This window comes from Psychrobacter sp. 1044 (assembly GCF_904846525.1).
In the GTDB taxonomy this organism is placed as follows: Bacteria; Pseudomonadota; Gammaproteobacteria; order Pseudomonadales; family Moraxellaceae; genus Psychrobacter.
In genome coordinates, this window is record NZ_CAJHAZ010000006.1 from 57,672 (window position 1) to 115,342 (window position 57,671).

The 57,671-nt window shown below is 43.5% G+C and carries 44 protein-coding genes, 1 tRNA gene and 1 other RNA gene; 9 read left to right on the forward strand and 37 right to left on the reverse strand.

The window, feature by feature from the left end; all coding sequences use genetic code 11:
- Nucleotides 1-16: 16 nt before the first annotated feature.
- The 17 genes from era to coaD form a co-directional block, all read right to left on the reverse strand.
- Nucleotides 17-982 (reverse strand): GTPase Era, encoded by a 966-nt coding sequence (gene era / locus JMX82_RS05465; RefSeq protein WP_227676393.1) that lies wholly within the window; start codon nt 980-982, stop codon nt 17-19.
- 361 nt (nt 983-1,343) lie between these two features.
- On the reverse strand, nt 1,344-2,141 hold the full coding sequence (gene rnc, locus JMX82_RS05470; RefSeq protein WP_055125735.1) for a ribonuclease III: 798 nt from the start codon (nt 2,139-2,141) through the stop codon (nt 1,344-1,346).
- Nucleotides 2,142-2,261: 120 nt separating this feature from the next.
- Nucleotides 2,262-2,654 (reverse strand): DUF4845 domain-containing protein, encoded by a 393-nt coding sequence (locus JMX82_RS05475; protein ID WP_227676372.1) that lies wholly within the window; start codon nt 2,652-2,654, stop codon nt 2,262-2,264.
- A 145-nt stretch (nt 2,655-2,799) separates the two neighbouring features.
- On the reverse strand, nt 2,800-3,702 hold the full coding sequence (gene lepB / locus JMX82_RS05480; protein ID WP_201539787.1) for a signal peptidase I: 903 nt from the start codon (nt 3,700-3,702) through the stop codon (nt 2,800-2,802).
- Nucleotides 3,703-3,806: 104 nt separating this feature from the next.
- The gene (lepA, locus tag JMX82_RS05485; protein ID WP_198329650.1) at nt 3,807-5,603 is read right to left on the reverse strand and encodes a translation elongation factor 4; all 1,797 of its coding nucleotides are present in this window, start codon (nt 5,601-5,603) and stop codon (nt 3,807-3,809) included.
- 362 nt (nt 5,604-5,965) lie between these two features.
- Entirely contained in the window at nt 5,966-7,210 is a 1,245-nt protein-coding gene (locus JMX82_RS05490; protein WP_201539788.1) for a capsule biosynthesis protein, read from the reverse strand.
- Nucleotides 7,211-7,370: 160 nt separating this feature from the next.
- Nucleotides 7,371-9,953, reverse strand: a complete 2,583-nt coding sequence (locus JMX82_RS05495) for a capsular polysaccharide biosynthesis protein (RefSeq protein WP_201539789.1) — start codon at nt 9,951-9,953, stop codon at nt 7,371-7,373.
- Between the two features lie 80 nt (nt 9,954-10,033).
- Nucleotides 10,034-11,815, reverse strand: a complete 1,782-nt coding sequence (locus JMX82_RS05500; protein WP_201539790.1) for a polysaccharide biosynthesis/export family protein — start codon at nt 11,813-11,815, stop codon at nt 10,034-10,036.
- A 55-nt stretch (nt 11,816-11,870) separates the two neighbouring features.
- A complete protein-coding gene (locus JMX82_RS05505) occupies nt 11,871-12,977 on the reverse strand; it encodes a capsule biosynthesis protein (RefSeq protein ID WP_227676374.1) in 1,107 nt (368 codons plus the stop codon).
- The gene (locus JMX82_RS05510; protein WP_045443596.1) at nt 12,955-13,626 is read right to left on the reverse strand and encodes an ABC transporter ATP-binding protein; all 672 of its coding nucleotides are present in this window, start codon (nt 13,624-13,626) and stop codon (nt 12,955-12,957) included. The genes JMX82_RS05505 and JMX82_RS05510 overlap by 23 nt, the downstream gene beginning before the upstream one ends.
- Nucleotides 13,627-13,640: 14 nt before the next feature.
- The gene (locus tag JMX82_RS05515) at nt 13,641-14,396 is read right to left on the reverse strand and encodes an ABC transporter permease (protein ID WP_227676378.1); all 756 of its coding nucleotides are present in this window, start codon (nt 14,394-14,396) and stop codon (nt 13,641-13,643) included.
- Nucleotides 14,397-14,691: 295 nt separating this feature from the next.
- Nucleotides 14,692-14,768: transfer RNA gene (locus JMX82_RS05520), tRNA-Met, on the reverse strand.
- A gap of 118 nt (nt 14,769-14,886) precedes the next feature.
- An RNA gene (gene rnpB, locus JMX82_RS05525) (RNase P RNA component class A) lies at nt 14,887-15,269 on the reverse strand.
- Nucleotides 15,270-15,357: 88 nt separating this feature from the next.
- Nucleotides 15,358-16,095: a dethiobiotin synthase gene (gene bioD / locus JMX82_RS05530; RefSeq protein ID WP_201539792.1), complete on the reverse strand. Its 738-nt coding sequence runs from the start codon at nt 16,093-16,095 to the stop codon at nt 15,358-15,360.
- The gene (gene bioA / locus JMX82_RS05535; protein ID WP_413786754.1) at nt 16,092-17,426 is read right to left on the reverse strand and encodes an adenosylmethionine--8-amino-7-oxononanoate transaminase; all 1,335 of its coding nucleotides are present in this window, start codon (nt 17,424-17,426) and stop codon (nt 16,092-16,094) included. The genes bioD and bioA overlap by 4 nt, the downstream gene beginning before the upstream one ends.
- Nucleotides 17,427-17,556: 130 nt before the next feature.
- Nucleotides 17,557-17,805 (reverse strand): YfhL family 4Fe-4S dicluster ferredoxin, encoded by a 249-nt coding sequence (locus JMX82_RS05540; protein WP_149490624.1) that lies wholly within the window; start codon nt 17,803-17,805, stop codon nt 17,557-17,559.
- 102 nt (nt 17,806-17,907) lie between these two features.
- Nucleotides 17,908-18,426 (reverse strand): pantetheine-phosphate adenylyltransferase, encoded by a 519-nt coding sequence (gene coaD, locus JMX82_RS05545; RefSeq protein ID WP_060490411.1) that lies wholly within the window; start codon nt 18,424-18,426, stop codon nt 17,908-17,910.
- Between the two features lie 358 nt (nt 18,427-18,784).
- On the opposite strand from coaD, the gene smpB reads away from it, so the two are divergent.
- Nucleotides 18,785-19,261, forward strand: a complete 477-nt coding sequence (gene smpB, locus JMX82_RS05550) for an SsrA-binding protein SmpB (RefSeq protein ID WP_045453654.1) — start codon at nt 18,785-18,787, stop codon at nt 19,259-19,261.
- A 104-nt stretch (nt 19,262-19,365) separates the two neighbouring features.
- Here smpB and rarD read toward each other — a convergent pair whose 3' ends face one another.
- Entirely contained in the window at nt 19,366-20,388 is a 1,023-nt protein-coding gene (gene rarD / locus JMX82_RS05555; protein WP_201539794.1) for an EamA family transporter RarD, read from the reverse strand.
- Nucleotides 20,389-20,650: 262 nt separating this feature from the next.
- Between rarD and JMX82_RS05560 the strand changes: the two genes are divergently transcribed.
- The 5 genes from JMX82_RS05560 (at nt 20,651) to JMX82_RS05580 (ending at nt 26,257) form a co-directional block, all read left to right on the forward strand.
- Nucleotides 20,651-21,118 (forward strand): Lrp/AsnC family transcriptional regulator, encoded by a 468-nt coding sequence (locus JMX82_RS05560; protein ID WP_045453648.1) that lies wholly within the window; start codon nt 20,651-20,653, stop codon nt 21,116-21,118.
- A 142-nt stretch (nt 21,119-21,260) separates the two neighbouring features.
- Nucleotides 21,261-22,016, forward strand: coding sequence for a hypothetical protein (locus tag JMX82_RS05565; RefSeq protein WP_413786755.1), 756 nt, complete (start codon nt 21,261-21,263; stop codon nt 22,014-22,016).
- A 230-nt stretch (nt 22,017-22,246) separates the two neighbouring features.
- On the forward strand, nt 22,247-24,706 hold the full coding sequence (locus tag JMX82_RS05570; RefSeq protein WP_201539795.1) for a YgiQ family radical SAM protein: 2,460 nt from the start codon (nt 22,247-22,249) through the stop codon (nt 24,704-24,706).
- A gap of 334 nt (nt 24,707-25,040) precedes the next feature.
- Nucleotides 25,041-25,454: a hypothetical protein gene (locus JMX82_RS05575; RefSeq protein ID WP_201539796.1), complete on the forward strand. Its 414-nt coding sequence runs from the start codon at nt 25,041-25,043 to the stop codon at nt 25,452-25,454.
- A gap of 239 nt (nt 25,455-25,693) precedes the next feature.
- The gene (locus tag JMX82_RS05580; RefSeq protein ID WP_227676380.1) at nt 25,694-26,257 is read left to right on the forward strand and encodes a hypothetical protein; all 564 of its coding nucleotides are present in this window, start codon (nt 25,694-25,696) and stop codon (nt 26,255-26,257) included.
- 48 nt (nt 26,258-26,305) lie between these two features.
- Here JMX82_RS05580 and JMX82_RS05585 read toward each other — a convergent pair whose 3' ends face one another.
- The 4 genes from JMX82_RS05585 to JMX82_RS05600 all read right to left on the reverse strand — a co-directional run bounded on the left by JMX82_RS05585 (nt 26,306) and on the right by JMX82_RS05600 (nt 36,295).
- On the reverse strand, nt 26,306-28,690 hold the full coding sequence (locus JMX82_RS05585) for a tetratricopeptide repeat protein (RefSeq protein WP_201539797.1): 2,385 nt from the start codon (nt 28,688-28,690) through the stop codon (nt 26,306-26,308).
- Nucleotides 28,690-30,792, reverse strand: a complete 2,103-nt coding sequence (ligA, locus tag JMX82_RS05590; RefSeq protein WP_201539798.1) for an NAD-dependent DNA ligase LigA — start codon at nt 30,790-30,792, stop codon at nt 28,690-28,692. The genes JMX82_RS05585 and ligA overlap by 1 nt, the downstream gene beginning before the upstream one ends.
- A gap of 294 nt (nt 30,793-31,086) precedes the next feature.
- Entirely contained in the window at nt 31,087-32,115 is a 1,029-nt protein-coding gene (locus JMX82_RS05595; RefSeq protein WP_087813974.1) for a cell division protein ZipA C-terminal FtsZ-binding domain-containing protein, read from the reverse strand.
- Nucleotides 32,116-32,329: 214 nt separating this feature from the next.
- Nucleotides 32,330-36,295 carry an AAA family ATPase gene (locus tag JMX82_RS05600; protein WP_201539799.1) on the reverse strand — a complete coding sequence of 1,322 codons (3,966 nt, stop codon included), beginning with the start codon at nt 36,293-36,295 and terminating at the stop codon, nt 32,330-32,332.
- A 139-nt stretch (nt 36,296-36,434) separates the two neighbouring features.
- Between JMX82_RS05600 and JMX82_RS05605 the strand changes: the two genes are divergently transcribed.
- Nucleotides 36,435-36,734: a DUF4298 domain-containing protein gene (locus JMX82_RS05605; protein WP_201539800.1), complete on the forward strand. Its 300-nt coding sequence runs from the start codon at nt 36,435-36,437 to the stop codon at nt 36,732-36,734.
- Nucleotides 36,735-36,861: 127 nt separating this feature from the next.
- Here JMX82_RS05605 and JMX82_RS05610 read toward each other — a convergent pair whose 3' ends face one another.
- On the reverse strand, nt 36,862-37,350 hold the full coding sequence (locus JMX82_RS05610) for a hypothetical protein (protein WP_201539801.1): 489 nt from the start codon (nt 37,348-37,350) through the stop codon (nt 36,862-36,864).
- A gap of 47 nt (nt 37,351-37,397) precedes the next feature.
- Nucleotides 37,398-38,201 carry a sulfite exporter TauE/SafE family protein gene (locus tag JMX82_RS05615; RefSeq protein WP_201539863.1) on the reverse strand — a complete coding sequence of 268 codons (804 nt, stop codon included), beginning with the start codon at nt 38,199-38,201 and terminating at the stop codon, nt 37,398-37,400.
- Between the two features lie 195 nt (nt 38,202-38,396).
- Here JMX82_RS05615 and JMX82_RS05620 point away from each other — a divergent pair, with 195 nt between their 5' ends.
- On the forward strand, nt 38,397-39,365 hold the full coding sequence (locus JMX82_RS05620; RefSeq protein WP_201539802.1) for a biotin--[acetyl-CoA-carboxylase] ligase: 969 nt from the start codon (nt 38,397-38,399) through the stop codon (nt 39,363-39,365).
- A 37-nt stretch (nt 39,366-39,402) separates the two neighbouring features.
- Nucleotides 39,403-40,131, forward strand: a complete 729-nt coding sequence (locus tag JMX82_RS05625) for a pantothenate kinase (RefSeq protein WP_201539803.1) — start codon at nt 39,403-39,405, stop codon at nt 40,129-40,131.
- Between the two features lie 82 nt (nt 40,132-40,213).
- On the opposite strand, the gene JMX82_RS05630 is transcribed toward JMX82_RS05625, so the two are convergent.
- The 13 genes from JMX82_RS05630 to JMX82_RS05690 form a co-directional block, all read right to left on the reverse strand.
- Nucleotides 40,214-40,726: an energy transducer TonB gene (locus JMX82_RS05630; RefSeq protein ID WP_201539804.1), complete on the reverse strand. Its 513-nt coding sequence runs from the start codon at nt 40,724-40,726 to the stop codon at nt 40,214-40,216.
- Between the two features lie 123 nt (nt 40,727-40,849).
- On the reverse strand, nt 40,850-42,037 hold the full coding sequence (locus tag JMX82_RS05635) for an isovaleryl-CoA dehydrogenase (RefSeq protein WP_201539805.1): 1,188 nt from the start codon (nt 42,035-42,037) through the stop codon (nt 40,850-40,852).
- A gap of 204 nt (nt 42,038-42,241) precedes the next feature.
- The gene (locus tag JMX82_RS05640) at nt 42,242-43,192 is read right to left on the reverse strand and encodes a hydroxymethylglutaryl-CoA lyase (protein ID WP_201539806.1); all 951 of its coding nucleotides are present in this window, start codon (nt 43,190-43,192) and stop codon (nt 42,242-42,244) included.
- Between the two features lie 46 nt (nt 43,193-43,238).
- Nucleotides 43,239-45,356: an acetyl/propionyl/methylcrotonyl-CoA carboxylase subunit alpha gene (locus JMX82_RS05645; protein ID WP_201539807.1), complete on the reverse strand. Its 2,118-nt coding sequence runs from the start codon at nt 45,354-45,356 to the stop codon at nt 43,239-43,241.
- Nucleotides 45,357-45,425: 69 nt separating this feature from the next.
- Nucleotides 45,426-46,235: an enoyl-CoA hydratase/isomerase family protein gene (locus tag JMX82_RS05650; protein ID WP_201539808.1), complete on the reverse strand. Its 810-nt coding sequence runs from the start codon at nt 46,233-46,235 to the stop codon at nt 45,426-45,428.
- Nucleotides 46,236-46,386: 151 nt separating this feature from the next.
- Nucleotides 46,387-47,997: a carboxyl transferase domain-containing protein gene (locus JMX82_RS05655; RefSeq protein WP_201539809.1), complete on the reverse strand. Its 1,611-nt coding sequence runs from the start codon at nt 47,995-47,997 to the stop codon at nt 46,387-46,389.
- 135 nt (nt 47,998-48,132) lie between these two features.
- The gene (locus tag JMX82_RS05660) at nt 48,133-49,908 is read right to left on the reverse strand and encodes an AMP-binding protein (protein ID WP_201539810.1); all 1,776 of its coding nucleotides are present in this window, start codon (nt 49,906-49,908) and stop codon (nt 48,133-48,135) included.
- A gap of 277 nt (nt 49,909-50,185) precedes the next feature.
- Nucleotides 50,186-51,973, reverse strand: a complete 1,788-nt coding sequence (locus JMX82_RS05665; RefSeq protein ID WP_201539811.1) for an AMP-binding protein — start codon at nt 51,971-51,973, stop codon at nt 50,186-50,188.
- A 379-nt stretch (nt 51,974-52,352) separates the two neighbouring features.
- Nucleotides 52,353-53,573: an FAD-dependent oxidoreductase gene (locus JMX82_RS05670; RefSeq protein ID WP_201539812.1), complete on the reverse strand. Its 1,221-nt coding sequence runs from the start codon at nt 53,571-53,573 to the stop codon at nt 52,353-52,355.
- Between the two features lie 382 nt (nt 53,574-53,955).
- Complete coding sequence (locus JMX82_RS05675; protein WP_045443837.1) at nt 53,956-54,687, reverse strand: amino acid ABC transporter ATP-binding protein; 732 nt, start codon at nt 54,685-54,687, stop codon at nt 53,956-53,958.
- A gap of 182 nt (nt 54,688-54,869) precedes the next feature.
- Entirely contained in the window at nt 54,870-55,541 is a 672-nt protein-coding gene (locus JMX82_RS05680) for an ABC transporter permease subunit (protein ID WP_060490392.1), read from the reverse strand.
- Nucleotides 55,538-56,284 (reverse strand): amino acid ABC transporter permease, encoded by a 747-nt coding sequence (locus tag JMX82_RS05685; RefSeq protein WP_201539813.1) that lies wholly within the window; start codon nt 56,282-56,284, stop codon nt 55,538-55,540. The genes JMX82_RS05680 and JMX82_RS05685 overlap by 4 nt, the downstream gene beginning before the upstream one ends.
- Nucleotides 56,285-56,380: 96 nt before the next feature.
- Nucleotides 56,381-57,367, reverse strand: a complete 987-nt coding sequence (locus JMX82_RS05690) for a glutamate/aspartate ABC transporter substrate-binding protein (RefSeq protein ID WP_201539814.1) — start codon at nt 57,365-57,367, stop codon at nt 56,381-56,383.
- Nucleotides 57,368-57,671 lie beyond the last annotated feature (304 nt).

Consider the following 57,671-nt stretch of genomic DNA (forward strand, 5'->3'; position numbering starts at 1 on the left):
AAGCGCTATTCTTTAATCAATATCCTAAGCTAGTCAATGCACGTTCGTCATCAGACCAGCCACGTTTCACTTTCACCCACAGTGTCAGCATAATCTTTTTATCAAACAGCTGCTCCATATCTTTACGAGCATCCACACCCACTTGCTTAATACGCTGACCTTTATCACCAATCACAATGGCTTTTTGACCACTACGTTCAACATAAATAGTCGCATCGATGAAAGTACAAGCCTTACGTGGACGCCCTGTTTTTGGATCAGTGTGCGCAGGCTCATCTTTGAACCCATCAATCTGTACAGTCAGGTCATATGGCACTTCGTCACCAGCGCTACGCATGATTTTTTCGCGGATAATTTCACTGGCCAAAAATCGTTCTGAGCGGTCAGTAATTTGCTCGGTATCATAGATAGGGGCAGCAATAGGAAGATGCGAAGCAATCACTTCTTGTAGACGATCTAGGTTTTGGTTTTTTAAGGCAGATACTGGTACGATATCGGCAAAATCAAAACTGTCATTAAACGTCTCAATCAGCGGCAACACGCTGCCTTTATCTTTTAAGGTATCAGATTTATTAATAACTAATACTACATTTAAATTGGTATCGCCAAGCTTTTGTAAAACCAACAAATCATCATCACGCCATTGATCTGAATCAACAACGAATAATACCAAATCAACATCTACTAATGCAGATACCGCAGCTTTATTCATACGCTCATTAATAGCACGTACTTCATTGCGGTGAATACCTGGCGTGTCAACGAATACTGCCTGCATCTCATGATTTGACAAAATACCGTGGATACGGTGACGAGTAGTTTGCGGCTTACGTGATGTAATAGACAGCTTTTGACCCAATAAGTGATTCATCAAAGTCGATTTACCAACGTTTGGACGTCCAACGATCGCGACATAACCCGCTTTAAAATCATCAGCAATACCTGCATGACTACTAGGGGCAAAGAATTCTTCAATTGCCATATCATTGTCTACAGTAGTATCTTCTGCTTGATTGATGCCATCATTAGTAATATCGATATTATCTTGGTTTTGATTCAATTCTGTGTTTTCGGTCATATTTTTGGCATTATCTTCATCATTGGATGGCAAGTCAGTACGATTGCTCATAGGTTAATCCTATAGAATTTATGCCCAGTCAAATGATGCTTAATGATGTATTGGCTGTATCAGCACTAAAAAAGCAAAACCATCATCGGCTGGGAAATATTTAAGGTTTTGAAATGTGTGACGTTTACGCTAATTCAAATAAACGATTTTTAAAACGTCACTTAACATATATTGTCAAAAAAAGTGGTATGTGCGATCCATAGGTTAATCCTAGTTAGGATCGCTTTTTAGCTGAGCTCGGCAGTTTATGCAATTGGTTAATCATTAGTTCTGCTGCTTTTTGTTCAGCGATACGGCGGCTCTCACCAGATTCAGTAATATCAACACAGTTATTGATATTAACATGACAACGTACAACAAAAATTTGATGCGGCGCGTTACCACGTGTTTCCATTAGCTCATAATGTGGCAGATCAAATTGCTTAGATTGTAGCCACTCTTGCAATCGACTCTTGGCATCTTTTAAGGCTTTTTGGTCATTAACGTTGTCAATCAAATCACCATACCATGAGAGAACACAATCGCGAGTAATATCCAAATCTTGGCTGTCTAAATAAATAGCACCAATCAAAGACTCCACAGCATCAGCCAATATAGAAGCGCGATTGCGCCCACCACCTTTACGCTCACCTATCCCTAATATCAGATGATTAGAGAGCTCTAAGTTTTGCGCAATAATGACCAATGATTCTTGACGTACCAAAGTGGCACGCATACGAGTCAATCGACCCTCATTTTGGCTAGGATAGCGATGATATAAAGCCTCACCCACAATCATTCCTAACAGAGCGTCTCCTAAAAACTCTAAACGCTCATAATTTTTTTTGCTATCAAATGAGCGGTGTGTCAACGCAAGTTTGGGAAGACTCAAGTCCTTAAACACATAGCCTAACTTGCGTGTCAATACGGCTAATTGCTGAATAAATTCTGAGCTAACAATCAGCGTGTCGACAGACGTGCTATTTTGTTGAGGAGTAGGAATCGCTTGGGAATGCTGCAAAGTTGGTTTCATGCGTGGCTTGTGGTTATCCCTTCTGTTTTACTGATTTGGTTAGTAATAGTATGGATTAATGAATATTATAAAGACATTCAGATATTAAAAAGTTTAAGAGTGATCTAACACTCTTTTTAGTTACTCTGCTGTTGTCATATCGATATCACCTTCGAAGCGATTGACGATATCAACATTACCAAAGAAATTGTTAGTGACTGCATATTCTTTACGAATAGCCAATTGTCCCGTCTTTTTATCAATAAAAGTAAATACGTCTTCCGCCTGAGTATCATAATCAGCATTAATAGATAGCTGTCTATTAACACGCTCGACAAACTGCTTGGCCGTTTCATTATTATTATTTGCCTCCTTAAGCTGTGCGCTTAAGGTCTTGGTCAATTGATAATCACCAATCTGAGCAGGGACGATAACAACCATCAATTTGGCAGCAACTCCTAACACAAGAATAATTAAAACGATACTCGTTACGCTAGCACCACGCTGTGTGGCGATTCCAGATAATTGCTGCACTATGATATCCCTCTACTGGTAAACAACTATTTTTAGGAGCTACCGAAATACTAGGTAGCCGTTTATTAGATAGCAACAATATTAGCATAAAACTATTATCGATAAATCAACCAATAGAGCGTCTCATAATCTTAATTACATAATCTTAATCAATAGTACCGTTGCGTTCAAAGGTTGGTAAATTAAGTCCGGGTGGCTTATGCATCCAGATATAAACCGCTTTACCCGCTAAATTCTCATCAGGAACAAATCCCCAAAACCGACCATCAGCACTACGATCGCGGTTATCGCCCATCACAAAATAATGACCTTCTGGAACGCTAATACGCCATTTGGTACCTGCTGAGCTAATTACCTCTGGTGATTGCTGCTGCAAAAATGGTGCATATTGAGAACTATTCATACCATTCAAGTAACGAACAAGATGCTTGTTTTCACCTTGTGTTTCCTGAAAGTATTGCGCCTCACCCTCTTCTTGTTGACCCATCGCTGCCGCACTGTCTTCGGTCAGTACTTGCCCTGGACCGATTTGTCCTGGTAAATAAAGCTGTGAGGTTAACTCAGGGTTTGCCGCAAAATCGACAGGCTTAGTATCAACTGGGACATCATTGATAGAAAGTGTCCCTTGATCATAACTAACAGTATCACCAGGCAAACCAATGACACGCTTGATATAATAAATACTTGGGTTTTCAGGATAGCGAAATACAGCCACATCACCATGCTCAGGCGCGCCCGTATCCAGCACTTTGTTATACGTCAGTGGTAGGCGCACCCCGTAGGCATACTTATTAACCGCAATAAAATCACCCGTATATAATGTCGGCACCATAGAAGATGAAGGGATATTAAAAGGCTCAATCAAAAACGAGCGTACTATTAACACCACTGCCAATACGGGGAAAAAATCGTAAGCCCAGCGTACCAAGAGACTTTCTTGACCACGCCCGCGAGTTTTACGCTGTTTCAGGGCTAGCTTATCTAATAGCCAAATAATACCCAAACCAATGGTTAATGGTACTAAAATTAAATTAAAATCAAAATCCATACTCAATTGCCTATTAACGAGCGACTTATCTGGCTATCTATACTATCAACTGCGCCACTAATGACACCAACAAAACTATCATTGACCAGTCAATTAGTAATGACTTACTCAACCTGCAATACCGCTAAGAAGGCTTCTTGTGGAATCTCCACATTACCGACTTGCTTCATACGTTTTTTACCCGCTTTTTGCTTAGACAATAGCTTTTTCTTACGCGATACATCACCGCCATAACACTTAGCCAAGACGTCTTTACGCATGGCTTTCACCGTACTACGCCCAATAATTTGGCTACCAATCGCGGCCTGAATTGCCACATCAAACATCTGACGCGGAATCAACTCTTTCATCTTAGTCACCAACGCATTACCACGATAGCGTGATTGGGTTTCATGCACAATCATGGCGAGCGCATCGACTTTATCACCATTAATCAGTACGTCTACCTTAACCAATTTATCAACTTGATAACGCTCAAAATTATAATCAAGCGAGGCAAATCCGCGTGATACCGATTTTAGACGGTCAAAGAAGTCCATGACTACTTCGCCCATTGGAATATCAAAGATCAGCTGTACTTGACGACCCATAAAGCGCATATCAACTTGTACGCCGCGACGCTCAATACACAAGGTCATCACATTACCAAGATAATCCTGTGGTACTAAAATCTGACAACGGGCAATCGGCTCACGGAACTCTTCGATATTATTGGGTTCAGGCAATCTTGATGGATTATCAACGTAGATAATACTGCCATCTTTTTTTACAATCTCATAGATAACTGACGGCGCAGTGGTAATCAAATCCAAGTCATATTCGCGCTCTAAACGCTCTTGGATAATCTCCATGTGCAGCATACCAAGGAAACCACAACGGAAACCAAAACCTAGCGCATCGGAGGTATCAGGCTCGAAGAACAATGAAGCATCGTTGATTTGTAGCTTTTGCAGCGCTTCACGGAATTTTTCAAAATCTGTAGATTCAACAGGGAACATACCAGCATAGACTTGCGGAGTAATCTGTTTAAAACCTGGAATACGCTCAACGTCTGGCGTTTTAGAATGAGTAATCGTATCACCCACTGGCGCGCCAGCGATATCTTTGATACCAGCAATAATAAAACCGACTTCACCCGCCTCCAAGATACCTGTATCGACAGGCTTAGGCGTAAAGACACCGATCGAGCCGACTAAATGCGATTCTTTGGTTGATTTGATATAAAGTTTATCACCTTTTCGGATAGTACCTTCACGTACCCGAACCAATGACACAACGCCTAGATAGTTATCAAACCAAGAGTCAATAATCAATGCTTGTAATGGCGCCTCACGATCACCAGTCGGTGCAGGGATAAATTCAACCAATGCTTCTAGCAGTTTATCGACGCCCAAACCCGATTTAGCAGAGACTCGTGGCGCATCAACAGCGTCAATTCCAATGATGTCTTCAATCTCTTGAATGACACGCTCAGGCTCGACTTGTGGCAAATCAATTTTATTTAATACCGCCATGACTTCTAGACCCTGATCAACGGCAGTATAGCAGTTGGCCACTGACTGAGCTTCCACCCCTTGCGCGGCATCAACAACCAATAGCGCGCCTTCACAAGCGGCTAGTGAACGCGACACCTCATATGAGAAGTCAACGTGTCCTGGAGTATCGATAAAGTTGAGCTGATAGCGCTCACCATTAGGATGATCGTAGAATAAGGTTACCGACTGCGCTTTAATGGTGATACCGCGCTCACGCTCAATATCCATGGAGTCAAGTACTTGCGCCTGCATCTCGCGATCTTGCAAGGCACCGCACATTTGAATAAAACGATCAGCAAGCGTCGACTTGCCATGATCAATGTGGGCAATGATTGAAAAGTTACGAATATTTGCTAATGCAGTCACAAAGCGCCTACTAAATTAAGGGTGATAGAATAATAAAATTAAGAAATAAATGCTGTCAGGCGCAACCGCTAAAATAGCTGTCCATCATTAAGGGAGCAATAACAAGAGAAAATAATTAGAATCAGCTTATTTGCCAATATTATCATCTCCAATCAACCGCTCAAGACATCAACTCTTACGCGCAGGCATGAAAGAGTATTCTAGCAGTTTTCTACCATAAAGTAAGGCGATTTTATTAGCAGAGGGATGATTTACAAGTGAAGTTACGAGCGGATAACTGTACAGATAGAAAGCGAGCGGCTTGATAGCACCTTATTCACTTCGACAAGACTCATGCTGACTGGATATGAACAATCAATAATCTACTGAGGGGTATTGGTTTTGGACAGATCACTCTCTATGGGTTCACATCCTGCGCTATGCAGATATTTATGCATCCATGGTGACTTACCGTAAAAAGCCCCGTTGATCTGAGTTTGCTCTATCAAGTATTCACGAAATCTAAGATAAAACTCATTATCTGGGCGGTTAGGTTGTTGCCAAAACTCATTAAGTGGTTTTTGATCTATCAGTTTCGGCGTATCATAAATCGCGCGACCCATGATCTTGGTAGGTTTTTTGTGATATACCGATTGCAACCCTGTCGTGCTATTGATGGTCACCATCCCAATACTGTGTTTCATCAAGGTTGGCAGGTGCATGTCACAACCATAGAATACACGATCAGCCACTTGATAGCGTCTAGCCAAGCTAGATACCAGCTCGCGATAATCTCGATGACCACGATCTAACGGATGATGCTTGAATACCAGTAATTGCTGCTTATCAGCATACTCTGCAAAGCTGGCAATAGACTCATCAATAAACTGCACCACATCACGATAGTCACTATGATGGGTAATCTGCGAGTCATTATGCACTTGTAAACTAATCAAAAAATAATTATTACTTTGTTCTTTGGTCAGCTTATTTTGCAATCGCTTATCAGGTAAATACCCTCGCAATTTACGCCATGGTGCTTTGAGCCAAGCGATTGCTTCTTGCCACGCCGTCATCCCGCGATAGTGCGAATAATGCGGATAGCGACTTTTGTACACCCAAACGATAATATAATAGACAATCGCAGCGATACTCAAACGATAAAAACGATTGTGAGTATACAGTGGTTTATCATTGGCTTTTTTGAGCGCTTTAATATCTGCCGTATTTAAGCGCGAATAGCCATTAATGCCATATTCTTGCAATGTAATGTAATCGGGACGCAAATAGCCTTCTTCAAATACAAAAAAAGAGGTGCCCAACTGCTCACTAATACAAGCAGCTTGGGTGTGATGCGGACGACAATCACCAAAACAGACAATCGCATCAATGCTATTTTCTTCAATGAAAGCCTGTAACCAAGAAGAGAACTGCGCTAACGTATCGGTATATTCATAGGTACTATCATGATGATAAAAGAATGCATCACCTGCATTAAAGTTAATCTTACTAACCTTAATATTTTGAGTTTGCAGAAATGTCGAAAAACGGTTGAAGAATCCGCCCATCTTTCCTTGTAACAGCAAGACGTGTCGATGAGTAAGCAAATGAGACATCGAAGCTGCCATAGTATTGAATTACCATTAATGAGAAGATGAAGGATAAAAGCGAGAGTATTTATTAAACAACTTGAATATTAAGCCGTGTGAATACACATCAATCATCACTGATTATACCGAAAAAGCCCCTACTTGTCGCAATGGATTTGCGTCACAAGTTTAGAATAAACTAACGAGATAATTTACGCAGGCGCTGCTGCCATTGATGACGCTGCTGCATAAAACGAGTAGTCGCTTGGCGTTGAAAATTTTCAGATAACATGGATAAAACTGAAGTCGCATGGTTAATCGAGCTATTTATAGGGCTAGATATTTGCGCTTGAGATTCTGCATTATGAATATCTTTAAGCAAAGGATCGCTTTTAGGAGGGTATAAATAGTCAATCACTTGCTCTACTTGTGCAAGCCCGTAGCCATTTGGCAAACGATATAAGGGATAGCTAATAAGCGCACAATATAATAATTGCTCAAGCGTTAATGCAGTGTCGCGTTTTCTTCTCTCTAAATAGTCAGCTTTCGGTGGTAACTGGGCATCAATATCTGCCGTTAACCCCCAACCAGCATAAAACGGTAAGCCGTAGCAAGTAACGTCTAAACCGCGCAGCAACGCCTCAAAGCCAGTCAATGAGCTAATCGTATGTACTTCATCAACACACTCTAAGCAATCAGGCATCGCGGTATCATAGGCGACGGCACTGACCTGTTGTAAAAAATCTGCGCTAACCTTACCAGTCCTTAGCCCTGCTTCAACGTCAGGATGCGGCTTATAAATAAGATAAGCCTCAGGATTGTCTTGGCATACACGCTCAATCAAGCCGCTGTTGGTTTTGATCGTTGAGCCGCAGTACTGCACCGATAAATCATCTTCGACTTGACCGATAATAAGCAAACGGCACTTGCCAGATACCCTAGCCTCATGCATCCACGAAGTATGCTGGTTATTAGCACTGGCGACATCAGCTCCAACATTGTATTTACTCACCCGCTGATTCAGCAATTTATCTTGCAGCTGTTGTACACGGACACTTTGCTGTGGGTTCAATGCCTGACAATGACGTAGCAACGTCTCTAAATCTGAAGGCTGGGTCGCATCATAATAAATACCTTGCTTATCTATGACGACCGACAACGGTGCTAACAACGTCGCGCCCAAACCATTTGAGCGGATAAACCCATCTTCCATACAGTATATAGACGGTAGGGATAAATGCGGCTGTTTCTCAAGTTTACGCTGTAATTTATTTTCTACTTGTTGCCGCTTAGCCAAACCCCACACTAATAGAGGCTGCTGATAATCAACACGAAAATGATCAGGATGCAATAAATTCTTGAGACGTGGCTTGGGTTTGATAAATAATGTCGTACGCGGTAGATTCGTAAAAGCTTTTACAAATGGTAATTTCCAGCGACTAAATTCATATATCGTGAGATCACCTTCAAGGCGCGCTTGCCAATATCGATTAGTCACTAGCCATTCTATCGCTGTATCAATATCACAGGCTTGCTTGGTGGCTGGATCTATATAACGACTATAATCTATATAGGCGCTATAAAATAACGTTTCTAACGTTGCAGATGTTTTTTTAGCAAATGATGTAGGAAACAACGCAGGATTTGAATGTCCCTGAGCCTCTAACAGTTTGCTGACAAGTTTTTGACGACGTTTTTCGACCGCTTTAAGCAGCTTTTTGGGTGCGCCGCTGTCATCAGTTAGACCCCAACCACTATACCAATTGACCCCGAAGCAATGTACTGCTTTACCTAACATCAACCCTTCAAAACCCATATGGGAGCTGACCGTATAAACATGGTCCACTTGCTCTAATAGCTGGATAGGATTGAGCGCTTGAGTTAATAGCCGAACCTGCTTAGGTAGTTTTAAACGGGTCAGATATCCCGATTTTGACGCAGGATGTGCCTTTATCCAAATATGGGCATGAGGATGATTACGACACGCAGATTTTAACATCTTCTTAAACTGACGTTTATCCGCGCCCGCACCAGTGATAGAAGCATCACCAACCACTTGGTCAATCAATAAAACATGCGATTTCAAGGGATCTGCTGTTGTATTAACGCCGTCTTCACTTATCAATTCATTCAAGGACGGACAATCGATCACTGTGTTATATTTACTGAGCTGCTCATTACAAATACGTGCAATCAATTGCCGCGCACGCGCGTCATCTATTTCGTGATTATTAGGCGTAGTAGCGTTTTTAGTACGCTCAATAATCAGCCGCTCAAGGCGTGAGTCATGCGTCGTATCAAAATAAATACCAAGGTCATCAACGACGACACTCAGGCCATGACGGCTACTAATACCAGAATCTAATGAGCGCAAAAAGCCATCTTCGACACTTAATGTCTCAAGCTTTTGCCGCTTAGCCACTTTATTAGCTCGATGATAACTTTTTTTACGACCCCAACCGATAAAGGCATCGGGTTGCTGAAAAGAGAGAGAGGAACTGGACAAATGAGTTATCTGATTTTTTACAACATTAGGTAATGGCAATGCAGACAGTAAATGCGTTTTACCTGCATTGATACGTTGCGGTATACCTGACCACGGATACCAGCGCTGAATATCTGCCTGCAATACCTGAGACAAAAGTACATTGTTTTGACGCATACCCTTACCAATGACCGCCAAATGCTGTGGCAATTGGTATTGCGATGATGGCAAAAGCAGCGCATTATCAGAGTGAGAGGTCACTGCCACATTGACATCATCTGCCGCGCTTTTTGCCATTTCTAACACCCTTATTCATTACTTTTGCATCTATCTATGCAAATGACTTGTTCTCTTGTTATACAACTTTTCAATAATGGTTATAAATCGAGAACCACTTTAGCAGCAATGGCCAACTGATAAACAATTTGCGATAAGCCGCGAGCAATTTCTACGCGCTTGGTTTTGACTTTTGGTAATACCATAATCTCATCGCCTTGCTGGATACGGTAAGCGGTATTGACCACCTCACTGGCGCCATTTTGATGGATAATCAAGATTTCTTTAACATCAGCATTGTCAGAGAAACCGCCTGAATTGGCAACATAATCACCAACGGTATAATCTGGATTAAAGGTCAGCGCGCCTTGTGCTCGTACTTGACCATTAACGGTAATGACAGACGTTTGCGCAGGTATCTCAATGATATCACCTTGCTGCAGAATAATATCCTGCCACGAATTCGGGACGACAACAATTTGACCCGTCGTTTTAACATTACGCGCTTTGGCAACAAACTGCTTAACCAATGCTGCATCGTCTTGACGCAGTGCTGCTTCTTCACGAGTGGTCGACTGCGTGGCAAGCGTCAGCTCTTCTAGACGATCGAGTGACTCATTAATCATGCGTTTTTGTTGCTCAGCAACAGACTCACGATAAATGGTCAGATGAGTCAATTTAGCGAGTGGGCTTGGCTGTAGCTGTGGCACGATGTCCTTTAAGCGAGCACCATATGGTACAACCATGGCACCATTACCTGTATGCGCACCTTTTACTTGCACCGCGATTGTGCCCGCATAACGATCGGAGGTAACTACCATCTGATCACCATTATAAACAGGCACGTTTTGAGCTTCTGCCAACGAGTAATATTCCGCCGTCTGTGCACGTCCTGCACTGCGAGTGATACTAACGTTGGTGGCATTTGCTGCGGGATTGGCCACTTGCAACACATCACCAATGGTCAGATCGTTCACATCAAATTCAAAGGTATATTCGTTTTGAACTTGGCCGCCTACTTCAAAGGTTTTTTTCTGCGGCGCGACCGTAATCACATCGCCATCACGAAAAGAGAATGCTTGTAATTTACCCGCTAGTAAAAAATCATACAGGTTGACTTGCTGTAGCATTTGCCCATTACGTTTGATTTGAATATCAATATAACTACCACGTGTTGGGTCAACGCCGCCTGCTCTATCCAAATAAGACAATACAGAGTCTGCTGCTAAACCGCCGTAATAACCTGGTTGTTTAACGAAACCTGTTACAAATACTTTTACTGGCTGTGCTTGCTCTAATGAAGCATAAACGCCAACGTTCGAGCGATAAATACGACTGACAGCACTTTTTACCACATTTTGTAGACTGCCATTTTGCACACCTGAGACACGTACTGGACCGATATTTGGCAAGAAAATATTGCCTTGTGGGTCGACGGTCATGGTAGCAGCATATTGATAAGCGCCCCACATCCTTACTTGGACGTTATCACCCGGGTTGATCACGTAACTGTCATTAAAGGTAGAGCCAGAGGTGGTCGAAAATGCTCCACGGAAGAGCTGCTCACCAAACATCATGTCTTGGGTGTTGATTTCTTGATAGGGGCGCGTGGTATTGATGACTGACTGACTTGGCAAGCTTGAGGCATTAACCGCTTCTTGCGCGGTCGCCTGTCCTGATACACCACCTGAAAATGCCTGTGTTGAGACATTGATGTTATTGCTGTTTTGGTCTTGACTCATGCTGTTATTGCTGGTGCCAAAGCTAGACCCTGAGATTTGATCAGCATAACTGCCTGCTGCTAGTGCTGATACACTGCTGGCTGCCATGGCCAAACTTAACACTTTTATCACGGTCACAATAGGACGTGGTTTCATATTCATGAGTGGTATTCCTTTGCTGATCTATCGATCATTACTGATATCTGGTGTGTTAAAACTAGCTACGATGATCACGAACAACTGCCATCACTAGGCGCACAAATCCATAAAGCATCAAAAGTAATGCTAGCGACGTCCAAATAATATAGGCGCGGCGTGGATAAGTTGCTTCTTCAGCCTGATATGGTGTTGAGATAACAATCAAATTCTTCATCTTTTTAAAAGCTTCTAAACGTGCCTTTTCAAGCGAAGATAAAGAAAGCTTATACAGCTCAGTGGCGAAATCGACATCAGCTTTGATGGTTTCAAACTGTACTGCTTGTCGATTTAGCTTAGTAGTATTTGGCGAGGTCAGTTTGGTTTGCTCTTGAAGAATTTGCTCTTCGACTGCTTTGATCTGGCTTCTTAGTGACACTACTTGCGGTGCGTCTGGGTTCAGATAGCTGAGTAATTGACGCTCTTCAGTACGTAATGAACTTAATTGCGCTTGCAAACTCCCAATCACCTGATTCACAATTTGAGCATTGGATTGTGGATCGTAAATCTCATTTTCGTTCTGATAGTTTAACAATTTCTCTTTGGCATCATTCAAGCGATCTTGTGATTCATCTAACTGTGTCTCAGCAAATAACAACTGATCACGAGCCACCTCTTGTGAAATACGGTTGACGAACTGCTCAGACTCATTGAGGATCGTTTTATTCAGCTCAAAAGCATACTTTGGATCAAAGGCTTCCGTCGATACTGACAGCACATAGCTTTGCTCGTCCAGATTGATGTGTACACGCTTTTTGAAGTACTCAAGTAATTCTTCTTGTGTGGCATCAGGCTCAATTTCATTGAGCGGATCTGAGCCATCGACATGATACGCTTCGCGGAACTTGAACTTATTATCAAGGCGCTTCACCATATCATTGGATAGAATATACTCGGTCAGATAAGTCGCATCTTCTTTACTGGTACTGTTCACACCCAACAAGGCCGACAGTCCACCGCCAGAAGGCACACTGGTATCACTGACTTGTTTGACCACCACATCAGCCGTCGAAATAAACCGCGGATGAGCAATGGTCATGACATAAAATATCACCAATACCCAAGGGAGGACCACCAAGCCAATAAACAGCGAGAAGTCAATTATCTTATTTTTTCGCTTTGTGGACATGCTCTTCATATACCTCAATCGCTTCTGTTGTGTCTTCAAAGACGTGTGCTGTTTGATCCATTAGCACAATACCAATATCACAATTACGCTTAATATCACCGATGTTATGCGATACGATTAAAAACCCTGCTTGTTCACGGCGCGCGGCCAATATCTCTTCACTACGCTTACGAAAAGCCGCATCACCCACAGCGCCCGCTTCATCAAGCATATAATAATCAAAATCGAAGGCCAAGCTTAGCCCAAAGGTTAATCGCGCTCTCATGCCTGATGAATAACTTTTTACCGGCATATCGAAATAGTTTCCGATATCTGCAAACTCTTCCACAAAACGAATTTTTTCGTCAATATAGGGACCGCTTGAATAAAGACGGCAAACAAAGCGGACGTTTTGACGACCCGTCAAACTACCTTGGAAACCGCCGGCTACCCCTACTGGCCAAGAAATCGTCGAGTCGGTAATAATCTCTCCGTGATCAGGCTTATCTAGTCCGCAAATAATACGCAGCAAAGTCGATTTACCCGCCCCGTTACGACCGAGTAAACCCACACTTTTTTTATCACCAATGGTCAGATTCAAATCTTTAAATAGATAATGTCGACCCTGCTTGGTCATAAAGGACTTAGAAACATTTCTAATTTCAATCATTCACTTACCCGTCGTTATTTAGAACGTATTAGGTCTCTTTCTACCGCTTTATACATGAGTAGACCTAAAAAATTTACTGCAACCGTCCACTTTAAAAAATACGTTATATCGATATTATAAATAGGATAACTGGGTGCTAAAGCATGCCGCATCAATTCAATATTATGAATATAAGGAATATATAATAAATAACTCAGATATGGCTCAGGAATAATATGGATAGAATAAACTATGCCAGAACCAAAATATAAAATAGTAAAAACTAAACTTATGATTTTACTAATTTCACCACCATAATAACCGACAACCATCATAATCATTGCCAGACCAAAGCCAAATAAGAATAGCGTTATCCAACAGAATAATACTATGTGTAATTGTGAGAAACTAATAGATGTACCAATAAATGCCAACATCACCAAAAGTAGTAAGAAGGTAAAAAAGTAAATCACTAATTCCAAAAATGAGCGGGCAATAATGACATCGATATGACGCACAGCTCGGTACATTAGAAGACCCTGATTAGCTTCTACGGCACCCAATGCGCGTGTAGCAATAGTGCTCATCATTCGGAATGATACTAAACCTGCGACCAAGAATAATTTATAATCCATTCCTGGCAAAACTCGAGCCATAATAGTACCAAATATGATCAAATAGACACCAACTTGAAAAAGTATTTCAAGTGGCGCCCACAGATAGCCCAAGCGATAACCACCAAAGCGCGTTTGCAGCTCACGCATTAGCAGAGCATGAAATGCGGCACCCATGACTTTTAGACCACTGCGATGCTTAATAGGACGATAAGGAGGTAGTTGTACAGACATGGCGTTACAGGACTTTACCGAAAACAGCCCCTATGATAAGTAAGCGGGACATAAGTTACAACAATTAATCTGTACCTAAACAGATAAAGCTATGGTTTAGCAAGAAATCAGTAGGTAATTATAATGTTTTATGGTGCGACTTGAGCCATTCACCATATCCTGAAATAATTTATTTCAGGCAAAAAAAAACCAATCAAATAATGATTGGCATTTTTAATATTACAGGTATTGCTAAAAATGGTGGCGATGAAGAGACTTGAACTCTTGACCTCACGATTATGAGTCATGCGCTCTAACCAGCTGAGCTACATCGCCATTTTAGGATGCACATTATGCCCAAGCTGCTGACTGTCGTCAACCCCTAACGGGCATTTTTTGCAAAAAAAGTGAATTTTATTCAAATTAGCTGCATTTTCTATCAAAAACAATAAAAAGGGTTGGTAAACCGATAAGCCGGGTTCTGTCGTGGACAATCATTCCTCTAGGCGTACAATCGCTCATACGCTCAAGCAACCTACCCGCATCGAACGCGGGCCGCGCCATGCCGATGCCTATTTGGTCTTGCTACGCGTGGAGTTTACCATGCCGTGAACTGTTACCAGACACGCGGTGCGCTCTTACCGCACCCTTTCACCCTTACCGATGACATGAACATCTTGCGATACTCACATAAGCCAAAGGCGGTCTACTCTCTGCTGCACTGGTCGTCAAGTTACCCTGCCCAGCCGTTAGCTGGCACGCTGCCCTATGTAGCCCGGACTTTCCTCCCCTACATGTCTGTTACCAGTGTGTAGCGGCGATTGTCTAGTCTACCAAGCGCGCTAGTATAACAAAACCAAACCCACATTGGGAATGTCTTTTGTACTTATTTTTGCTCTCAAGAAATCCTTTATCAAATAACCATCTAAATAAAGTCTATTGGTAAGCTTAAATGATAATTTTCTGGCAGGTTGTCAGTAGCAGATACCGCATTCTTCAAATTAGGTAGCTGTAACCAATGGGCTTTTGGGTAGTTGTTTTCGAGATAGCTTTGCAAAAATTCTATTGTACTAGTGGCTATCTCTTCGTCTGTCTGAGCAGCATCATCATGTATATGATTATAAACAACACTATGAACTTCTAGACCACGAGCCGTTATCGCTTCTAAACTCAGTAACGTATGATTGATACTACCCAAGCGACCTGAAGTTACCAAAACAATCGGATAACCTTGGGCGGCAACATAATCTAAAATTAATAACTGCTCCGTTATTGGCACGAGCAATCCACCAGCACCTTCTAGTAATACCAAGTCGTACTCAGCTTGCAATCGTTTGGTGGCATTAGCAATCCGTTCAGGATCTAGCACTTGCCCTGATAATCGAGTGGCTAAGTGCGGTGATGCGGGTTTTTCGTAGCGATAAGGACAAGTGGTAAAATCGAGGTCACAGGGTTGTAGTGGTATTCCCATCAAATCACGATGGATAATAATGTCGTCAGCGATACCCATTGTGCCAGTATTTGGATCAATACTGATGCCAGTTTGTACCAGTTTTTGGGTAATGACGTTGACGCCTTGACTCATTAAAGCCTTTGCTATCATACCAGTGGCATAGGTTTTGCCAATGTCGGTATCGATACCTGAAACGAATAGCACACTCATAGTGACCTCTCTGTCATCGAAAGCGACCTTTTTTCAGGCAAAGATATTTGCTTTAAATAGATACTGGTCACCTTTAACAAAGCTTGGCATAACACTATGAGCTCGTCATCGCTAATCACATAAGGCGGCATGATATAAACCAATTTCCCAAACGGTCTAACCCAAATGCCATGCTCGATAAGTAGCGCCTGAAAGACGGGCATTTCTACAGCCTCATCCAATTCAATCACAGCGACTGCTCCTAGACAGCGTACTTCAGCAACCCCCTCTAACCTCGTAGCGAGCGCTAGCTGCTGCTCCATGATGGTCTGCATATTTGCAGTACATGCTTCAATATCATAGGACAGGATCAAATCAATAGAGGCGCAGGCGACTGCACAGGCAAGTGGATTGCCCATAAAGGTTGGCCCATGCATCAGTGCTGGATAGTCGCTTTGACTGATAGCATTGGCAATAGTACGCGTACATAAGGTCGCCGCAAACGTCATGTAGCCACCCGTTAAGGCTTTGCCAATGGTCATGATATCAGGACTGATATCAGCATGCTCACAAGCAAACAGTTTGCCACTACGCCCGAAACCTGTGGCTATTTCATCAGCAATCAGTAGCACACCATGCTCGTCACATAGTTGACGCAATAGCTTTAAATACTCAGGACTATAAAAGCGCATGCCACCTGCACCCTGAATAACCGGCTCGATAATAAAGCCCGCCAGCTCATCGCTGTGCTCAGCAAAAAACGTTGTGAGGGCTAAACGGTCAGAATCTGTCAAAGCACGATCAAATCCAAGGGGCGGCGCAGGGACGAAGTGCTGCATCGGTAATTGCTTGCCATATAAGCTGTGCATGCCATTGACAGGATCACAGATACTCATCGCATGCCATGTATCACCATAGTAGCCAGAATGTGTTGAGGCAAATTGCTGCTTATGCGGACACTTAACAGCAATTTGATATTGCAATGCCATTTTTAGTGCCACTTCTACCGCAATACTGCCACTATCTGCATAGAAAATCGCATCAAGTCCAGCAGGCACAATATCGAGTAACTTTTTACCCAAATCTATCGCTGGCTGATGGGTCAAACCACCAAACATGACATGTGCCATCTTACCCAATTGCTCGGTGATAGCAGCGTTTAGCTTCGGATGATTATAGCCATGGACGCTTGCCCACCACGATGACATACCATCGATCAGGCGCGTGCCGTCTTCGGTAATGATATAGATACCTTCAGCACGATCAATAACGATGTTAGCGTAAGTAGGCGGCAGACTGGCATAGGGATGCCAAAGGTGCTGGTGATCAAAATCACTGGTAGCAGTACTCATAGTCATAGTATGCCCACAATCGAAAAGCATTTATTTTTAAAAAAACGTCCTACCATTTGAATATCCGTATTCGTCATATTATTCCTAGGTTTTAGCACTTTCATACACCCATAACATAATCTGCAACGCATTACTGACCAGTAATACGTTTGTATTTTGACATCAAATCGCTTTGGGTTTCGACGTGGTTTGGGTCATGCGGGATACAGTCAACCGGACAGATGACCACGCATTGCGGCTCGTCGAAGTGCCCGACACATTCGGTGCATAAATCAGGGTCAATCACATAAATATCATCGCCTTCTGAGATGGCTTCGTTTGGGCAGGCAGGCTCGCACACATCACAGTTGATGCATTCATCAGTAATTAATAACGCCATAGACTGCTCCTTATATTTTTCTTATAACACTTGTATCGTTGGCTTTGACGATTTCGATGCGTTTAAATATTCAACACATCTTAATTATCAGCAGGTATTTTGCTATTTAAGATTGAGTTTTTCAGCAAAAGCTTGTGACACACATGGTGGGACAAATTTAGTCACATCACCACCGAGTTTGGCGATTTCTCGAATCATCGTCGAGGAGATGAATGAGTAATTCTGCGATGGCGTCAAAAACACCGCTTCAAAGTTTTCATCAAGCTCACGGTTCATATTGGCCAGCTGAAATTCATATTCAAAATCTGACATCGCCCGCAGACCTCGTAAGACAGCAGTGGCATTTTTTTCACGCATAAAGTCAACGAGCAAACCTTCAAAACCCACGACCGATACTTGTGGTAAGTCAGCAAATACCGTCTCGACTAAGGCGACGCGCTCCTCAAAGTTAAATAAAGGCTTTTTATGATGTCCTGAGGCAACCGCAATAACAACCTCATCAAACAGTTTGGTGGCGCGTGTGACCAAGTCCACATGACCATTGGTAATAGGATCAAAGGTACCAGGATATAAAATTCTAGTGTGCAGCTTTGAGGAGTTAGCAGAAGTAGAGTGGCTCATAGCGTGGCTAATAGGGTCAGTAATAGTAGGCTATATGCTAGCAAATTTTGCTCAAACTTAATACTTATCGTCGATGCATTTGTAAATAGTTACCGCCTTAAACTCACTTAATGTACTCAGTCTTCTGTTTGCGCCCGATTGCTGTGTGACCACCTTAAATGACTTCGACTATATTGGCTACATTTGTCCTAATAGCCGACTTACATTTTTGTTAGAGGCTTTGCTACAATAGGCGGTTCGACTCATCCGTTTTATAAACCAAATAAAAGACAATGCCATTTATTGAGTTAGGATGAGGAATCAGTAGGACTAGTCAGATAAGGACTTTGTATTTGTATGCAGTCCTTATGGAGAAATTATGTCAAAAAAATCAAAAAAACCAGAGAATCAAATTTGTGCCAATAAAAAAGCTCGACACGAGTATTTTATTGAAGAAACGTTTGAAGCAGGATTGTCGTTACAAGGTTGGGAAGTAAAAGCCATTCGTGCGGGCAAAATGACCATTACGGAAGCCTATATTATCTTTCGTAATAATGAGGCATTTATATTTGGTGCCCATATTCAGCCGCTGCTATCCAGCTCGACGCATGTCAGTCCTGATAGTATCCGTACCCGTAAACTGCTGCTCAATCGCCGCGAAATCGAAAAGTTAATGGGCGCAGTCAACCAAAAAGGCTATGCCTGCGTGCCATTATCTTGCTATTGGAAAAACTCGCTGGTGAAATGTCAAATTGGCTTGGCACTGGGTAAAAAACAACACGACAAACGTAAAACGCTTAAAGACCGTGATTGGGAACGTGATAAGCAGCGTGGCTTTAAGAAGGATTTAGATTAAAGCCATCTTTCAACAGATTGGTGTTAATCTTAAAAAAACGGACGATTCAACTTTATGCTGAATCGTCCGTTTTTATTTGTTCAATCTATTTTACTTATCAACCCTCAAACAACTGGCGCAATCTTTGTTGTTTGCGATTGTTTATGAGCGCTACGTAATTTGCGCACCCCATGAGCCACTAAAAATGCGATGCCTACCCAAATCAAGCCATAGCTATAGATCATCGCCGATTCAAACGGGTTGCCTAATACTGTGATTGCCAATATGAATAATAAAGCAGGCTCCAAATAGCTCATCATGCCATAGACGTTGACTGGTAGCATCTGACTGGCATCGACATTGGTTTTCATGGCAAGCACGCTCATGACACCAAGTCCCGCCAGCATCAGGATAAAAAAGCCAGAACCGCTCACTAAGCTTAAACTGCTCGGCGCAAACAGCAATAAGTAAGCCAAAGCAAATGGTGCGAATATCGTCAAATCAACCAATAACCCAGTCACCGCGCCAATCCCTTGTATGCGGCGTAAAATATAATATAGCGGGTACGTGCCGCAGACCCAAAGCGTTGCCCAAGAGACACTTTGCGTACGAATGATTTCACTGCACACACCCACTGCTGCAAAAGCCACCGCTAGCCATTGCAGGCGGCTTAGTTTTTCGCCAAACAAGACGCAACCAAACACTACCATCATGAGTGGGAATAAAAAATAACCCATCGCGGTTTGTACGCCCTGCCCATTGACTGGTGCCCACATAAACAACCAAAACTGGCTTAAGAATATAGGTGTCGGTAATAATAACCACGCCCATTGTTTAACAGAGCCTAATGCTTTGAGTTTATCGATGTGAAAACCTAAGCGCCCACTGATCAGCAAATATCCTATCAATGCCGCCCACATTGCCAGCATCCGCCAGATAAAGACTTGCGTACCTGACAATGGCGCCAAAAAGCTGCTGTAAGCATAAAGTACGCCAAACAACAAATTCGACAGCACTGCTAATGCCACGCCCAATATTAATGTGCGTTGCTGTGCGCTACCCGCCGTCCAAATCGCTGGCAATGGCAAGCGCGAGACAGTCGTTGCTAGCGTATTTACAAAGACAGTAGAAAGCATTGAAGTAGACATAAAAGCACCGTAAGTTTACATAGATATTAGAAAACCAGCTGTGAGCTTTTACTTGTTAGGGTTAAGTTTTGGTTGCTAGGTTTTAATTGTTAGCGTCTATTTTACTCAGTAGCAGTGAGATATTATTGCTATAAAACTTTATTTATGAATAAATTTAGCTTTTAGAACCTTTAAAAATAAATATTTTCTTAAATTTTGACTTATAGTGATAATAATTATTAAAAATCCAGTGAATAAAATGCTTTCTAAAAGAGAGAACACCATGAGCCAAGTTTTAGATGATATCGATAAAGCGATTTTAAATTTATTACAGGACGATGCGACCTTGCCATTAAAAACCGTGGCAGAACAAGTGCATGTGTCTATCGCTACTGCCCAGCGCCGTATTCAAGCATTAATCAGCAATGGCGTCATTACCAAGCAAGTCGCTATCGTTGACCCAAACAAGGTGGGCTACGGGCTTACGGCAGTGGTGATGATAGAGATGGCGCGCTCAAACACTTCGATGCAACATCGGTTTGAGCGCTTGATGAATACACAACCACAAGTGATGAGCTGTTATGAGGTGTCCGGTGATGCGGATTTTATGTTGATGGTCAATGCCAAAAATATGAGTGATTACCATCGCTTCACGACTGGTTTGCTCACCTATGAGAATAATGTGCGCAACTTTAAAAGCCAATTTGTGATGAACTTTACTAAAAGTGGGACAAAGATTTTGCTCGATTAATTTGATTATGAAAACTGCTTGGCTGTTTAATTAAAAGTAGATAAGTCGCGGTCAAACAAGGTACGATATCAACGAAAGTTTGGCAGTAAATAATAGATGCCGCACCAGTAGTCCATCGCCTAGTAGACAAGGAAGCCTTACCATGATTAAAAACACCCGTACCATTAGAAAAGAAGAAAGTAATAATCCAGTACTAAAAGCATTAAGCTTTAAAACAGTGATGGCCAGTGCATCGCTTGCGGCATTGCTCGCCAGCTCTGGCTGTGCCACTAGCTCATTATTAGACAGTGACAATCGAGTCAACACAACGACAACTAAAAGTGTGTTGTCAGAAGATCAAATCGTGGCTTTTGGTCGCCCTGCACAAGCATTACCCAAAATGCCAAATGCGACGATGGTTATCGTTGGCGAAAAGAACAGCTATGTGCTGACCCAAGGTGGGACAGAGATGGTGAATTTACTGACCAATTTGACACCAAAAAATATCCAAGTCGATAATGAGATGAACTTTTATGTGCCCAATAACGACGGCTACTTCCAGGGTGAAATGAAACTGTCTTATGCCAAACTAAAAGATGAATTTAAACGTTCTGACTATCAATTTTTTTTACAGAATAATGGCAAAGAATGCACCTCAGCCAGTGACCAGCGTATCAATGCTCAGCGCTTTTGCTTTAGCGTTCCCGTCAAAGGCGCTATTTATCCGCAAGTGAGTAATCTCAGCTTAATCCAATCCAATTATCGCCCTTTAACTAAGCCTTATACGGTGAGCTTTTATACCCAAAGTCAGCAAAATCAAGTGTCTCGTAGTGGCGCAAATACAGCTCAGAAGCTGGTTTTATTGCCTTTTGCCTTAGCTTTTGACGTAGTTACTTTCCCATTTCAGTTATTAGAGTAGTAAATCCTTACTATAAACGATGATTTGGAATAAAGATGCGCTTAGTTCCTAAAAGCCTTTTTATTCATAGATTACTTAAACTATCAATAACTTATCGTCAATCCTTTGTCATCGTTTATGACATCATGAAGACAATTCATGTTAAAATGAGCGCTTTTAAATGAGCCGTTAATATTTTTAATGAATAACGGCTTTTTTTAGTGCCATTTTTCTAATTAACAGGTCCGCTCATGTCTGCCGATACCATCGCCCGCACCGCCTTTAAACAAGGCACCAAACCACTTTACGACTACGACAAACATTGGGCAAGCTGTTACGAGCCAGCGCCTTATTTGCCTATGAGCCGCAAAGAGATGGATGATTTGGGCTGGGATGCCTGTGATGTCATAATCATTTCAGGCGATGCGTATGTCGATCATCCAAGCTTTGGTATGGCGATTATCGGTCGTCTACTAGAGTCACAAGGCTTTCGCGTGGGTATCATTGCTCAGCCAGATTGGAAGAGCAAAGACGCGTTTATGGAATTGGGCAAACCTGTCTATGCTTACGGCGTGACCGCAGGCAACATGGACAGCATGATCAACCGCTATACCGCCGATCGCAAGATTCGTAGCGATGATGCGTACTCGCCGGGCAACGTGGCAAATAAACGCCCTGACCGCGCCGCTATCGTCTATAGCCAGCGCTGCCGTGAAGCTTATCCTGATGTGCCAATTATCCTAGGTGGTATCGAAGGCAGCCTACGCCGTATCGCTCATTATGATTACTGGTCGGACAAAGTCCGCCGTAGTATCTTGATGGATGCCCGTGCCGATGTTTTATTGTACGGTAATGCTGAGCGCGCCATCGTCGATGTGGTACATGGTCTGTCTAAAGGCTATAGCTTTGAGCAGATGAGCAAATTGCGCGGTACTTCATATCTGTTGACGCCAACACGCCGCCATTGGCAAGACGATATGACTGAAGTCGCTAGTAATGATGTCGATACCGTGGGCCGTGTTGACCCGATTATCAATCCGTATGTGATGACCGAAGACGTGGATCAATGCTCAATCGAGCAAGACAAACCCATCGATTCACCGGTTGGGCAAGCCATGTCGGGAATGGCTTCACAGTATCCGGGCTTTGTTTCTGAACCAGTTGCCAATAAAATTCTAAATGCCGAGCAAGTTGACGAAGAAACGCAAGTGGTGCAAATGCGTGGTTTTGATAAGCCAATGACGGCGCGTAAGCATAAAATAAAAATGCCGCCACGTGAAAAGACGGTCATTCGTCTGCCTGATTATGAGCACGTCAAATCCGACCCTGTGTTGTACGCTCATGCCAGCCGTATCTTACATCTTGAGACCAATCCAGGTAATGCCCGTGCCCTCGTGCAACGTCATAGTAGCGGCGCTGGTAATTCGCACACCTCCATCGACGTTTGGCTCAATCCACCACCGATTCCGCTCTCGACCGAAGAGATGGATTATGTGTTTGACTTGCCGTACGCACGTTTGCCGCATCCAAGCTATGGCGATGCACGCATCCCTGCTTATGACATGATTAAGTTTTCTGTCAATATCATGCGCGGCTGTTTTGGTGGTTGTACTTTTTGCTCGATCACTGAGCACGAAGGACGCATTATCCAAAACCGCTCGGAAGAATCTATCCTACGAGAAGTCGAAGCCATTCGTGATACCGCACCTAACTACACTGGCGTTATCTCTGACCTTGGCGGGCCAACGGCCAATATGTATCGTCTGAGCTGTAAAGACGAGACCATTGAAAAGAACTGCCGTAAGCCGTCTTGTGTCTATCCTGACGTCTGCGAAAACTTGATTACCGATCACAGTAATTTGACCAAACTATATCGCAAAGCCCGTGATATCAAAGGTGTGAAAAAGATTCTTATTGCCTCTGGCTTGCGCTATGACTTGGCGGTAAAAGATCCAGAATACGTCAAAGAATTGGTCAGCCATCATGTCGGTGGTTATCTAAAAATTGCGCCTGAGCATTCAGAAGAAAACGTCTTATCGAAAATGATGAAGCCGGGCATGGGCAGCTATGATAAATTCAAAGCCATGTTTGAGCAGTACAGCCAAGAAGCAGGTAAAGAGCAATATCTGATTCCTTACTTTATCGCCGCGCATCCGGGCACGAAAGATGAGGATATGATGAACCTTGCGCTGTGGCTAAAAAGCCATGGCTACCGCGCTGACCAAGTACAAGCGTTTTATCCTAGCCCGATGGCGACAGCGACCACCATGTATCATACGCATAAAGATCCACTGCATAAGATCAGCCGTGATGAAGGTGACATGGATATCGTCAAATCGGGTAAGCAGCGCAAACTGCATAAAGCGTTCTTGCGCTATCATGATCCAAAAAACTGGGTATTATTGCGTAAAGCTCTGCAAGATATGGGTCGTGGCGATTTGATTGGTAAAAACCGTGGCTGCTTAATCCCGCCGTTCAACGCCAGTTTAGAAGGGCGCGATGCAGCACAAGACAGCTATCAATCGGCGCGTAAAAAGAACAGCCGCTTGGGTAATGATTCGGTGAAGCGTAATAATAATTCGTCAACCAATGGCGCATCCGCTAAAGGCGCTGCGGGTCAAAGCACAGTCAATAAAAATACCAAAAAGCGCGTGAGTAAAGGCAATTTCCAAACCCAGCATACTGGTTTGCCACCGCGTAAAACCAAGTAGTTAAAGCCCCGTATCTCATTGCTAAATGCAGATGCTTAAATGAGTGACGAACACTCATTTAAGCTCATAAAAAAGCGTCTATCGGTCAAAAGATCGATAGGCGCTTTTTTATTTCAATCGGCTTATTTTTAATAAATGCATAATCAAAGCTTAAATACCGACCAAAACGCACCAAATGATGCGTTACATTAGTCAGTGATTAAGTAACTTAATGAACACGTAACAAACAATTTCTAACATTCTTCAAGCGCTGTTTTCGTTACCATATGCGCTATATGCTTAACGCATTGTTAAAAATAAATACATTAAGATTTTTATATCTTTGGAGAATGCCATGAACACCCTAACCAAATTTGCTGTTGCGCTACCTACCCTTGCCTTATTAAGTGCTTGTGCGACCACGGCTCCTACTACGCCAAATGTATCAAACACGCCTGCATCAGAAAGTGTCACCGATGCCGCTTATGATCGTATGGCACCAGCACCTTATACCTGTACTGACGACAGCACCATCATGGCTAAACAATCTATTAATAAAAAACAAGTGATGCTCAATGCGACCTTGCCTAAAGTAAAATGGGCTGAGCAACCAATCATCTTAAATGGTGATGTGCAAGGTGATACCGCAAGCTACGTTAATGAGTCAAACCCAGAAGCTGTCTATGCATGGCATATGAAAGGCGACAAAGGTATTTTTGCCATCAAATGGGCAAACGGTAAAGAATATCAAGTAAACTGCCAAATCTAATTAGCTAGCTATAAACAGCCTGCCAGTTTTAAAAAACCAGCGACATATACAAGACAGTCATCATAGGATGGCTGTTTTTTTTGCGTATTGATTGAACAATATTGCATTGAATATCTGTATAAAAACTGACATCAAAACCATAGATTCAGGTTAAGCATTGGTTAGAATGAACGGTTTGCTGCTTTTGTCTAGAGAAGCATCAAGAAACCTGTCAAAATAGCGCTGATAGGACATTGTTTATGATTAATAATACTGAGGATACGTCGATGGCTAAGCGCCTAATGAATATGATGATCATCGCTACTGCCAGCATGTGGGCACTGGCAGGCTGCGACAACAATGCTGAAACTGCCGCTCAAGCTTCTGAGCAAGTGGTGGCGACCGCAGACTCATCAACGACAGCCACTAAGACTATTGATTGGTCAGTCATGGCGAGCGGTGAAAAGCCCGCTGACCCTGCCAATTATCAATATCCGTTTGCGCTCGATAGCCAAAATGTCCGTGATTATGCAGAATATTTCAAAGTGGATAATGCCACCGCTCAGCATAATCTGACCGTGAGCATGGCGAGCAATGAGGCACTATCCAAAGCTTTGGATCAGCTAAGTGAGACCTATCTTTCACACGAGCTGACCGATGATAAAGACATGACACTTATCATTCATACCACGCCTGAGGTCGCTGCCAGCAGCTATGATTATGTGCTGTCCGATGACTTTGCTAAGGGACTGGTATTACCTATCGTGATTCAGCCGGATGGTAAGAAAGGTGAGGTGAAAAGGCATGGAGAGGTGGCGGATTAGAAGTTAATAGCGTGTGTTTTGTTTCATAACACACGCTACAAAGAATTATTAAGTCTGACGATATGGATTGTTTGAAAGATCAATTTTTATATCCCTATCACGGAGTAGCCAAGCTAAGTAAAGCTGATATTCAGTTGCGGCAGGCGCAATATATACTTTGTTAAGGTTTTCTTTTACTTCATCTTCATACTCAACAAATAGAAGCTTTTTATGTGCAATATTAACTTCAGGCGCATTTATTGAGGTCACATATACCATTCGACACTCTTGCTCTTCTTGAAAAGCAGAATGCTTGATTAAGTACTTTAAAGGTAGAAGAATTTCGTTTATCAATATATCGATTTTATTGGACGACTCCAAGTCATCACTTGCTATTGCTTTCTTCTTCTTTATTATCGATTCATAAGTACTTTTTAGAGTACGAAAAGCGTCACTAAAGGCAATAGTTTTCTCATCTATATATTTCTTATATTCTTCCCACTCATATTCTGCCTTACTTTTTTCTCCACCTTGCACCACTACAGTTTCATTACCGAATTCACGAAAAAAAGTTATACGATTACGCTGAGCTAGTTGGATATAACTAGAAGTGGGGTCTATATACACACACCTCATTACTGGTTGTTTGCTAACTCTAGTTTTGCTACTCAAGCTTTCCTTTATACTTGACTGTTCATTAATTACTAAGGGAGAAATATTTCTATTTGAACCCTGGATGTTACTTTCAAACGATAGGAAAGATAGCCCTCCTAAAGAATTATCTGATTGAAAGAACTCCTTTTTAAATACGAGACTAACACCTGAAGCTTCTTTGTCAGCTTCCTTTCCATATAGACGGAACTGGTTAAGACTATCATGATTAAAAGTAAAGCAGCTGATAAAGGCGTGTAAGCTTTTATCAAAATCTGGAGCATGAAAAGAATTATCTCTTATACCTTTTAGATAGTTTACTAATAAATGCCCTTCACTAGGGTCATTGACGTTATTGATGGTATTTAAACGAAATGCACTTGGCAAACCTTTTTCTTCATTTATCTCCAAGAGGAGATTTGCAGTATCTGTGCTAGTATAATGCGCAAGTTTTCGCTCAGGAAGCTTTTCTTCAAGAGAGTCTTGTCCAAATTCCAACTGTAAAATTTCGACTATTTCTAAAGTTTTATCTAATAACTGCCATGCTTTTTCACCCACTACCCCTACTTCCAACTTCTCATCTAACAGTAAATCACATATTTTCTTATAACAATATGCTTCATAAGGATAAGCTGATTCAGCGTTAACAAATGCGTTCCTAGCCTCAGTATATTTCTTTGATTCGTTATCACAAACCAAAAGTTGACCAATTTTGTATTGAGCAGACTTATATATTTTCGAATCATCTGAAAATAATATACCACTCCATACCTTAATGGCGTTTTCAGTATCATCTGTCTTTTTAAAGTCAAAACCTATAAGCCATTGTGCGAAAGCATAATGTATAGCGTGATCTTCACGCTTTATTCTATGCAATGCTTCTAGAAAGCTTATATGACTACCTATATTTTTCATCAAGGAAGAAATTAGGAGTTCTGCCTGAGCATATACTTTTACGTCATCAAAGTTATTAATATCACATAGATACCTCAATGCATTTTGGTATTCATTTTGTCCTTTTAGTATTTTAGCAGCCAAATATCGAGATTTTGCATATGTATTAGGGCAATCAGCATGATTAACAGCATCTAAGAACAATAAAGCAGATTTTTTATCGCCCTTCTTGTATAAAGTTAGTCCAATATTGTATTGCGCTTGATTATATATCTCCGCATCATCTTTTTCATTAATATTCTTCCATGCTACCAAAGCTCCGTCCACATCATCTTTTTCTACTAAAACGATACCAATACCTATCTGTGCTCTGGCGTATAATACAGAGTCAAATGAACGCTCTATATTTTTCCAAGCTTCTATAGCCCCTTCAATATCATTCTTTTCATACAAAGCTGTACCAATATTTAGCTGGGCTTTTGAATATATTTCTACACTTTCTGAACGCTTGATACTATGCCAAATCTCTAAAGCTTCTTCGACATCGCCTCTTTTATACAGTATATCGCTAATCTCCCTTTTTGCCTGAATATACTCTTCAATATCATCAGAGTATTCAATGTTGCGCCATGCTGCTAACGCACCCTCAACATCTCCTTTCTCATACAAAATAATAGCTATACCTCTTTGTGACTTAGCGTATACCGCAGCATTATCTGAGCGCAGTATTTTGTGCCATAGTTCTAGAGCTTCTTCGACATAATCTTTTGCATTTAAAACAATACAAATATTAAATTGAGCCTTAGCGTATGAATCACCACTGCTTTTCTCATTTGTTATTCTTTGCCACCTTTCGATTTTTTCTCTTTCCGCTTTACTTAGATTTTCCAAATTATCAATATTCATCATCACTTCTCACCAACCAACGCCAAAAACTCATCTTCACCCACTACTTTCACACCCAGCTTCTCCGCCTTAGCCATCTTTGAGCCAGCTTTATCCCCTGCCAGTAGCGTGGTAGTTTTTGCCGAGATACTACCCGAGACTTTGGCACCGAGTGCTTGTAGTTTGGCTTTGGCTTCATCACGCGCCATGCTATCAAGCGCACCGGTGATGACCCACGTTTGCCCATCGAGCGGCAATCCTTCTGATGCTACTTGCTCGACTTTATCCCAATGCACACCTGCTTCGCGCAGTGCGGTGATGACTTCGATATTGTGCGGTGCGCGGAAGAATTTATAAGCAAGTTCAGCGGTGATAGTGCCAACGTCAGGCGTTTGCAGTAGCTTATCGATATCAGCAGCCATCAAGCTATCGAGGTCGCCAAATTGCTGCGCCAAATTCTGCGCCGTCGTCTCACCTACACCGCGAATACCCAGCGCATAGATAAAGCGTGCGAGTGTCGTATGCTTACTGGCTTCGATAGCACTAAGGATGTTTTGTACCGATTTTTCGCCCAGCTTCTCAAGCGTAATCAGCTCCTCTTGATGATTGTGCAATTGATAGATATCAGCGACTGTCTTCACCAAGCCATGCTCAAAAAAGCTAATCAGCCAACTTGCGCCTAAGCCATCGATATCCATTGCCCGACGCGAGACAAAGTGGATGAGCGCCTCGACCTGCTGCGCGGGACAAAACAGCCCACCAGTGCAACGCGCCAACGCTTCATCTTTGGGCAACACCACAGGCGAGTCGCATACTGGGCAGGTCGATGGCAACGTAACGGGTTCAGAATTTTCTGGGCGTTGATCTGTCCAAACACGGGTCACTTTAGGAATCACATCGCCTGCACGGTGGACGCTGACCATATCGCCTGCACGCACATCCAAGCGCTGAATCTCGCCAAAGTTATGCAAGGTGACATTGCTGACCGTGACGCCGCCGACTTTCACGGGTTCTAATTTACCAACGGGCGTAATCGCGCCCGTGCGTCCGACTTGCCATTCGATAGCATGCAAGCGTGTCATGACGGTTTCGGCAGGGAATTTATAAGCGGTTGCCCAGCGCGGCTCGCGTGATAAAAAGCCAAGCTGCTGCTGCAATGCCAAGCTATTGACCTTAATCACCATGCCATCAATCTCAAACGGCAGCTCGCTACGTGCCTCTTTTGTCGATTCATAATACGCCTGAGCCTCACGTGGATTTTGCACCACCTCGACTGCACTGACGGTAAAGCCAATGGTTTTTAGCCATGCAAGCGCTGCTGATTGGGTTTTGATATGCTCAGGCAACCCTTGATTGACTGAATAACAGTAAAATGCGAGCGGACGGCTAGCAGCAATGGCGGGATCTAGCTGACGCAAACTTCCAGCGGCAGCATTGCGTGGATTGGCAAAAGTTTTGTCGCCCTTTTCTTCAGCAAGGCGATTCAAACGCTCAAAGCCCGCTTTCGGCATCAGCACTTCACCGCGCACTTCTAATAATGGAATATCGCTTGCAGCCGCGAGCCAAAGTGGCAAATTACGAATGGTTTTGGCATTTTGGGTGATGTCCTCGCCCGTTTGTCCATCGCCACGTGTGACCGCTTGTATAAATTTACCATGAGCATACTTGAGTGATACCGCCAAGCCATCGAGCTTTAACTCCATCTCGTATTCAGGGTTTTTCTGTGCATCATTGAGACGATCATTCACGCGGCGCATAAAGCCATGTAATTCATCATAATCAAAGACGTTGCCAAGCGAGAGCATAGGAATATCATGAGTGACTTGGGTAAAAGCCGATAGCGGCATATCGCCAACTTGGTTAATCGGGCTGTCTGGCTGTACCAAATCTGGATATTGTTCTTCAAGCGCCAATAAAGAGCGGCGTAACTGATCGTATTCGCTGTCCTCTAAAATGGGACTATCAAGCACATAATAAGCATAATTGTGCTGCTTAAGCGCATCGATAAACGTGCGCATCTGGGTGACGATAGCATCATTATTTTTTATAGGATTGGCAGTATTGATGTCTTTATTAATGTCTTTATTAATGTTTTTAGAGGTAAGCGGTGAGATAGGATCAGTCATAGTCGGCGTCTTTTTCTTTGCAATTCAAGATGCCGACTATGATAACAAGTTTGTAGGATGCTCGGATATAGTCGATCCTATATAAATTAGATACTGTGTCAGGCTCGCTCAGTCTACTATGTGTAGTACTTTCACTCACCTTCCTTGTATCTAAAGTATCTTGAACCGACTCTAACATTTTGCAGAAACTAAAGCTCATTAAAAAAGGCAAATAACGTCAATCGCTATTTGCCTTTTAGAATACTGCTAATATGAATCAGCTTTTATTAATCAACCTGTATTAATACATTAAAACTAACCTTCATAATCGCGAACTTGGTTACGCAATTGCTGCTTGTATTCAGGAGTGATTGGTTCGTTCTCTTCATCGAGCATAATGGCGTCCAAATCACTTGCCATCATATAAGCAATACTCATCATACTATCGAAGCTACGCAGCGCTTGTGGATGCGGCAAAGATAAGAATACTACCACACCATTATAAGTATTGGTCGCCACGCTATGCGGATCAAAAGGCGCGATACCACTATCGGTGATGCCCATCATGCTAAACCAGAGCATACCAGTGCCGTCTTTTTGCTCATAACGATGGAACATATTCATCGCGCCATAGCGCAGACCATACTTATCAATTAATGCCAATAAATCACGACCACGGATAATCGCGGCTGGACGGTCGCGATATTGATGCGGCAAGATAGTGATATTAATGTTGTCTTTGGCATTGATGAGTGGACCGTTTTGCGCTTCATCTACTGGCTCTGAGAGATGCTGATCGAGTATCGGGCTGTTATTATCGAAGCTTGGCTCGTCTGCGGTATCAATAGAGGGCATCAAGCTGTCAGTTGCAGACATCAAGCTTGAAAACGCATCCTGCTCTTGCTCGATATGCATCTGCTCAGCGGCTTCTGCAAACTCGCTGTTGTCAGCACGCTGCTGCTCTGCTTGCCAGCGCACATAGTCAGCATCATCTATTGTGTCAGTATCGGTTTCAGTATCGCTGTCATTAACATCCGCATGCCCAGCTGTCAGCTGCGTATCGACATGGGTATGAGGTTGGGTCAAAGGCTCGTCTTCGACCACCGCATTTAGATAACTGCGATCAGGGGCGATACTTGTTTCGCCAGCGACTGTATCATCCAAGTCTGGCTGATCGACGATATTGCGTTCATGGCGCGGTATGATAGGAATACCGTTTTTATCATAATTGACCGCTACCGCTTCAGCATTGCTGCGGCGCTTAAAGCTACGAATGACCATAAATAGCCCTGCAAGCATGATAAATGCGGCAATGGCAATCAATATAAACTGAATAGCGGTCATAAGAGATACATCCTAATATATGACAAAAGGGAATACATAAGAGGGAATAAATGGCAATAGTCTAGCATGGCTAATGAATATCGTCACCATATAGTCATCGTTTACCGTGAGGCTGACACACTTGCGTGACGTTGTAATCTTGTCACATCATTTCTAACTATACCACTGACAACTGCTACCAGTTATCAATTATTTTTGCTATTCAGCGCTGCTCTTAATCAGAAAGGTAACGTGCTGCCTCATCGAGTGAGACACTGACCAAGGTAGAAATCCCTGCGCTTGGCATGGTCACGCCCTTTAATTCATCGGCAATCTGCATCGTCAATTTATTATGGCTGATAAAGATAAACTGCAAATCGTCTGCTAATTCATGAATGAGGCTGGTAAAACGGGCGACGTTGGCGTCATCAAGTGGTGCATCCACTTCATCTAGCACACAAAATGGCGCGGGATGCTGCTTAAATATCGCAAAAATCAAACTCAGTGCAGTAAGCGTCTTTTCACCACCTGAAAGCACAGCGAGACGGCTATTACGTTTGCCCTTTGGTTGCGCCATTAAAGTGAGCCCTGCCCGCCACTGTTCTGATTTTGGCGCATTAATGGGCATATCATCCGTATTGAGCGTTAAACTAGCTTGCCCGCCACCAAAAACTTTGGCAAATAAATTGGCAAGCTCAATATTGACAGCATCGAGCGTCTGCATAAATAGCGTCTTGGTGGTCTCATCAATTGAGGCAATCGCCTCCATTAATGTCTGCATACTGGCAGCAATATCTGCGGTCTGCTGCGCGAGTGGCTCTAAGCGTTCATTAACCTCTGCCAACTCTGCCACGGCTGCCAAGTTGACTGCGCCAATTTTGCTTAGCTGCTGCTCAAGCTGCACGCGCTCAGACTCAAGTTCAGCAATTTTATCTGGGCGCACACGGCGATCATGCGCAATAAAATCTGCCAATAAGTTTGAAACGCTCATCACTTGTTGCTGATGCTGTGGGTGCTGCGCTATGTCTGATTGTGCTTTATATTTATGACTCACCTTATAATAAGCATCTAGCGCTTCTTGCGTATGGCTACTAGCATCCTCTAATTTTGCAGCGCTTAATGCCAACTCGGTCGAGTGATTGGCAAGCGCATTTTGCTGGGTTTGCAGTGTATTTTGCAAGCTATCTAGCTCAACCTGCTGCTGATTGTATTCTTGCTTGAGCACCGTTAATGCAGTTTCTCGCCCTGTTAATACAGCCTGCTGCTCATCGCGCGCGGTCTGTGCTGTTTGCAATGCAGCTTGCAGTGCTGGCAGTGTATTTTGCTGCTGCTCATGACGCGTCTTTAGATTTTGCTCGCTTTGTAGTGACTTATCAAATTGCGCACTTGCCCGAGCAAGACTGCTAGTACTGTGCTCTAGGCGCATTTCGCTCTGTTGAATACGAAGTTGCAAGGCTTGCCAAGCGTCATCATCTGCTTGACGGTTACGACTTAGCTCACTGCGCTCCGCTTGTAATTGCTGAGTTGCCGCACGAGCATCGGCAATTTGTGGCGTTAGCGCTGCTATTTTGCTTTGGAGATCCTGCTGCTCATGATTGAGCGATTGCTGCTCTTGCACCAGCTCCTGTTGCTCTTGCTCAAGGGCTGCTTTATCAGCATTGAGGCGGTGGCTGTCCGCTTGCAAACGTTCAGCGTTGGCGCGCTGAGTAGTGAGCTTTTGCTGATACTGATGCTTATCGCGGGTTAATTGCTCAGCTTGCGCGCGTGTTTCTTCTAAGCTGACCGTCATTGCATCATAGTTACGCTGGTTATTAGCAATCGCCTTTTGCTGGCCTTCTATCTTTGTTTCAAAATCATCGAGCAAATTCTCTAACGCTTGCAGACGGCTGCGCTGCTGTAAACGCTGGGTTAAAAATTGACTGTTGCTGTTATTGCTACCATTTTGCCCATCTTGCGCACCAACAAACTTACTGAGATTAATCGTACCCTGACGACTGATAAGCCAGCCGTCAGTCGTGAGTAAAATAGCTGACAATGGCAATACTTTTAAAATCTCAGCAAGCGCTTCTAACGTTTGCTTATTATCTGTCTCAGGCTCCGCGATATATAAATAACATTGCTGCCAAAGCGCCAAATTAGGTGCAGTAATCAGCTGTGATAAAGGCTGTACTTTATCAATTAAAGTATCTGGCAATTCGCTAACAAATAAATTATCTCTAACCTCACTTTGCTTAGCAGATAGCAACAAGCTATGGCCGTTTCCTATTGAAGAATTGTCCTGTTTATTAATCTGTTCGTTTTGCGCACTCTGATAAGTAAACAAATCCGTTAAGTCATGCTCAAGCGCTTGCCATAAGCTATTCGCTTTTTGAACATCGCCGTTAATTTTTCCATTACTTGATTGGCTAGAAACCAGCACATGGCTATCTAGCCACAATGCCAACACACTATCAAGTAGCTCTGCATGCTGCTGCCCTTTCGCGCTTAACTCAATCTGGTCACGCAAGGTGGTAATGGTCAATTGGCTATAATCACTAGCTATTTCATTTTCTAAATCGCTTTTAACATCAGCAGTTTTTGCATGAACAAGTGGTTGCGATTTTGGTGTCGGCTTAGGATGCAATATTTGATGAAGAGTATCGTACTCACCTGCCAATACGGCGTGGCGCTTCTCACTCTCGCTAAGCTCACGCTGCTGCGTGTGTAATTGCTGTTGTAAATCCTGCGCTTGTGGTTGTAGCTCAGACAGTCGCTCATCGACGCTGTCTTGTTGGCGTTCAATCTGCTGCAACTGTTTATTCAGCTCTGCGACTTGCGTCTCTAACGTCTGCTGTAGGTTTTGTGCATCCGTTGGCGCTTGTGCATCAGAGCCCTTATTATTGCTAGATGTTGATAGCGACTGTTGTAGTTGCTGCCATAAATGCTGCCAATTTTGCTGACGACGTTGCCATTTTTCATTATTTTGCTGATAACGTTTTTGTGCTTGGTTATTAATCGCTTGCTGTTGTTCTAGCGAGCGAGCTTCATCTTGCAGCCTTGATAGCTGATTTTGCGCGTCATGGTAGGCGCGCTGTAATGGTTGCTCGTTGCGTTTATGCGCTTCACGTTTATTTGTTAATTCAATAAGCTTCGGACGCAATGCTTCTAGCACAGTATGCTGCTCGGTTTGCTCAGCCTTTAAGCGATTTATCTCATCGACTGCTTGCTGACGCTGCTGCTCTAAACTGGCAAGCTGTTGCTCAATAGCGGTCAGCTGTGACTTGGCATCGCTCAGCTGGTGTTCAGCTTGTTGATAGCTTAATTGATGCTGATAATGGCTGCTTTGAGCATCGTCTTTGAGCCATTGCTCTTGATTGATATGCGCGGCAAGTTTATCTTGTTTGGCTTTTAGGATGTCATAGTTGGCTTGTAAAGTTGATACTTCAGTGGCGCTGCGCTCATGCGCTATTTTTTGCTGCTGCTGAGTATGCTTGGCTTGATAGAGCTGCTGAATGGTAAGCTGCTGCTTGATATCAGCTAGTGTTAGCGCTAATTCCTCATAACGCTCAGCACTGGCGGCTTGCTTAGACAGACGCTTTTGTTGGCTGACCAGCTCGCTTTGCATATCATGCAGGCGTGCTAAATTATCTTTAGTTTTCTCGAGCTTCTTTTGCGTTTCTTCACGGCGAGCTTGATAGCGCGACACCCCTGCCGCCTCTTCGATAAATTCACGCAGCTGCATGGGGCTAGACTCAACGATACGCCCAATCATGCCTTGCTCAATCACCGCATAGCTACGTGCGCCAAGTCCCGTACCCAAAAATACATCGACCACATCACGGCGACGACAGCGCGTACCATTGATAAAGTAGTCTGAGCGACCTTCCTTATTTACCTGACGACGAACGGACAGTTCTTGATACAGATTAAACTCATGGCGAATGCCATTTTGTTCATCTTGCGTATGCTCAAAGGTTAGCTCGACACTGGCAACACTTTTGGCAGATTTATCTTGCGTACCAGCAAAGATAACATCACTCATCGCGCCGCCACGCAGCTGCTTGGCAGAGGTCTCGCCCAGCACCCAACGAATGGCATCAATGACGTTTGATTTACCACAGCCGTTCGGCCCGACGATGGCGGTGATACCATGACAAAAGGTAAAAGTCGTAGGATTGGCAAAGGATTTAAAGCCTGCCAGCTTGAGAGATTTTAGGCGCATGAAGTATCAGTAAATATGGCGAAAACAGGCGGCTATTCTACCTGAAATTGTGACGGATTTTTAGGGTTTGTGACAGATGCTATAATAGGGCTGAAAATAATAATCATTCGTCTAACTATCAAAAAATAAGAGTATAAAAATGCCTAACTATAATCCGCAAGAACTACAGCAAAAATATGAAGAATGGTGCAAACTACATCGCCAGCAACTCGAAGCTCAGCAGCAGTTTTTGCAAGCTGAAGCCTTGCAAAATGAGTTGAAAAATTACTATCTAGACCCTCAATGGATGACAGATTATGAAGCGGATCTGCCCATTGAGCATTCGGGTGATGAATACTCTATCTTTAGTGAAGATGCGCTGTGGAATATGCTCAGCGACCATGATGAGCTAGCGAGAAAGTGGATGCGTTTGGGGCTGGATGCGCTTGATAGGAAGTAGCATTCTATTAACAGTGAAAGTATTTGGCTTGTCAGTTCCGAATAATTTAAATACATAAATGATTGATAAATAAAAACAGGTAACTGTTTTATCTGAAATCTTGGTCAGTTTTAGAGTTTATATATTATTAAGTATAGTCTGACTTATATTTTTGAATCTCACTATATAATTCAATATACCTTTCATCAAACTTTACTTTTAGCGACTCCAGATTATCTGAATTATTATTTGTAGAGTTATGATGGCGATTATATTGTGATACGAACAACGGATTTGCTACTTCTAAGAACCTCTTGCATTCATCAACTAATTTAGGAAAATAGAGCACAGTAATTACCTCTATCTGTCCACCTTTCTCAATAAACTCATTGATATTAATTTGCCTTGTTCCTGGCTGCTGTACATTTAACTCTAATGATCTTAAGATCATAGAAAAATCAATAAGTCTAAACACCAAATCTTCATACTTTTGTCTTAGGAAAATTTGTCGCTCATATTTATGTTCAGATTTCAGCTTCCAGAAACCAATACCTTGGCTAAATAAAACACCAAGTAGAGTAGAACCTGATGCAATTAGAGCAACAATAAAACTTTCACTTTGAAAAAATAATTCCATCGCTTAATTACTCACTAGATAATATATTTAGAATAACTATCAAGAGTTTACAAAACCCCAAGCCCACTTAACAACAGCTGCCCACCAGCAAATAGAAGTAGCACGCCAAAGGCACGCTTGAGCGTTAGCGCAGGCAACTGGTGCGCAAGCTTGGCACCGACTTTTGCCATCGCAAAGCTAGCGACGGAAATAAATAAGAAACCCGTAATATGGACAAAGCCTATCGTGCCCTCAGGCAGATTGACCACATCTTGCCCGAACCATGCAAACCCTGCCGCGCCAGCCAATGCAATCGGTAAGCCACAAGCGGCAGACGTGCCGACCGACTGCTTCATCGGTAACCCCGCCCAATTCAAAAACGGCACGGTTAAGCTGCCACCGCCAATACCAAAAATAGACGACGCCATGCCAATCCCTGTACCCGCGCCGAACTGTACACCAGCTGACGGTAGCGGTTTACCCAGCTGCTCTTTATTGGACAAAAACAGCATTTTTAAAGCAACCAATAACGCGCCGACACCGATGATGGCTTGCAATACTTTACCGTCAATCATATCGGCAATACCAGCTCCCACCAAACTACCGATGACCAAGCCGAGTGCCATTTTGCGCCATACTTCCCAGCGCACGCCGCCACGCTTATTGTGCGCAGTCATTGAGCTGATCGAGGTCACAACGATGGTCGCCAGTGATGTACCAATCACCAAATGGGTCACCACTTCTGGCGAAAAATCATAAGCGGTAAAAATCCATACCAATGCTGGTACGATAATCATGCCGCCGCCAACGCCAAATAGACCGGCACTGACACCCGCAAATGCCCCTGCAATCACAAACCATACATATAACATCATCGAATCAGCCTTTTATCACACTTATTTTTATAAAAATTCTTTAGTTTTATAATCACTTGCCTATCGCATTTGCTAAATCATAATCCGACCTTTATGCTGTTTATTTGATACTGTCTAATCGCGACAATCTCATGACAATCGCCCAGTATAACAAAGATTATCCACGCTATATTAACCACATCGACGAAACTTATGCCGCCATTTTCCAATTTTTCTGACGACCCATCCGACTCATTAGAGCTTCATCATTTACCACAGCTGAACCATCGCCACCTTGTCAGCAGTGCCTCTACCAATAGCGAGCTGATAGCAGATGTACAACATGGCACGTTAAATGCTGCACAGATGCATTTACTGACCGCTGAAACCCAAAGCGCTGGACGTGGGCAGCACGGGCGCTCGTGGCAATCACCGCGCGGCAATGTCTATCTATCGTTATATCATCCTGTTCATCTGCCGATTAGCGGTTTATTGTCACTAATCATCGGCGTTGAACTGGCAAAAATGCCCATTATTCAAATATTAAATGAGCAATTACGCGCGCAAGGATTGACGCCAATTGGGGTAAAATGGGCAAATGATTTGGGCTTTTATCAACCACCATCTGACTCAGTGTCAAATGAGCCTAAACTGGCAGCGCAGACCCTACCTTTTCATAAACTTGCGGGTATTTTAATAGAGCCTGTTACCCAAACGGGCAAATTGGTCGGCGTAGTGATGGGCGTAGGACTTAATGTACAGGCAACGCCCAATCTCACTGCAAAGACCTGCGAAGGCATGAGTTATCAAGCGATTAGCCTACAGGATATTTATGAGAGGCTAAAACCAGAGACAGATATTGTGAGTCTGCCAAGCCTAAAAATACTTTACCAACAAATGAGTAAAGCCCTGCTAGCCGCGATGACACGCTTTGAGCACTTAGGATTAGAGAAGCCCACTGGTCAAAGCTATAATTTGGACAGCTTTTTAAAACAGTTTGAGTCGATGGATGCACTGGCAGGATTACGCTTGCACGTTACTCAAGAGCATAACGGTAAAACAGATAGCATCACAGGTTATGCTTGTGGTCTTGATACACATGGATGTTTGCAATTGCGTCAAGATAGCGGTAAGATTTCTGCGCTTTTTACCGGACGAATCGACGTTATTGATAAGGCTTAAATCAAAGACCCAATGGGCACGATATAAAGGGATTTTTATGCTCTGGTTAGATCTTGGCAACACCCGCCTAAAATACTGGCTCACCGATGATATCGGACAAATAGTCGCGCATGATGCCAAGCAACATTTGCAAGCGCCTGCCGAACTACTGATGGGTTTGACCGATCGCTTCGAGCGTTATGCGCCTGATTTCATTGGTATCTCATCGGTGCTGGGCGACGATTTGAATATTAAAGTGTCAGAGACGTTAGGTCGTCTGAATATTCCGTTTGAGTTTGTCCATGTCGATGCAGCGCATGCTTTGATGAAGAGTGCTTATAATGACGAACAGCTCGGCTGTGATCGTTGGCTACAGATGCTGGGCGCCGTAGATAAGAAAAAACGTCAATGCGTGATTGGCTGTGGCACAGCAGTGACCATTGACCTGATTGATCATGCTGAGCATTTGGGCGGTTATATTTTCCCCAGTATTTATCTGCAACGTGAATCACTATTTTCAGGCACTAAGCAAATTACCATATCCAATGGCACCTTTGATAGTGTGGGTCAAGGCATGACCACACAAGATGCGGTACATCGCGGTATCTTGCTCTCTATTGTCGGTGCCATCAATGAGATTAGCCATCGCCATCCCAACTTTGAAGTTATCATGACGGGTGGTGATGCAGCGATTATCTCGCAGCACGTCAACCGTCCAGTACGCTTGCGTGATGATTTATTGTTAAATGGTCTTGCACGATATTTTGATCATACCAAACAGTCGTAATCATTTTATGAACCTTATAAAATGATTAATAAAAAAGCAGTACGTTTTAGTCGTACTGCTTTTTTTGACTTAAATACGATGGTTATGGTGCTGTAAATACAATCGGTACATTAACATCTCCCATTACTGCTTGCCCTTTTATCAAAAAAGGCTTAAGTCGAGCTTTGTACAGTTCCCTAATAGTCATTTTATCTATACTTTCCACACCGCTACTCTCAATCACTTTTATATTTTTAATACTGCCTTGCTTATCAACGCGTAATGAAAAAACCATTTCTAAATCTGTTCTCTCGCAAGGTCTGATAACATTCCCGTCTTGATCGTAAGAACAATTAATTAAGTATCTATCCATAGAACGAGCAAGTCGATCAAACTTTGGCGGTGTTAGCCAGCTAGCATCTTGAGTAGAGAGCTGAATAACAGGTTCAGGACTAGACAAATCAACCAGCTCTGCTTGTGCAGGCGCCATACTCGCTGTCATCGTAAACAATGCAAAAAAGGTAACTAACAGTCCATAGATACTGATAGGTTTTATATTGCTGAAAAAGGTAGAAACTGTATTAAAGGCTGGCTTGATATGTAATTTACGAATCATGATAAAAGTCTTTTATTTCAGTCATTAAAAAGTGCCACGCTATGAGACATGTAACGTAGCACATTTTTAAAACTTAAGATAAAATTATTCGATAAAAGTTAACTTTTAAATTATTATTATGCTTTATTTGGTCTCGTTAAACAGCTCACGACCGACTAGCATACGGCGGATTTCACTGGTACCTGCGCCAATCTCATATAACTTGGCATCACGCCAGTAGCGGCCGAGTGGATACTCATTGGTATAGCCATTACCACCAAAGATTTGAATACCCTCGCCTGCCATCCAAGTGGCTTTTTCGGCACACCATAGAATCACACTGGCACAATCTTTACGTACTTCTCGACTATGACCGGCACCGCGCGCGTCCAACATATCGAGATTTTTGCCGACGGTGTACAAAAAGCTGCGACCTGCTTGCAATATCGTATACATGTCTGCGACTTTACCCTGAATCAGCTGAAACTCGCCGATGGCTTGACCAAACTGCTTACGATCATGGATATAAGGCACGACATTGTCCATCACCGCCTGCATGATGCCGATAGGACCTGCGGCCAGTACAGCACGCTCATAATCTAGGCCACTCATCAATACCTTAACGCCTTCATTGAGACCGCCCAAGATATTTTCACTTGGCACGGTCACATTATTAAAGGTCATCTCACCCGTATGGCTACCACGCATGCCAAGCTTATCGAGCTTTTGTGCCGTACCAAAACCTTCCATGCCTTTTTCAACGATAAAAGCGGTCATGCCTTTAGCGCCAAGCTCTGGCTTAGTCTTAGCATAAACCACCATCACGTCAGCATCAGGGCCATTGGTGATCCACATTTTGCTACCGTTTAACACATAGCTGCCGTCTTTCTCTTCGGCTCTGAGCTTCATGCTAACGACGTCTGAGCCAGCACCAGTCTCACTCATTGCCAGTGCACCGATGAACTCACCGCTAACCAGCTTTGGCAAATACTTTTGTTTTTGTGCCTCAGAGCCATTGCGTTTTATTTGGTTTATACATAGATTTGAGTGCGCACCATAGCTCAGTGCTACAGAAGCAGACGCACGGCTAATCTCTTCCATCGCGACCATATGTGCGACGTAGCCCATGTTAGAGCCGCCGTACTCTTCAGGAACGGTGATGCCATGTAGACCGATGTCACCCATCTTTTGCCACAGATCCATGGGGAACTCGTCGCTGCTATCAATCTCGGCAGCACGTGGAGCAATTTCATTGGTGGCAAACTGCTGTACCATATCGCGTAGGGCATCAATATCTTCGCCAAGCTGAAAATTCAATCCAGGTAAACTCATAACTATTCCTTGTGTTTTGATATTTTTAAATTTCGAATTTTAATCTGCTTTTTAAAACCACTGTAACTGTATTTATAATGTCATTTTTGGAGTCATAGTCAATTCAATGTGAAAGTCTGACAAGACAACCGAGTGTAGATGTATATGTAATACTTCAAGCGAGGTTAACGCAGTAACACTTTTATAGTGGATTGACTATATTGGTTAAGACTGACGTTTATTAATCAGCGCCCGTGCCACATTTGAGCCATTTGGACGCTTTAAAAACGCACTGATACGCTCGCCTGCCACGACCAATTTATCTAAGTCGATACCTGTACTGATACCCATACCATGCAGCATATACACCACATCTTCGGTCGCGACATTACCCGTTGCGCCTTTAGCATAAGGACAGCCGCCCAGTCCAGCCACTGAGGTATCAAATTCGCTAACACCCATTTGTAGTGCGGCTAGCGTATTGCTCAATGCTTGACCATAAGTATCATGAAAATGACCCGATAGCATAGAGATATCGGCATATTCTAATGCGGCTTGTAACGCACGCTGCACTTTGAGCGGTGTACCAACACCAATGGTATCAGCAATACCAATTTGCTCTGAACCAATCTCAACCAAGCGCTTGGTCACATACGCTACTTGTCTTGGGTCAATCTCGCCTTCATAAGGACAGCCAACCGTACAAGAGATCACGCCGCGTACTTTGATACCTTGCGCCTTTGCAGCCGCTGCCACTGGTGCAAAACGCTCGATACTCTCATCGATACTACAGTTGATATTCTTTTGACTAAAGGTCTCACTTGCTGAACCAAAAATAACGATTTCATCAGGGCGGTGCAAAATGGCATTTTCAAAGCCGCGCATATTGGGTACTAGCACTGAATAGCAAATGTATGTCTGCCGTGTCGGCGCTAGCGCGTCAAGTAGCGCGCTATTATCGCCCATCTGTGGCACCCACTTTGGTGAGACAAAGCTTGTTGCTTCTAGCTTTTTGACACCGGCTGCAATCAAATCGTTGATAAGCGTTTGCTTAACCTCAGTCGGTACCGTCATTGATTCGTTTTGTAGTCCATCACGAGGACTGACATCAACGATTCTGACATGGCTTGGATATGAATGGCTTGGATATGAATGGTTTAGATACGAATGGCTCATGCTCGTCGTCCTTTTTATTATTCACCTTTTTATGAGGCTCTGTCAGCTATTGGCTTTCAGTATCAATGCGTAATAACTCGTCACCATCAGCGACCAAATCACCTGCTGCAAATAGCAACTCTGCCACCACACCATCTGTCGGCGCGGTAATGGTATGCTCAATTTTCATGGCTTCGATGACTGCTAATGGCTCGCCTTTTTTCACAATATCGCCAACCGCCACTTTAAAGGCCACTACTTGACCTGGCATCGGTGACTTTAAACTGCCAACTGCGGCGGACTCTTCACCCACATGTGCCATAATATCAACAAGCGTAATCTCGTCACGACCACTGTCTGTGAATACATAGACCGTCTCATTAAGCACCCAGCTTTGCGCGCTAGTACGAGCACCATCCAACCATAATGTATGATTGTGCTCGTCGCTACTGGCATAGCTCACTTGACCTTCATAAACCGTTTCGGTCTGAGCAGCGACATTAATATTACTATTATCCTGTGTATTCGTGACTTCTTTTTCAATAACAAGCGTAAAGCTACTGAGGTTATCACCGCCTTTTTTGCTGTCTGAACAACTTGCATTATGCCAGTTGCTCATGCGGGCCGTATAAGCATGCTCATCATAAACCAAGCTAAATGATCTGGTGTAGTCGCTATAAGCACGGAAGCCTGTAGGTTTGCTAAATGGATCAATATCTGACTCTTGCATTGCAATCTCGCTCGCAAGCTGACGAGTAATGGCGGTCACAACGAGCGTCGATAAAGCTAAAGGCTGCTGATTAAAAATCGCATCACGCTCGTGCTCAATCAATGCCGTATCGAGATTGGCTTTGCTAAAAGACTCTGTATTTAAGATATAGCGTAAAAATGCCGCATTATTCGGCAAACCCACGATACGTGTTTGCGCAAGTGCTCGATCGAGCTTGGCTAATGCTTGCTCTCGCGTTGGCGCATGCACGATGAGCTTGGCAATCATAGAGTCATAGAACGGGCTAATCACATCACCTTCGCGCACGCCATCATCGATACGCACGCCAGTACCGTCTTTATCAATCATAAAAGTGCTGTGTTCAGGTTTTTGATACGTGAACAACGTACCTGTCGCTGGCAAGAAGCTATTGTCAGGGTTTTCGGCACAGATACGCGCCTCAATAGCATGACCATTGATAGTCAGTTCGTCTTGGGTTTTTGGCAATGGCTGACCTGCCGCAACTAAGAGCTGCCACTCAACCAAATCGACACCCGTAATCGCTTCACTGACTGGATGCTCAACCTGCAACCGCGTATTCATTTCCATAAAATAAAAATTCATAGCGTCTTCACGCTGCTCAACGATGAACTCAACCGTGCCTGCGCCAACATAATCGACCGCACGAGCCGCTTCGATAGCTGCTGTTCCCATCGCCTCACGCATCGCAATATCAACACCCGGTGCAGGCGCTTCTTCTAATACTTTTTGGTGACGGCGCTGTACGGAGCAATCACGCTCAAACAGATGCACATAGTTGCCATGCGTATCACCGAATACTTGGATTTCGATATGGCGCGGTTTTAATGCGTATTTTTCAACCAACACTTTATCATCACCGAAGCTCGTAATGGCTTCACGGCGACATGAGTCTAATAAATCTACAAAATCGCTGCTTTTTTCGACGATACGCATGCCTTTACCGCCGCCTCCTGCACTGGCTTTAATCAAGACAGGATAGCCAATAGCATCGGCCTGCTGCTGCAAAAATTCTGCATCTTGATTGTCACCATGATAGCCGGGTATCAGTGGCACGCCCGCTATTTCCATCAACCGCTTGGATTCAGATTTGCCACCCATGGCGCGGATAGCATCAGCCGATGGACCGATAAATACCAGTCCTGCATCCTGACAGGCTTGCGCAAAATCAGCATTTTCGCTCAAAAATCCATAACCCGGATGAATCGCTTGGGCGCCAGTCTCAAGCGCTATCGCGATAATCGCATCACCTTTTAGATAGCTGTCTTTTGGTGCCGAACCACCCAAATAGATGGCTTCATCACAGACAGCCACATGCTTGGCTTCACGATCTGCATCAGAATAAACAGCGACGGTGCTGACACCCAGACGCTTGGCAGTCGCGGCTACTCGGCAGGCAATTTCACCACGGTTGGCAATTAGAATTTTAGAAAACATAACTATCCCTGTGTGTTATCGTTTTTATTTGAGGTCTTGTCTATTGACTCATTTGTCTCTTGTGCAGTATTAATCTGCTGTCAGCCAATCAGGTTTACGCTTTTGCAAAAAGGCTTGCACGCCTTCTTTACCTTGCTCTGATGAGCGAATATCAGCGATGCCTTTTACCGTATCGGCAATCAGCTTATCAGTGATGGGCGCATCAGCGACATCGTGTAATAGCTGCTTGCAAGTTTTGACTGCATCAGGGCTGTTTTTGACGACTTTGCTACAAAATATAGCGACCTCATCAGCCAGCCATTCTTCGCTAACCCGCTCATGGATAAAGCCAAGCTGCCGTGCCTTTTTGGCATCAAATACTTCAGCACTTAAGAAGTAACGCTGCGAGGCTCTAGCACCCAGTGCTCTGATGACATAAGGGCTAATCGTTGCAGGCGCTAACCCTAAACGCACTTCGCTGAGGCAGAAGTTAGCAATTTTAACAGCGATGGCCACATCACAGACAGCCACTAATCCCATGCCGCCTGCATAAACATCGCCTTGAATAGCAGCAACTGTTGGCTTAGGGCATTCATAAATAGTTTTGAGCATTTGCGCCAATTTATCGGCGTCTGCAAGATTCTCTTCATAGCTATAATCCGCCATGGCACGCATCCAATTCAAATCAGCACCTGCACAGAATGCCTTGCCAGCAGCTGCTAATACAATCACACGTACCTCATCATCAGCGCCAAGCGTATTAAATGCATCGGTTAGCTCAGCAATCATTTCATCGTTAAAGGCATTACGTATCTCAGGACGATTTAACGTCACCGTAGCCACGTGCTGTTCCACTTTAACCAATAAGCTTTTATAATTTTTATCACTGTCTTTTTGCATAACTTTCTCTATATTTTTATGTAAATATTTAAACAAACGCTCGGTCAATCCATAATAATGTTAATACAAGGAAACCGAATGTAGATGTACAAATCGTACTTCAAATGAGGTTGACGCAGTAGTCGCTTATTATGGGAAGGCCTGAAAATGCTTACATCCTAAAAACACCAAAAGTCGTCTCTTCAATCGGTGCGTTATAGGCAGCGCTTAACCCTAATGCTAATACATGACGGGTATCAGCAGGGTCAATCACGCCATCATCCCATAGACGTGCGGTGGCATAATATGGGTGACCTTGCTTTTCATACATATCGAGAATCGGCGCTTTAAATGCGGCTTCATCATCATCACTCCATGCCTCGCCTTTACGGTCAAAATTATCACGCTTGACCGTTGCCAATACTGATGCTGCTTGCTCGCCGCCCATCACTGAGATGCGCGCATTTGGCCACATCCATAAAAAGCGCGGACTATAAGCACGGCCACACATGCCGTAGTTACCAGCACCAAATGAGCCACCGACGATAACCGTGAATTTTGGCACTTTTGCATTGGCGACTGCCATGACCATTTTGGCACCATGACGGGCAATACCTTCGTTTTCATATTTGCGACCGACCATAAAACCAGTGATGTTTTGCAAAAATACCAATGGGATTTTGCGCTTGCAACATAGCTCGATGAAGTGCGTGCCTTTCTGTGCTGACTCACTAAATAAGATGCCGTTGTTGGCGATGATACCGACTGGCATCCCTTCGATATGAGCGAATCCACAAACCAGCGTTGTACCAAAGCGTGATTTGAATTCATCAAAGGCACTGTCATCAACGATACGAGCAATGATTTCTTTGATATCAAATGGCTTGCGCTTATCGGTTGGAATGACGCCATATAGCTCTTTGGCATCATAACGTGGTGGACGTGGTTTGATTTGATTGGGCACTTGCTTCGCAGGACGATTTAGATGACTAACGATGTTGCGCGCAATCGACAACGCATGTGTATCGCTCTGTGCTAAGTGATCGACGACCCCTGACAGACGGGTATGCACATCGCCGCCGCCCAAGTCTTCGGCAGTGACCTCTTCGCCTGTCGCCGCTTTTACCAGTGGTGGACCACCCAAAAAGATGGTGCCTTGATCTTTGACAATAATAGACTCGTCACTCATCGCTGGCACATAAGCCCCGCCAGCCGTACAGCTGCCCATGACCACAGAAATCTGAGGAATACCGGCGGCGCTCATATTGGCCTGATTAAAAAAGATGCGACCAAAATGCTCTTTATCGGGGAACACGTCATCTTGATTGGGTAAGTTAGCGCCGCCTGAATCCACCAAGTAAACACACGGCAAGTTATTCTCTTGCGCGATTTCTTGCGCACGCAGATGTTTTTTGACCGTCATTGGATAATAAGTGCCGCCCTTTACCGTGGCATCATTACAAACAATCATACACTCTATGCCATTGATACGACCGATACCCGCAATCACGCCCGCCGCTGGAATCTCTTCGCCATACATATCGTGCGCGGCCATCGGTGCCACTTCTAAAAATGGCGTACCCACATCGAGCAAACGCTCAACACGCTCACGTGGTAACAGTTTACCACGGGCTAAATGCTTGGCACGGGCACGCTCTGAACCGCCTTGCACGACTTTACGCAAGTGACCATATAAATCATCAACCACCGCTTGCATTGCGGCACTATTTTGCTGAAATTCAGCGGCGTTTGGACTCAGTTTACTGGTTATGATAGCGCTCATGATATCCCTTTTTCTTTAATACGTAGGTACGTAAATGCGAGTGGCTTTTTTCTTTTAGTCTTGACTCATAATAATAATTTTCAATATAACAGATCTGAAATAGTCTTTAGTATTACAGATTAAGTCATCATCTGACTATAACCCTAGCTCTTCTTTCATCTGCTCGATGATTTTATATTTCTGAATTTTTCCAGTGATAGTCATCGGATATTCAGTGACAAAGCGATAATAAGTCGGCACCTTATAATGGGCGATATGCTCGCTACAGAACTCGCGCACTTCTTCTTCCGTCAAGCTGTCTGCTTCTTTAGGGATAATCCAAGCCGCGAGTACTTCACCATATTTTTTATCAGGAATACCAACGATTTGTACATCACGAATCTTAGGATGACGATAGAGATAGTTTTCGATTTCGACCGGATAGATATTCTCGCCGCCGCGAATGACCATATCTTTACTACGACCAACGATTTTGACATAACCGTCCTCATCCATGGTTGCCAAATCACCCGTATGCATCCAACCGTCTTGGATGGCAGCGCGGGTTTTAAAGCGACTACCCCAATAGCCTTTCATCACTGAATAACCGCGTGTCAGTAGCTCACCCGTTTCGCCCAATGCGACAGTCTCACCCGTTTCAGTATTCACAACTTTGACTTCAAGCGCAGGCTGTACTAGGCCAACGGTAGATACTTGCTTATCAAGCGGCGTATGTTCATTGGTCTGACAAGATACGGGACTGGTCTCTGTCATGCCATAGGCAATGGTGACTTCGCTCATGTGCATCTTATCAATGACGCGGCGCATGACTTCAATCGGACAGCTAGAGCCGGCCATGATGCCAGTACGCAAAGTTGATAAATCAAAGTTTTCAAATTCAGGGTGGTCAAGCTCAGCGATAAACATCGTTGGCACACCGTGCAAACCGGTACACTTTTCATCTTCGACTGCTTGCAAAACTGACAACGGTTCAAAACCATCATTTGGATAAACGATACAGCCGCCATGAGTAAGAATAGCTAAGTTACCAAGTACCATACCAAAACAGTGATAGAGTGGCACTGGAATGCACAGTCTATCTTCTTCCGTGAGATTCATGGCCTCACCGATGAAGTAACCGTTGTTAAGAATATTACGATGGCTTAAAGTCGCCCCTTTTGGCGTACCAGTCGTGCCACTAGTGAACTGTACATTGATAGCATCCATGTTTCTGAGCTGGGCTTGGCGCTCTGCAACACGCGGATCGTTGGCATCGCCTTCCGCCATCCATGCAGAGAATTTCTGCATAAAGCCAAAGGTTTCTTCAGATGCTGGCTCATCAATCCAAATAATGCGCTCAATCGTCGGAATCTCGACCAAATCAAGCTGGGTATAGTCTTTGTGATAAATCTCAGGACATAGTTCACTGATGAGACTGGCGTAATCGCTGGTTTTAAAATGACGCATGAGCACAAGCGCCGAGCAGCCCAATTTATTCAAGGCATATTGCAGCTCAAAGGTACGATAGGCAGGATTGATATTGACAAGGATAATACCGACTTTTGCCGTTGCTAACTGCATGAGCAGCCATTCAGCATTGTTGTGTGACCAGATACCGATGCGATCGCCGATTTCCAGCCCCATCTCAATCATACTACTGGCCAGCTGATTGACTTGCTGTTGCAGCTCGCGGTAAGTCCAACGGATATTTTGATGGCGAGAAACCAAAGCTTCGCGCTCTGGATATTTGGATACAATAGCATCAAAAAAGTCACCGATAGTCGCTTCAATGAGCGGCACATCAGGACCTTTATCATAGCTTTGGGTAAGCGGTGCATTTGCTGAGCGTGCGCCCATATTAATACTAGGAATGCTATTTAGAATAGTATCAAAATCAATTTTAGTCGCATCAAAATCAGAAGTTTGCGTCATAACGAGTCCTTTCGTTTTACTTTTTATGGTGCTTATTAGTCGCCTATCACCGATTCATTCTTCCTTGAACAGGTCTTAACTAGCGTTAGTTACTATACCGTCTTAAATCGAAGGCTGTCAATAATAGTAATACAATATGTATCATTTAAAATGATGTTATAAGATAAATTCATCAGTCATGATTAAGTGACGAATTTCTTGAATGACTTAAATCAAAAAAGCCAGCCTTATCACATATAGAAAAAAGCTGGCTTTTCCAGTGATTAATAGTCTCAAATCACTTCAGACCCAATTCTTTTATCATTTGCTCAACGATTTTGAATTTCTGAATTTTACCAGTGATGGTCATTGGATATTCATCAACGAAACGAAAGTAGGTCGGCACTTTATAATGAGCAATATGGTCACAACAAAACAGCCTTATCTCTTCTTCGCTTAAGCTATTTGGCTCTTTTGTAATAATCCACGCCGCGAGTACCTCACCATACTTTTTATCAGGAACACCAACAATTTGTACATCGCGAATCTTCGGATGACGATAGAGATAGTTTTCGACTTCTACTGGATAGATATTTTCGCCGCCGCGAATGACCATGTCCTTGCTACGTCCAACCACAGTGATGTAGCCATCTTCGTCCATTACCGCCAAATCACCCGTATGCATCCAGCCATCAGTAATCGCCGCGCGTGTTTTAAAGCGGCTGCCCCAATAGCCTTTCATCACCGCATAGCCATAAGTGAGTAATTCGCCCGTCTCTCCAATCGGGACGACATCACCCGTTTCAGTGTCGACGATTTTGACCTCAATCGCAGGCAGCACCATCCCTACGGTAGAGACTCTTTTTTCAAGGGGTGTTTGCGAGCTGGTTTGACAAGAAGCTGGACTGGTCTCGGTCATGCCATAAGCAATCGTCACCTCGCTCATGTGCATTTTATCCATGACGCGGCGCATAACCTCAATCGGACAGCTAGAGCCGCCCATGATACCAGTGCGTAAGCTGGTCAAGTCAAAACTGTCGAAGTCTGGATGATCGAGCTCTGCGATAAACATCGTCGGTACCCCAAGCAGAGCGGTACATTTTTCCTCTTCCACCGTTTGCAATACCGTTAGCGGATCAAAACCATCGTTGGGATACACCGCGCAGCCACCATGGGTCAAAATAGCTAAGTTACCACCCACCATCCCAAAGCAGTGATAAAGTGGTAATGGAATGCATAGCCTATCTTCCTCTGTCAGCCTCATACCTTCGCCAAGGAAGTAGCCATTATTCAGGATATTTCGATGCGTTAAAGTAGCGCCTTTGGGTGTACCCGTTGTCCCACTAGTAAACTGTACACTAATAGCATCGGTATTCTTAAGCTGTGCTTGGCGCGCAGCTAAACGAGGGTCGTTTGCGTTACCCTCTACCATCCAAGCAGAGAATTTTTGCATAAAATTAAAATTCTCATCGCTGTCTGAGTCATCAATCCAAATGATGCGCTCAATCGTTGGAATCTCGACCAAATCAAGCTGTGTATAATCTTTATGATAAATCTCAGGACAAAGCTCACGAATCATTTGTGTATAGTCGCTGCTTTTGAAATGACGCATTAATACCAATGCCGAACAGCCTAGCTTATTCAGCGCATACTGCAGCTCAAAGGTACGATAAGCAGGATTAATATTGACAAGGATAACGCCGACTTTCGCGGTTGCCAATTGCATCAGCAGCCATTCAGCATTATTGTGTGACCAGATACCGATGCGATCACCAATCTCAAGTCCCATTTCAATCATGGTACTCGCTAACTGATTGACTTTCTCTTGTAGTTCGAGGTACGTCCAACGAATATTTTGATGGCGAGAAACCAATGCTTCACGCTCTGGATATTTGAATACGATAGCATCAAAAAAATCACCGATTGTCGCTTCAATCAGCGGCACATCAATGCCTTTATCATGGCTTTGTATGAGTGGCGCATTTGCTGAACGCACGCCTACATTAACTTTAGGGATATTATTGAGAATACTGTTATTAGGCGTACTTTCATTAATAATGCTGTCAAAATCGGTAATCTGAGTCATTACGAGTCCTTTCGTTTTGCTGTTTAATGTTTGTTATCAGAGCGGTAATAGACTACAAAGGTAAATCTCATATTCTTCCTTGAATATTCTCTGTCACCATAGACTATAATTAAATCCAGCCCTAACCAATATAGCCTCTTAAATGAAAGCCTGTCAATAATATTGATACAGTGCGTATCGATTATGATTGATATAAAAAGTTATATAGTCAAAGAAATCTAAACCAGCTACAAGGCAGCCGACCGCAGATTGTACATAATATAGTACCTCTAGGGAGGGTAACACCGTAGCGGTTTACTAGTTCTCTGACTATAGATATAGAAAAGCCAGTGCTGCATAAAGATGACAACACTGGCTATGATTTGTAATACTTTTACAATTATGTTTTAGGCACTACAGGCGATTTAATCGTTACCGTTGCGCTGACTTCATCACTATCATTTAGCAAGTCCATGACCAATTCTTCATCACTTTCTATCTTGACCTGCCAATTACCAGTCGCTTTTGGCACGCCTGTCACCATGACGGAGATTGCTTTGTTTTTTAGACGAATCATGGGTGGCTTATGATCGTAGCCATTATGCTCTAAGTCCAATACATCATCAGCAATGGTAGCAGCCTGCGCGCGTAACGGTGCGACATAGCGACACGGCACGCCATCGATAGACATACAGTCACCAATCGCATAAATATTGGCCTTACTGGTACGCAAGGTCGGCGCATCCACCACGATACCAGTGCGACGGTCAAAATCGACACCAGCTGCGGCAGGTAGTTTGTCATCGACCGTCAGACCGGTACTAGCAATCACATGATCGACCATAAGTGGTTCGATTGCCTCAGCAGTACTGCTTTCTGTCGCTGATGCTAACGCCTCATAACTGACCTGCAGTTTTCCATCACTGATACGAGTAATAGCAGATACCTGATACCCTCCTAAAAAGTTAATCCCTTGCGATTTGACCGCTTGCGCAATACGAGCCGTTGCTTTTGGCGGTAGCATTTGTGATAGCGGCGCATCGTTTAAATCAATGAGTGTCACCTGATGACCTGCTTTTAACAAGTCCTCGGCAATCTCTGTCCCAACCATACCAGCACCGACGATAGCAACGTGCTGACTGCCAGTGGCTAGCTTTTCTTGCAACTGTCCAAAACGCTCAATATGATTGACGTGCCATACCAAATCCTCTGGCAAGCTTTTTGGGAAGATAGGGTGCGCACCCATCGCTAGTACCAGCTTGTCATAGCCGATCGTAGCGTAATTGGTATAAACGGGATCTGAGCGCAGTGCAGAGACCAGTTGTAATTCTTGAGTGCTAGCGTCAACATCCGTTACTTGCGTGTTGGCAAGTAGCTTAATATTTGCAGCTTCTGCGGCATCAACACCCGTTGCTCTGACCAAATCTGCTGCACTTTTCTTTTGGCTAATTGCCATGGTCAGCATTGGCTTGTGATAACGATCGCCGCTATCGGCAGTAATTAAAGTAATCGGAATGTCTTTGTCTTTTGCACGAATGGCATCAATCACATGCCAGCCTGCCAAACCTGCACCAATAATGACGATACCGTTGTTTGATACTTCTGAGTTTTCAGCGCTCATATTAGCTCCAATATAGATAAGCAATTATTTTAGTTGTTAGCATATTGACCGCTATTGTATCAGTAAACAGGTATTCACTCACTTTTTCACTTATTTAGTGAATCGTATCAACGTCACGATTGAATGCGTCAAGCTATCACGCACAAAAAAGCGCCTATAAATAGACGCTTAGGGCGTGTCCTCAATCTGAACGAAAGCAACCAAATGGACTGAAAACGGTTAGATTTTGCCAAGCTAAGTCAAATAGCTGATTCATATCTCGATATTATTTGCGCTATTTTCCTTGTTTGACGGCAATTTATCTCATTCTTATCATCATTTTTAAAATGAGGACACGCCCTAGTATTATCATAGAGCTATATAATAAGAGCTATATAAATGGTTAGTGATTCAAAATCTTCGATAAGAACAGTTGCGCGCGGTCACTTTTTGCCCCTTCAAAAAACTCATCTTTACTACAGTTCTCGACAATATGACCTTCGTCCATAAAGATAATACGGTTGGCTACTTGACTAGCAAAGCCCATTTCATGGGTCACACACATCATGGTCATGCCATCACGAGTCAACTCGACCATAACATCGAGCACTTCTTGAATCATCTCAGGGTCAAGCGCAGAGGTCGGCTCATCAAAGAGCATCGCTACAGGATCCATTGCCAGCGCTCGTGCAATCGCAACACGCTGCTGCTGACCACCAGAGAGCTCGGCTGGATACTTCGCGGCCTGTACCGTTAGTCCAACACGATCTAAATATGCCATAGCTTTTTGTTTGGCCTCACTCTCTTTGCGACCCAATACTTTAATTTGAGCCACTGTCAAATTATCAATGATAGTCAAATGCGGAAACAGCTCAAAATGCTGAAAGACCATGCCGACACGGCTGCGTAATTTTGGCAGATTGGTTTTTGCCGCACCAACTGAGATACCATTCACCATGATCCCACCTTCTTGAAAAGGCTCCAGTCCATTGACCGTTTTAATCAAGGTTGATTTACCACTACCTGATGGCCCGCACACGACGACGACATCACCTTTATGTACATGCGCCGTACAATCACTCAATACTTGAAAATCCCCATACCATTTGCTGACATCGGACATTTGAATGACCATCTCATCACTAGCATGACCATTATTGGTGACCAGTCCGCCAAAGGCATTTAAGTATGTATCAGCTTTGCTCATCACTGGCTCCTAACCACATTGTTTTTAATAATCGTCATTTAAGAAAAGTTAGATCAACTACTCAACCAAAGCCTCAACACTCAAAAAGCGCAAGCCAAGATAAATATCTATCAGAATCGCAAACGCTTTTGCAATTGTTGGACGCCCACGGAGGCACTGACACTGATGATAAAATACACCGCACCCGCACCCAAAATGTAAGGCGTCAGCAAACCCATAAGCTCACCGCGTACATAGGCGGCACGGAAAAAGTCTGTCAAACCAATAGCGAAAACCAACGTCGTATCTTGGAATAAAATAATACACTGTTGTAAGATTAGCGGCAGCATTTTGCGAAAGGCTTGTGGCAAAATAACCAGACGCATGGTCTGCCCATAAGTCATACCCAGCGCTTTGGCGGCATTGACCTGCCCACTACCAATCGATTGAATACCAGCACGCACCACCTCTGAAAAGTAAGCGGCTTCAAACATCATAAAAGCAACCACACAAGAAGCAAAAGCAGCATCAAGTTGTAAGTACTTACCCGCTATCCAAAAATAAATCATCGGTACGGCAAAGTAAAACCACAGTAGCACCAGTAGTAGCGGTACAGAGCGGAAGTAATTGACGTATAGCTTTGCTGGAATCTCAAGCGCTTTGATACCAGACAAGCGCATCAACGCCAATACCGTTCCTAAACTAATACCACCAATAATCGCCAAAAACAGCACTTTTAAGGTGGTAATCATGCCGCCCATCAAACCAGGATAGGCTGTTGCCAATTCGGTCATCATGTTCATTTCTGACCTCCTGCAATGAGCCCAGGTACACGCAGTTTGCGCTCAATTAACCCCATAATAGCAATCAACGATAAGTTAAATATTAAATAAATAATCGTCGCGTAGGTATAAATCTCGATGCTGTTTTGGGTATATTCGCTAATAGTTTTGGTTTGACTAATCAGCTCCATTACCCCCACTAACGAGGCGACGGAGGCGTTTTTGAAGCAGTTAGTCAGCTCAGAGCTGAGCGGGGGCAAAATAATACGAAAGGCCTGCGGTAGCAGTACTTCTTTGTAGACTTGTGGAATACTAAAGCCTAGTGCATAAGCAGCATTGATCTGACCTTCGGGCAACGACTCAATACCTGTACGCACTTGTTCAACGATACGAGCGGCGGTAAATAAGCCAAGACCGATACTTGCTGAGAGCATGGCTGAAGTATTGGGAGATAAATCCTTATACCACCATTCTTGTATCGTGGGCGTGAGCCAGCCAGGTGCAATATAAAACCAAAAGAACAACTGGACAAGCAGTGGAATATTACGAAAAAATGTCACATAAGCGGTGCCAATGGCACGAGCGGTCTTATTAGGCAAAGTACGCATGATGCCAAAGATAGTACCTACGACCATAGCAATGGCCCATGCGATACTACCAATCAATAGTAGCCAGCCAAGACCAGTAATCATCCAATGGATATAAAGCTCATTACCGATACCAGTCTGCTCAAAGAGCACACCCCAGTTCCAGCTATAATTCATGGTTGTCTCTCCGAGCAGCGACTGAAAATCCTACGTGTTCAGATTGACATCAACATCAGTCTGAACACGTAAGCAAGCTATGTTGCAGGACAATAATTACTGTGCCGTCGCAACTTTCGGCTGAGCGCTGTCATGCGGACTGGCAATCAAGGCTTTCAAGTTGTCAGACATCTCAAAGTTTAGATTGACGTTCTTTGGTGGGATTGGGTTTAGGAACCACTTGTCATAAATGCTGTTGATTTCCCCTGATTTAAAGACATTCGCTAACGCTTCATCGACCACTGCTTTGAACTCAGGATCATCCTTACGCATCATACAGCCATAAATCTCAAACGATTGCGGCGTGCCGACGATGACCCATTCATCAGGATTTTTTGCTTTGGCTTTTTCGCCAGCAAGTAGTACATCATCCATCATAAAGGCATCCGCGCGACCATTTTCTAGCATAAGGAAGCCTTCGCCGTGGTCTTTTGCTGAAATGATATTCATGTCCATTTTGTTGTCATCGTTATACTGACGAATATAACGCTCTGAAGTTGTGCCTGCGGTGGTGACTAAGGTCTTACCTTTTAGGTCTTCGAAATCTTGAATACCTGAGTCTTTTTTGGTCAATAAACGCGTACCGATTTCAAAGAAACCGTTAGAGAATGCCACTTGTTTTTGACGCTCTTCGTTGTTGGTGGTCGAACCACATTCAAAGTCGACCGTGCCGTTTTGTACCAAGGGAATACGGGTTTGTGAGGTGATAAGGTTATAACGGACGTTGAGGTCTGGCATGTTTAGCTTTTGCTTAACCGCTTCGACGACTTTCATCTCTAAATCGTGTGCATAACCAATCGGCTTATTTGGGTCGTCAGCGATATAAGAAAATGGAATAGAAGAGTCACGGTGACCGACCACGATAGTACCCGAGTCTTTGATTTTTTGTAGAGTACCGTTGGTAGTGGTTTCTGTCGCTGTTGCATCATCTGCTGGCGCATCAGTGCTGGTTTGGCTACTGTTATTACACCCTGCAAGACCTAGTGCCATAAAAGCAGCGAGAGTTAAAGGTTTAGAGAAAGACCTAGAAGATAGATAGCTCATGAGATACATCCTTTTATCACATTATCACAAGATTGAATGAGTGCTTGGACGACACAGGTCTTATTCATTGACCTTATTGCCACGCATCCATGCGGTTGTTGTTGCTGTTATTTATCACAATGCAACTTAATGTTACTGTACAACAAAATAGCGGGTGTGGGTAAAAAATTTTTAATGAGGCTTATTTTTTAAGGATATCGGGTTTAGTATCACAATAACTATCCAATAAACGCCTTTAATCTGTTAAACAATATCTAACGGGCAATTGATAAATCACGATGAATCCCCATAAAGCTAACAACTT

Bases quoted from the DNA above. Each gene is read 5' to 3' on its own strand.
- JMX82_RS05575 (WP_201539796.1), top strand. From the start codon at position 25,041: ATGAACACCCTAACCAAATTTGCTGTTGCGCTACCTACCCTTGCCTTA.
- JMX82_RS05560 (WP_045453648.1), top strand. From the start codon at position 20,651: ATGAGCCAAGTTTTAGATGATATCGATAAAGCGATTTTAAATTTATTA.
- JMX82_RS05615 (WP_201539863.1), bottom strand. From the start codon at position 38,201: ATGTTATATGTATGGTTTGTGATTGCAGGGGCATTTGCGGGTGTCAGT.
- JMX82_RS05595 (WP_087813974.1), bottom strand. From the start codon at position 32,115: ATGACCGCTATTCAGTTTATATTGATTGCCATTGCCGCATTTATCATG.
- smpB (WP_045453654.1), top strand. From the start codon at position 18,785: ATGTCAAAAAAATCAAAAAAACCAGAGAATCAAATTTGTGCCAATAAA.
- JMX82_RS05655 (WP_201539809.1), bottom strand. From the start codon at position 47,997: ATGAGCGCTATCATAACCAGTAAACTGAGTCCAAACGCCGCTGAATTT.
- JMX82_RS05600 (WP_201539799.1), bottom strand. From the start codon at position 36,295: ATGCGCCTAAAATCTCTCAAGCTGGCAGGCTTTAAATCCTTTGCCAAT.
- JMX82_RS05515 (WP_227676378.1), bottom strand. From the start codon at position 14,396: ATGGGTGCCGCATTTCATGCTCTGCTAATGCGTGAGCTGCAAACGCGC.
- coaD (WP_060490411.1), bottom strand. From the start codon at position 18,426: ATGAGCCACTCTACTTCTGCTAACTCCTCAAAGCTGCACACTAGAATT.
- JMX82_RS05680 (WP_060490392.1), bottom strand. From the start codon at position 55,541: ATGAACATGATGACCGAATTGGCAACAGCCTATCCTGGTTTGATGGGC.
- JMX82_RS05690 (WP_201539814.1), bottom strand. From the start codon at position 57,367: ATGAGCTATCTATCTTCTAGGTCTTTCTCTAAACCTTTAACTCTCGCT.
- JMX82_RS05540 (WP_149490624.1), bottom strand. From the start codon at position 17,805: ATGGCGTTATTAATTACTGATGAATGCATCAACTGTGATGTGTGCGAG.
- JMX82_RS05650 (WP_201539808.1), bottom strand. From the start codon at position 46,235: ATGCAAAAAGACAGTGATAAAAATTATAAAAGCTTATTGGTTAAAGTG.
- JMX82_RS05495 (WP_201539789.1), bottom strand. From the start codon at position 9,953: ATGGCAAAAAGCGCGGCAGATGATGTCAATGTGGCAGTGACCTCTCAC.
- JMX82_RS05660 (WP_201539810.1), bottom strand. From the start codon at position 49,908: ATGACGCAAACTTCTGATTTTGATGCGACTAAAATTGATTTTGATACT.
- bioD (WP_201539792.1), bottom strand. From the start codon at position 16,095: ATGAGTGTGCTATTCGTTTCAGGTATCGATACCGACATTGGCAAAACC.
- JMX82_RS05585 (WP_201539797.1), bottom strand. From the start codon at position 28,690: ATGATGAATATTGATAATTTGGAAAATCTAAGTAAAGCGGAAAGAGAA.
- JMX82_RS05570 (WP_201539795.1), top strand. From the start codon at position 22,247: ATGTCTGCCGATACCATCGCCCGCACCGCCTTTAAACAAGGCACCAAA.
- JMX82_RS05505 (WP_227676374.1), bottom strand. From the start codon at position 12,977: ATGTCCACAAAGCGAAAAAATAAGATAATTGACTTCTCGCTGTTTATT.
- JMX82_RS05645 (WP_201539807.1), bottom strand. From the start codon at position 45,356: ATGTTTTCTAAAATTCTAATTGCCAACCGTGGTGAAATTGCCTGCCGA.
- JMX82_RS05565 (WP_413786755.1), top strand. From the start codon at position 21,261: ATGATTAAAAACACCCGTACCATTAGAAAAGAAGAAAGTAATAATCCA.
- JMX82_RS05685 (WP_201539813.1), bottom strand. From the start codon at position 56,284: ATGAATTATAGCTGGAACTGGGGTGTGCTCTTTGAGCAGACTGGTATC.
- JMX82_RS05500 (WP_201539790.1), bottom strand. From the start codon at position 11,815: ATGAATATGAAACCACGTCCTATTGTGACCGTGATAAAAGTGTTAAGT.
- JMX82_RS05675 (WP_045443837.1), bottom strand. From the start codon at position 54,687: ATGGTCATTCAAATGTCCGATGTCAGCAAATGGTATGGGGATTTTCAA.
- bioA (WP_413786754.1), bottom strand. From the start codon at position 17,426: ATGAGTACTGCTACCAGTGATTTTGATCACCAGCACCTTTGGCATCCC.
- rarD (WP_201539794.1), bottom strand. From the start codon at position 20,388: ATGTCTACTTCAATGCTTTCTACTGTCTTTGTAAATACGCTAGCAACG.
- JMX82_RS05665 (WP_201539811.1), bottom strand. From the start codon at position 51,973: ATGACTCAGATTACCGATTTTGACAGCATTATTAATGAAAGTACGCCT.
- lepB (WP_201539787.1), bottom strand. From the start codon at position 3,702: ATGGATTTTGATTTTAATTTAATTTTAGTACCATTAACCATTGGTTTG.
- JMX82_RS05640 (WP_201539806.1), bottom strand. From the start codon at position 43,192: ATGAGCCATTCGTATCTAAACCATTCATATCCAAGCCATTCATATCCA.
- JMX82_RS05635 (WP_201539805.1), bottom strand. From the start codon at position 42,037: ATGAGTTTACCTGGATTGAATTTTCAGCTTGGCGAAGATATTGATGCC.
- rnc (WP_055125735.1), bottom strand. From the start codon at position 2,141: ATGAAACCAACTTTGCAGCATTCCCAAGCGATTCCTACTCCTCAACAA.
- JMX82_RS05670 (WP_201539812.1), bottom strand. From the start codon at position 53,573: ATGAGCGCTGAAAACTCAGAAGTATCAAACAACGGTATCGTCATTATT.
- JMX82_RS05630 (WP_201539804.1), bottom strand. From the start codon at position 40,726: ATGATTCGTAAATTACATATCAAGCCAGCCTTTAATACAGTTTCTACC.
- JMX82_RS05625 (WP_201539803.1), top strand. From the start codon at position 39,403: ATGCTCTGGTTAGATCTTGGCAACACCCGCCTAAAATACTGGCTCACC.
- era (WP_227676393.1), bottom strand. From the start codon at position 982: ATGGCAATTGAAGAATTCTTTGCCCCTAGTAGTCATGCAGGTATTGCT.
- ligA (WP_201539798.1), bottom strand. From the start codon at position 30,792: ATGACTGATCCTATCTCACCGCTTACCTCTAAAAACATTAATAAAGAC.
- JMX82_RS05510 (WP_045443596.1), bottom strand. From the start codon at position 13,626: ATGATTGAAATTAGAAATGTTTCTAAGTCCTTTATGACCAAGCAGGGT.
- JMX82_RS05610 (WP_201539801.1), bottom strand. From the start codon at position 37,350: ATGGAATTATTTTTTCAAAGTGAAAGTTTTATTGTTGCTCTAATTGCA.
- JMX82_RS05490 (WP_201539788.1), bottom strand. From the start codon at position 7,210: ATGGCAGCTTCGATGTCTCATTTGCTTACTCATCGACACGTCTTGCTG.
- JMX82_RS05620 (WP_201539802.1), top strand. From the start codon at position 38,397: ATGCCGCCATTTTCCAATTTTTCTGACGACCCATCCGACTCATTAGAG.
- JMX82_RS05580 (WP_227676380.1), top strand. From the start codon at position 25,694: ATGATTAATAATACTGAGGATACGTCGATGGCTAAGCGCCTAATGAAT.
- JMX82_RS05605 (WP_201539800.1), top strand. From the start codon at position 36,435: ATGCCTAACTATAATCCGCAAGAACTACAGCAAAAATATGAAGAATGG.